This window comes from Roseateles sp. P5_E1 (assembly GCF_054049335.1).
This window is the reverse complement of sequence record NZ_JBFUMN010000001.1, coordinates 269,908-326,360: the sequence shown is the minus strand read 5'-3', so window position 1 is coordinate 326,360 and position 56,453 is coordinate 269,908. Positions and strand designations below refer to the sequence as shown.

48 protein-coding genes (2 of these 48 only partly in view) are annotated in these 56,453 nt (G+C 67.4%); 17 read left to right on the top strand and 31 right to left on the bottom strand.

The annotated features are described in order from the left end of the window. The 13 genes from yjfF to ACXJKJ_RS01535 form a co-directional block, all read right to left on the bottom strand. A protein-coding gene (gene yjfF, locus ACXJKJ_RS01595; protein WP_457320029.1) for a galactofuranose ABC transporter, permease protein YjfF crosses the window boundary here: on the bottom strand, positions 1 to 746 show its 5' portion. Its footprint begins 232 nt before the window's first position; 746 of the gene's 978 nt are visible here — the first part of the coding sequence; it begins with the start codon at positions 744 to 746; its stop codon lies beyond the left edge, outside the window. Beyond that, on the bottom strand, positions 743 to 1,729 hold the full coding sequence (locus tag ACXJKJ_RS01590) for an ABC transporter permease (protein ID WP_235531769.1): 987 nt from the start codon (positions 1,727 to 1,729) through the stop codon (positions 743 to 745). Before ACXJKJ_RS01590 ends, yjfF begins: the two co-directional genes overlap by 4 nt. Before the next feature lie 17 nt (positions 1,730 to 1,746). Further along, complete coding sequence (locus tag ACXJKJ_RS01585; protein WP_082532407.1) at positions 1,747 to 4,674, bottom strand: glycoside hydrolase family 31 protein; 2,928 nt, start codon at positions 4,672 to 4,674, stop codon at positions 1,747 to 1,749. An 11-nt stretch (positions 4,675 to 4,685) separates the two neighbouring features. Further along, on the bottom strand, positions 4,686 to 6,224 hold the full coding sequence (locus tag ACXJKJ_RS01580; RefSeq protein ID WP_457388751.1) for a sugar ABC transporter ATP-binding protein: 1,539 nt from the start codon (positions 6,222 to 6,224) through the stop codon (positions 4,686 to 4,688). 89 nt (positions 6,225 to 6,313) lie between these two features. After that, the gene (locus tag ACXJKJ_RS01575) at positions 6,314 to 7,264 is read right to left on the bottom strand and encodes an ABC transporter substrate-binding protein (protein ID WP_457388749.1); all 951 of its coding nucleotides are present in this window, start codon (positions 7,262 to 7,264) and stop codon (positions 6,314 to 6,316) included. Positions 7,265 to 7,473: 209 nt separating this feature from the next. After that, a complete protein-coding gene (locus ACXJKJ_RS01570; RefSeq protein WP_457320037.1) occupies positions 7,474 to 9,519 on the bottom strand; it encodes an alpha-L-arabinofuranosidase C-terminal domain-containing protein in 2,046 nt (681 codons plus the stop codon). Between the two features lie 140 nt (positions 9,520 to 9,659). Next, on the bottom strand, positions 9,660 to 12,026 hold the full coding sequence (locus ACXJKJ_RS01565; protein ID WP_457388747.1) for a beta-L-arabinofuranosidase domain-containing protein: 2,367 nt from the start codon (positions 12,024 to 12,026) through the stop codon (positions 9,660 to 9,662). Then, positions 12,023 to 13,579 carry a glycoside hydrolase family 43 protein gene (locus tag ACXJKJ_RS01560; protein WP_082532317.1) on the bottom strand — a complete coding sequence of 519 codons (1,557 nt, stop codon included), beginning with the start codon at positions 13,577 to 13,579 and terminating at the stop codon, positions 12,023 to 12,025. The genes ACXJKJ_RS01565 and ACXJKJ_RS01560 overlap by 4 nt, the downstream gene beginning before the upstream one ends. 3 nt (positions 13,580 to 13,582) lie before the next feature. Then, a complete protein-coding gene (locus ACXJKJ_RS01555; RefSeq protein WP_056191226.1) occupies positions 13,583 to 15,136 on the bottom strand; it encodes an alpha-N-arabinofuranosidase in 1,554 nt (517 codons plus the stop codon). A gap of 35 nt (positions 15,137 to 15,171) precedes the next feature. Further along, positions 15,172 to 16,758, bottom strand: a complete 1,587-nt coding sequence (locus tag ACXJKJ_RS01550) for an aldehyde dehydrogenase (NADP(+)) (protein ID WP_457320043.1) — start codon at positions 16,756 to 16,758, stop codon at positions 15,172 to 15,174. Positions 16,759 to 16,767: 9 nt separating this feature from the next. Next, positions 16,768 to 18,522, bottom strand: coding sequence for an IlvD/Edd family dehydratase (locus ACXJKJ_RS01545; RefSeq protein ID WP_457388745.1), 1,755 nt, complete (start codon positions 18,520 to 18,522; stop codon positions 16,768 to 16,770). A 152-nt stretch (positions 18,523 to 18,674) separates the two neighbouring features. Beyond that, positions 18,675 to 19,628 (bottom strand): glycoside hydrolase family 43 protein, encoded by a 954-nt coding sequence (locus tag ACXJKJ_RS01540; RefSeq protein WP_457388743.1) that lies wholly within the window; start codon positions 19,626 to 19,628, stop codon positions 18,675 to 18,677. A gap of 75 nt (positions 19,629 to 19,703) precedes the next feature. Beyond that, positions 19,704 to 22,346, bottom strand: coding sequence for a TonB-dependent receptor (locus ACXJKJ_RS01535; protein WP_457388741.1), 2,643 nt, complete (start codon positions 22,344 to 22,346; stop codon positions 19,704 to 19,706). A 248-nt stretch (positions 22,347 to 22,594) separates the two neighbouring features. Here ACXJKJ_RS01535 and ACXJKJ_RS01530 point away from each other — a divergent pair, with 248 nt between their 5' ends. Then, positions 22,595 to 23,872, top strand: coding sequence for a peptide MFS transporter (locus ACXJKJ_RS01530; protein ID WP_056191217.1), 1,278 nt, complete (start codon positions 22,595 to 22,597; stop codon positions 23,870 to 23,872). A 3-nt stretch (positions 23,873 to 23,875) separates the two neighbouring features. On the opposite strand, the gene ACXJKJ_RS01525 is transcribed toward ACXJKJ_RS01530, so the two are convergent. Together ACXJKJ_RS01525 and ACXJKJ_RS01520 are read right to left on the bottom strand one after the other, a co-directional pair. Next, positions 23,876 to 25,111 (bottom strand): AGE family epimerase/isomerase, encoded by a 1,236-nt coding sequence (locus ACXJKJ_RS01525; RefSeq protein ID WP_457388739.1) that lies wholly within the window; start codon positions 25,109 to 25,111, stop codon positions 23,876 to 23,878. After that, entirely contained in the window at positions 25,101 to 25,334 is a 234-nt protein-coding gene (locus tag ACXJKJ_RS01520; protein WP_056191214.1) for a DUF2805 domain-containing protein, read from the bottom strand. Before ACXJKJ_RS01520 ends, ACXJKJ_RS01525 begins: the two co-directional genes overlap by 11 nt. A 178-nt stretch (positions 25,335 to 25,512) precedes the next feature. On the opposite strand from ACXJKJ_RS01520, the gene ACXJKJ_RS01515 reads away from it, so the two are divergent. Continuing rightward, positions 25,513 to 26,268 (top strand): esterase/lipase family protein, encoded by a 756-nt coding sequence (locus ACXJKJ_RS01515; RefSeq protein WP_457320055.1) that lies wholly within the window; start codon positions 25,513 to 25,515, stop codon positions 26,266 to 26,268. A gap of 221 nt (positions 26,269 to 26,489) precedes the next feature. On the opposite strand, the gene ACXJKJ_RS01510 is transcribed toward ACXJKJ_RS01515, so the two are convergent. Continuing rightward, on the bottom strand, positions 26,490 to 27,752 hold the full coding sequence (locus ACXJKJ_RS01510; RefSeq protein ID WP_457388737.1) for an acyl-CoA dehydrogenase family protein: 1,263 nt from the start codon (positions 27,750 to 27,752) through the stop codon (positions 26,490 to 26,492). 71 nt (positions 27,753 to 27,823) lie between these two features. Then, on the bottom strand, positions 27,824 to 29,812 hold the full coding sequence (locus ACXJKJ_RS01505; protein WP_457388735.1) for a cation:proton antiporter domain-containing protein: 1,989 nt from the start codon (positions 29,810 to 29,812) through the stop codon (positions 27,824 to 27,826). 183 nt (positions 29,813 to 29,995) lie between these two features. Here ACXJKJ_RS01505 and ACXJKJ_RS01500 point away from each other — a divergent pair, with 183 nt between their 5' ends. The 9 genes from ACXJKJ_RS01500 (at position 29,996) to ACXJKJ_RS01460 (ending at position 37,269) form a co-directional block, all read left to right on the top strand. Then, positions 29,996 to 30,607, top strand: a complete 612-nt coding sequence (locus ACXJKJ_RS01500) for a hypothetical protein (protein ID WP_457388733.1) — start codon at positions 29,996 to 29,998, stop codon at positions 30,605 to 30,607. Positions 30,608 to 30,621: 14 nt separating this feature from the next. Further along, a complete protein-coding gene (locus ACXJKJ_RS01495; protein ID WP_056191205.1) occupies positions 30,622 to 31,218 on the top strand; it encodes a hypothetical protein in 597 nt (198 codons plus the stop codon). Positions 31,219 to 31,345: 127 nt separating this feature from the next. Next, on the top strand, positions 31,346 to 32,173 hold the full coding sequence (locus ACXJKJ_RS01490) for a trypsin-like serine protease (RefSeq protein WP_457388731.1): 828 nt from the start codon (positions 31,346 to 31,348) through the stop codon (positions 32,171 to 32,173). Between the two features lie 116 nt (positions 32,174 to 32,289). Then, on the top strand, positions 32,290 to 33,561 hold the full coding sequence (locus ACXJKJ_RS01485) for a Glu/Leu/Phe/Val family dehydrogenase (protein ID WP_457353454.1): 1,272 nt from the start codon (positions 32,290 to 32,292) through the stop codon (positions 33,559 to 33,561). Positions 33,562 to 33,704: 143 nt separating this feature from the next. Then, positions 33,705 to 34,745 (top strand): ABC transporter substrate-binding protein, encoded by a 1,041-nt coding sequence (locus ACXJKJ_RS01480; protein WP_457353452.1) that lies wholly within the window; start codon positions 33,705 to 33,707, stop codon positions 34,743 to 34,745. Beyond that, positions 34,742 to 35,314 (top strand): SCO family protein, encoded by a 573-nt coding sequence (locus ACXJKJ_RS01475; RefSeq protein WP_457388729.1) that lies wholly within the window; start codon positions 34,742 to 34,744, stop codon positions 35,312 to 35,314. Before ACXJKJ_RS01480 ends, ACXJKJ_RS01475 begins: the two co-directional genes overlap by 4 nt. Then, positions 35,311 to 35,745, top strand: coding sequence for a cupredoxin domain-containing protein (locus ACXJKJ_RS01470; RefSeq protein WP_056191195.1), 435 nt, complete (start codon positions 35,311 to 35,313; stop codon positions 35,743 to 35,745). Before ACXJKJ_RS01475 ends, ACXJKJ_RS01470 begins: the two co-directional genes overlap by 4 nt. Then, positions 35,742 to 36,503, top strand: a complete 762-nt coding sequence (locus ACXJKJ_RS01465; protein ID WP_235531765.1) for an ABC transporter permease — start codon at positions 35,742 to 35,744, stop codon at positions 36,501 to 36,503. Before ACXJKJ_RS01470 ends, ACXJKJ_RS01465 begins: the two co-directional genes overlap by 4 nt. Beyond that, complete coding sequence (locus ACXJKJ_RS01460) at positions 36,493 to 37,269, top strand: ABC transporter ATP-binding protein (RefSeq protein WP_057297562.1); 777 nt, start codon at positions 36,493 to 36,495, stop codon at positions 37,267 to 37,269. The genes ACXJKJ_RS01465 and ACXJKJ_RS01460 overlap by 11 nt, the downstream gene beginning before the upstream one ends. 136 nt (positions 37,270 to 37,405) lie before the next feature. Here the strand turns inward: ACXJKJ_RS01460 and ACXJKJ_RS01455 are convergent, their stop codons facing one another. Further along, positions 37,406 to 37,861, bottom strand: coding sequence for an OsmC family protein (locus ACXJKJ_RS01455; protein ID WP_457388728.1), 456 nt, complete (start codon positions 37,859 to 37,861; stop codon positions 37,406 to 37,408). A gap of 92 nt (positions 37,862 to 37,953) precedes the next feature. Next, complete coding sequence (locus ACXJKJ_RS01450) at positions 37,954 to 42,003, bottom strand: P-loop NTPase (RefSeq protein ID WP_457388726.1); 4,050 nt, start codon at positions 42,001 to 42,003, stop codon at positions 37,954 to 37,956. Positions 42,004 to 42,121: 118 nt separating this feature from the next. On the opposite strand from ACXJKJ_RS01450, the gene ACXJKJ_RS01445 reads away from it, so the two are divergent. Further along, positions 42,122 to 43,078 (top strand): toll/interleukin-1 receptor domain-containing protein, encoded by a 957-nt coding sequence (locus ACXJKJ_RS01445; RefSeq protein ID WP_457388724.1) that lies wholly within the window; start codon positions 42,122 to 42,124, stop codon positions 43,076 to 43,078. Positions 43,079 to 43,182: 104 nt separating this feature from the next. On the opposite strand, the gene ACXJKJ_RS01440 is transcribed toward ACXJKJ_RS01445, so the two are convergent. Then, positions 43,183 to 43,845, bottom strand: a complete 663-nt coding sequence (locus ACXJKJ_RS01440) for a hypothetical protein (RefSeq protein ID WP_457388722.1) — start codon at positions 43,843 to 43,845, stop codon at positions 43,183 to 43,185. Between the two features lie 300 nt (positions 43,846 to 44,145). On the opposite strand from ACXJKJ_RS01440, the gene ACXJKJ_RS01435 reads away from it, so the two are divergent. From ACXJKJ_RS01435 to ACXJKJ_RS01425, 3 genes are all read left to right on the top strand, one after another. Continuing rightward, on the top strand, positions 44,146 to 44,706 hold the full coding sequence (locus ACXJKJ_RS01435) for a DUF2242 domain-containing protein (RefSeq protein WP_457322376.1): 561 nt from the start codon (positions 44,146 to 44,148) through the stop codon (positions 44,704 to 44,706). 95 nt (positions 44,707 to 44,801) lie between these two features. Then, positions 44,802 to 47,315, top strand: coding sequence for a putative bifunctional diguanylate cyclase/phosphodiesterase (locus ACXJKJ_RS01430; protein WP_457388720.1), 2,514 nt, complete (start codon positions 44,802 to 44,804; stop codon positions 47,313 to 47,315). A gap of 186 nt (positions 47,316 to 47,501) precedes the next feature. Further along, entirely contained in the window at positions 47,502 to 47,696 is a 195-nt protein-coding gene (locus ACXJKJ_RS01425) for a PEP-CTERM sorting domain-containing protein (protein WP_056191178.1), read from the top strand. Between the two features lie 36 nt (positions 47,697 to 47,732). Here the strand turns inward: ACXJKJ_RS01425 and ACXJKJ_RS01420 are convergent, their stop codons facing one another. The 8 genes from ACXJKJ_RS01420 to ACXJKJ_RS01385 form a co-directional block, all read right to left on the bottom strand. Further along, a complete protein-coding gene (locus tag ACXJKJ_RS01420) occupies positions 47,733 to 48,377 on the bottom strand; it encodes a glutathione S-transferase family protein (RefSeq protein ID WP_056191176.1) in 645 nt (214 codons plus the stop codon). 18 nt (positions 48,378 to 48,395) lie between these two features. After that, complete coding sequence (locus tag ACXJKJ_RS01415; RefSeq protein ID WP_457388718.1) at positions 48,396 to 49,655, bottom strand: RNA polymerase sigma factor; 1,260 nt, start codon at positions 49,653 to 49,655, stop codon at positions 48,396 to 48,398. Positions 49,656 to 49,659: 4 nt separating this feature from the next. Next, a complete protein-coding gene (locus ACXJKJ_RS01410) occupies positions 49,660 to 50,151 on the bottom strand; it encodes a VOC family protein (RefSeq protein WP_457322368.1) in 492 nt (163 codons plus the stop codon). A 24-nt stretch (positions 50,152 to 50,175) separates the two neighbouring features. Further along, positions 50,176 to 50,580 carry a VOC family protein gene (locus ACXJKJ_RS01405; RefSeq protein ID WP_457322366.1) on the bottom strand — a complete coding sequence of 135 codons (405 nt, stop codon included), beginning with the start codon at positions 50,578 to 50,580 and terminating at the stop codon, positions 50,176 to 50,178. Between the two features lie 8 nt (positions 50,581 to 50,588). Beyond that, positions 50,589 to 50,990: a VOC family protein gene (locus ACXJKJ_RS01400; protein WP_457353448.1), complete on the bottom strand. Its 402-nt coding sequence runs from the start codon at positions 50,988 to 50,990 to the stop codon at positions 50,589 to 50,591. An 11-nt stretch (positions 50,991 to 51,001) separates the two neighbouring features. Next, positions 51,002 to 51,442 (bottom strand): SRPBCC family protein, encoded by a 441-nt coding sequence (locus ACXJKJ_RS01395; protein WP_457388716.1) that lies wholly within the window; start codon positions 51,440 to 51,442, stop codon positions 51,002 to 51,004. 70 nt (positions 51,443 to 51,512) lie between these two features. Further along, a complete protein-coding gene (locus ACXJKJ_RS01390; protein ID WP_457388714.1) occupies positions 51,513 to 52,055 on the bottom strand; it encodes an SRPBCC family protein in 543 nt (180 codons plus the stop codon). Positions 52,056 to 52,065: 10 nt separating this feature from the next. Continuing rightward, positions 52,066 to 52,470, bottom strand: coding sequence for a YciI family protein (locus ACXJKJ_RS01385; protein ID WP_457388712.1), 405 nt, complete (start codon positions 52,468 to 52,470; stop codon positions 52,066 to 52,068). A 174-nt stretch (positions 52,471 to 52,644) separates the two neighbouring features. Between ACXJKJ_RS01385 and ACXJKJ_RS01380 the strand changes: the two genes are divergently transcribed. After that, the gene (locus ACXJKJ_RS01380) at positions 52,645 to 53,364 is read left to right on the top strand and encodes a PEP-CTERM sorting domain-containing protein (RefSeq protein ID WP_457388711.1); all 720 of its coding nucleotides are present in this window, start codon (positions 52,645 to 52,647) and stop codon (positions 53,362 to 53,364) included. A gap of 117 nt (positions 53,365 to 53,481) precedes the next feature. Then, positions 53,482 to 54,135 (top strand): PEP-CTERM sorting domain-containing protein, encoded by a 654-nt coding sequence (locus ACXJKJ_RS01375; RefSeq protein ID WP_457388709.1) that lies wholly within the window; start codon positions 53,482 to 53,484, stop codon positions 54,133 to 54,135. A 9-nt stretch (positions 54,136 to 54,144) separates the two neighbouring features. Here the strand turns inward: ACXJKJ_RS01375 and ACXJKJ_RS01370 are convergent, their stop codons facing one another. The 3 genes from ACXJKJ_RS01370 to ACXJKJ_RS01360 form a co-directional block, all read right to left on the bottom strand. Further along, positions 54,145 to 54,492 (bottom strand): YciI family protein, encoded by a 348-nt coding sequence (locus ACXJKJ_RS01370; protein ID WP_457388708.1) that lies wholly within the window; start codon positions 54,490 to 54,492, stop codon positions 54,145 to 54,147. Positions 54,493 to 54,612: 120 nt separating this feature from the next. Then, positions 54,613 to 56,103: a hypothetical protein gene (locus tag ACXJKJ_RS01365; protein ID WP_457388706.1), complete on the bottom strand. Its 1,491-nt coding sequence runs from the start codon at positions 56,101 to 56,103 to the stop codon at positions 54,613 to 54,615. 6 nt (positions 56,104 to 56,109) lie between these two features. Next, positions 56,110 to 56,453 carry the 3' end of an SPFH domain-containing protein gene (locus ACXJKJ_RS01360; RefSeq protein ID WP_457388704.1) on the bottom strand. It continues 913 nt past the right edge of the window, so the window shows 344 of its 1,257 coding nt (coding positions 914-1,257); its start codon lies beyond the right edge, outside the window; its stop codon occupies positions 56,110 to 56,112.

The following is a 56,453-nucleotide window of genomic DNA, read 5'->3' as shown; positions in this document are numbered from 1 at the left end:
CCCTGGGCATGCTGGCCGTAGCCGCTCAGCATGTAGAACGCGAACAGCAGGCCGGCCAGCGAGGCGCAGAAGCCGCTCAGCGCGTAGACGGCGACCTTGGTGCGGCCGACGGGCAGGCCCATCATCAGCGCCGAGGCCTCGCTGCCGCCCAAAGCGTAGACGGTGCGGCCGAAGGCGGTGCAGTGCGCCACCCACAGGCCCAGGCCCAGCATCGCCAGGGCGATCACGGCACCGGGAGACAGGAAGGCGCCACCAAAGAGCGATATCTGCGTCTGCGACAGCGTCACGAACAGCGGCGCATCGATGGTGATGCTGTCCACGCTGATCAGGAAGCACAGGCCGCGCGCCAGGAACATGCCGGCCAGCGTGACGATGAAGGGCTGCAGCCTGAAGACGTGGATGACCACGCCTTGCAACGCGCCGAAGGCCGCGCCGCCCACCAGAACGACGACGATGACCAGCTCCGCCGGCAAGTGCGCCACCTGCAGCAGCCAGGCAGCCACCATGGTGGTCAGTGCCAGCACCGAGCCGACCGACAGGTCGATGCCGCCGGACAGGATGACGAAGCTCATGCCGACCGCGATGACGAGCAGGAAGGCGTTGTCGATGAGCAGGTTGAGCACGACCTGCGAGGACGCGAAGCCTGTGTAGTTGGCGGCGCCGGCAATGAAGAGCAGGGCCATCAGCACGACGCTGACCCAGGTGGTGAACGAAGGGGCGGCCATGGCCGCGCGCAAGGCTTTCATGCTTTCTTCCAGGTCGACCAGGCGGACGACTGCGAGATGCAGACGGCGAACACGACGACGGCCTTGACGACCATGGTGACCTGCGGCGGCACGCCCATCGCGTAGATGGTGGACGTCAGCGTCTGGATGATCAGCGCACCGATCAGGCTGCCGGCGAGGCTGAATTTGCCGCCGCTGAGCTGCCCGCCGCCCAGCGTGACGGCGAGGATGGCGTCCAGCTCCAGCAGCAGGCCGGCGTTGTTGGCGTCGGCGCTCTTGATGTTGGACGAGATCATCAACCCAGCCAGACCCGCGCCGAGGCTGCAATAGACGTAGACGAAGAAGACGATGGCCGCGGTGCGCACGCCGGCCAGACGCGCGGCGACGGGGTTGATGCCGACGGTCTGGATGAACAGGCCCAGGGCCGTGCGCTTCATCAGCAGCGCCGTGAGGCCGCCCACCGTCGCGACGACGAACAGCGACACCGGCAGGCCGAGCAGATAGCCGCCGCCCAGCCAGAAGAAGCTCGCGGGCTCGTAGACGGTGATGATCTGGCCGTCGGTCAGCAGCTGTGCCAGGCCCCGGCCGGCGACCATCAGGATCAGCGTGGCGATGATCGGCTGCAGGCCCAGGGCCGACACGAGCAGCCCGTTCCACAGCCCGCACAGCAGCGCAGTGCCCAGCGCCGCGGCGAAGGCGACGGCCAGGCCGTGCGAGCCGACCAGCACACAGGCCACCGTGCCGGCGATCGCGACGACGGCACCGACCGACACGTCGATGCCGCGCGTGGCGATCACCAGGGTCATGCCCAAAGCCGCGAGCATCAGGGGAGCGGCGCGATGCAGGATGTCGATCAGGCTGCCGTAGAGGTGCCCGTCCTTGATCTCCAGGTGCAGGAAGCCCGGCACGAAGAGGGCCGCGACGGCCAGCAGCAGCGCGAGCGCGGCAACCGGCCGGAGCAGGGGATGGCGCCAGAGGGCGGCGCGCGCGGGCGGAGAAGACATGGCAAGCGTGGGAGAACTCATGGGGTCGTGAATTGCAGCGCCGTCGCTTCGCCACGGTAGAGGACGGACTGCGGTTTCGTGCTGGGGCCGCTGGTATCGACCAGTGTCACGTTGAAGCGGCGCTGCTGGACGAGGCCGGGGAAGCGGCCCTCGCGGGCGCCGACTTGCAAGGTGCGCCGGGCGTCGTCCCAGCGCAGCGTGACGGTCGCACGTTCGCCGGTCTCGTAGCGGTAGGTCTCGCCGTCGTCCTCGTAGAGAGTGAACTGCGCGTCGGCGCCGGGATAGATGCGGATCTCATAGGGCGCATCGGGCCGCTGACCGACATGCTCGATGACCGGGCCCATCGGCACGATGCTGCCGGCGCGCACGAACAGCGGGAACTGGTCCAGCGGGTACTCGCGGGACACGGTCTCGCCGCCGGCGTGGCGGCGGCCGCTCCAGAAGTCGAACCACGCGGCGCCCGCCGGCAGCAACGTGGCCTGGCGCTTGTCGATGTGGCGTTGCTCGTCGGCCAGCGCCAGCAGCTGGCCGGGCGTGCGCCAGGCCAGGCGCAGCTTGCGCCCGCCGCCGTCCTGGTAGAACTCGATACGCAGCTTGACGGCCTGGCCGGCRTTCAGCATGACGCGCTTGCCCTCGAAGCGCGCGGCGCCGTTCTTCCAGTCGTCGACCAGGAGCTTGTCGTCCAGCCACAGGCGGAAGCCGTCGTCGCCCTCGACGCCGATCTCGTACTCACCCGATTCGGGCACGACGAGCGTGCCCTGCCAGCGCGCCGAGAACTGGTTCAGGCTCTGCAGGCCGGGCGGCACGCTGCCGAGCGGCGCGGGCGGCCAGTCGTGGGCGACCGGGCCGTCTACGGTGCGGCTGGCCGGCTTCTCGAAATTCATGCCGGCGAAGTACTCCAGCGCCAGCCCCGGCTCGCCGGAAGGCGTACGCAGCGCGCTGGCGGGAATGGTGGCAGCCGGCGGCACCTCGGCATAGAGCGTGGACCGGGTGACGGGCTGCACGAGGAAGGCGGGGCCGAACATATAGGTGTCATCCACCTTGCGCAGCGCGGTCTCGTCGGGGAAGTCCATCGCCAGCCCGCGCATCATCACGTAGCCCTCGTCGTGGGCGCGCCAGGCCAGGCCGTAGAGATAGGGCAGCAGCCGGTAGCGCAGCTGGGCGGCGCTCAACAGCGAACGGTAGACGGCCGGGTCCAGCGTCTTGTACAGATAGGGCTCGCGCTCGACGTCCGTGCCGTGGATGCGGTAGATGGGGTTGAAGATGCCGAACTGGTTCCAGCGTGCGTACAGCTCGCGCCAGGCCGGGCTGCGCTCGCCGCCCGGGTAGGGCACGAAGAAGCCGCCGGTGTCTTGCGACCAGTAAGGCGTGCCGGCCATGCCGACGTTCAGGCCGCCGGCGATCTGCGCGCGCAGCGTGGCCCAGCTGGACGTCGTGTCGCCCGACCAGGGGAGCGCGGCGTAGCGCTGCTGGCCGGCCCAGGCGGAGCGGGTCAGCGTCATCGCGCGCTTGTTGCTGCTGGCGCGCTGGCCTTCATAGACGCCGCGCGTCGTGACCAGGCTGTAGACGTTGAGGTAGCGCGTGAAGTCGCCCATGGCATTGCGGCCGAGGCGCTTGATGTCGGCCTCGACCTCGCCGGGGTCATGCGCGGCGCCGCCCACCTCGACCTCGGTGCCGTCCATCCACAGCGCGTCCACGCCGATGTCGAACAGGCCCTTCTTGGTGTGCTTGAAATAGATGGCGCGGCCTTCGGCGCTGAAGGCGTCGTAGACCTGCGCCTTGCCCGAGATCCAGTGCTTGGGCGCGAAGCGCAGGCCCTTGGCGTCGAGCTCCTTGGCAAGTGCCGTGTCGTCACCGATCGAGGGCCAGATGGACACCATCAGCTTGGTGTTCAGTTCGCGGTGCAGCGTGTCGACCATGCCGCGCGGGTCGGGGAAGCGCTCGGCGTTCCAGGTCATGCCGCTCCAGGTGCCGTCCTTGTCACCGCCCCAGTACTGCCAGTCCTGCACGATGGTGTCGAGCGGGAAGTGGTCGGCACGGAAGCGCTTCGCGACGTCGAGCAACTGCTGCTGCGTCTTGTAGCGCTCCTTGCTCATGAACAGGCCCAGGGCGCTCTTCGGGAACATGGGCGCCGCGCCGGTGAGCTGGCGGTAGCCCGCCATCAGGTCGTCCATCGTCGTGCCGGCGACGAGGTAGTAGTCGGCGCCGGCCGGCGCGCTCTCGGCCCAGAAGCGGGCGCCCTGCGCGTCGTCGGTGAAGCGCATCTTGGAATAGACGTCCCACAGCACGCCCCAACGCCGCGTCGAGATCATGAAGGGCAGGACGGTGCCGATGTTGGTCTGCACCATCAGCACGTCACGGCCGCGGTAGTCCATGTAGGACTCGTTGTACTGGCCCAGGCCGTAGAGCGACTCGTCGGCCGTGAGGCTGAAGGCCTGGGTCATCGCGTAGGTCGGCGCGCCGGATATCTCGATGGCCTTGAGCGCGGCGGGCGCCTGCTCGCGGGTGAACAGGCTGCCATCAGGCCGGTAGAAGGCGAGGGCTCCGCTGCGCTTGTCGATCTCCACACGCACGGCCGCGCTGGTCAGCACCAACGCGTCGGCAGACTCCTTCACGTCCAGCGGCACGGCCTGCGGCGCGGCCACGACCACCAGGCTGGGCTGGGTGGCATGGCTCTGGCCCAGGTGAGCCGTCACGCGGACGAGGCCTGGCCCGTAGAACAAGATGTTGCGGGTCAGCGCGCCGAGCTGCACCTGGGCGCCTGCGGCCAGCGGCGTCCATGCAAAGCCGCGTGCGTCGGGCGTCAGTGGCTGGCGCTGTGCCTGGCCCTGGGCGTCAAGACCGGTCGGCGACTGCGCGAGCGCGGCCGGTGTGAGTGCCGCCAGGCAGAGCAGGGTCAGGGTGGCCAGGGCGGCGCGCAGCGCGGGGACGGTGGGGTGATTCATGTTGGACACGCTCAGGCCGCAGCCGAGACAGGCTCCGCGGCGATGACTTCAAGCACGCTGCGTTCGTCCAGCTCGCCGCGGCGGTATTCGCCGGCGGCGCGGCGGTCGCGCATCACGAGGACGCGGTCGCTGCAATGCAGGACCTCGGGCAACTCAGACGAGATGAAGAGGATGGACATGCCACTGCCGTCTTCCTTGTGGGCCAGGGCGCGCACGGCATCCATCAGGTCTTCCTTGGCGCGCACGTCGATGCCTCGGGTGGGCTCGTCGAGGATGAGCACGGCCGGATTCGTGGCCAGCCAGCGCGCCAGCAGGGCCTTCTGCTGGTTGCCGCCGCTGAGTTGCCCGATGGGCGTGTCGGCGCTCGGCGTCTTGATGCCCAGGCGCTTGATGTAGTCGTCGGCCAGGGCCTGCTGCGCTTCACGGCTCATGACGAGGCCCAGGCCGTGCCGGGCCTGCAGCGCGAGCAGGATGTTCTCGCGCACCGAGAGGTCGAGGATGGCGCCTTCGTGCTTGCGGTCCTCGGAGCAGAAGGCGATGCCGGCAGCGATGGCCTCGCGCGGCGAGTGCCAGCGGCCCGTACGGCCTTCGGTTTCCACATGACCCGCATCGGCGGCGTCGGCGCCGAACAGCAGGCGCGCGGCCTCGGTGCGGCCGGAGCCCAGCAGGCCGGCCAGGCCCAGCACCTCGCCGCGCTTGAGCTCCAGGTCGAGCGGGTGCAGCGCGCCGCGCCGGGTCAACCCTTGCGCCTTCAACACCGCGGCGCCGGTGTTCGGGGCGCGGCTGTCCAGGCGGGTGGGTTGCTGGTCGGGCGGCGCGCCCACCATCTTGTTGACGAGGGCCAGACGGCTGAGGTCGCTCGCCAGGTACTCGCCCTCGGTCTCGCCATTGCGCATGACCGTGATGCGGTCGGCCAGCGCATAGGTCTGGTCGAGGAAGTGGGTGACGAAGAGGATGGCCAGGCCCTGCTCGCGCAGGCGGCGCAGCACGGTGAAGAGGCGCTGCACGGCCGCGTCGTCGAGGCTGGAGGTGGGCTCGTCGAGGATGAGCACGCGGGCCTGCACGCGCAGCGCGCGGGCGATGGCCACCATTTGCTGGACGGACAGCGAGTAGCGCGACAGCGGCGTGGTCACGTCGATGTCGAGGTCCATCTGGGCGAGCACTCGTTTGGCTTCGGCGTTCACCGCAGACCAGTCGATGCGACCCCAGCGGCGCGGGAAGCGCCCGGCGCAGATGTTTTCTGCGACGCTGAGGTTGGTGCAGAGGTTGACCTCCTGGTAGACGGTCTGGATGCCGAGGGCTTGGGCTTCTTCGGTGCGGCGCGGGGCGATGGTCTCGCCGCCGAGTTTGATGGTGCCGGCTTCGGGCGTGTACAGGCCGGTCAGCACCTTGATGAGGGTGGACTTGCCGGCGCCGTTCTGGCCCATCAGCGCATGAACTTCCCCGGGGAACAGGCGCAGGCTGACGTCGCTGAGCGCCTTGACGCTGGGGAAGCCTTTGTGGATGCCGGAGAGCTCCAGCACGGGCTCGGCGGTTCTATGGAGAGTCATGGTTTCGCGTTCTCAAGCCTCGGCGCTTGCAAGCGCCGAGTCCTTCGTGAGGCGTCGGACAGGACGCTGGTCCTGTCCTCGGTTCTCACTCAGTACTTCCGGTTCGGCAATTCCTTGGCCGCCACTTCCGCCGGGAACACGCCCTCGGTCACGGTGATGCGCTTCTCGACCGGCTTCTTGGCGACCACATCCTTGGCCAGCTGCATCAGCTGGGGGCCCAGCAGCGGGTTGCATTCGACGGTGACGTTGAGCTTGCCGGCCTTCATCGCCTCGAAGGCGCCACGCACGCCGTCGATGGAGATGATGACGATGTCGACGCCAGGCTTCAGGCCGGCTTCCTCGATCGCCTGGATCGCACCGATGGCCATGTCGTCGTTGTGCGCGTACAGCACGTCGATCTTCTTGTCGCGCTGCTTCAGGAAGGACTCCATCACTTCCTTGCCCTTGGCGCGCGTGAACTCACCCGACTGCGAGCGGATGATCTGCAGCTTGGAGTTGGTCTTGATGACCTCCTCGAAGCCCTTCTTGCGGTCGATCGCGGGCGCCGAGCCCACGGTGCCCTGCAGCTCGACGATGTTCAGCGAAGCACCAGGCGTCTTGGCAGCGCGCTCGAGCAGCCACTTGGCCGCCTTGCGGCCTTCTTCGACGAAGTCCGAACCGATGAAGGTGACGTAGAGCGACGGATCGGCCACCTTGACGGCGCGGTCGGTCAGGATGACGGGGATGCCGGCCGTCTTGGCTTCCTTGAGCACCGTGTCCCAGCCGGATTCGACGACCGGCGAGAAGGCGATGACGTCGACCTTCTGGGCGATGTAGCTGCGGATGGCCTTGACCTGGTTCTCCTGCTTCTGCTGGGCGTCGGCAAACTTCAGCGTGATGCCGGCGTCCTTGGCCGCGGCCTTGATGGAAGCGGAGTTGGCGGTGCGCCATTCGCTTTCGGCGCCCACCTGGGAGAAGCCCATGACGAGCGGGGCGGCGAGGGCGCTGAACGCAGGGGTCAGCAAAGCGGCGGCCAGCAGGCTGCGACGCAGAATTCTCATGGTTGTCTCCATCTGGGGTCTTGTGACAGCCGATGGTAGGAAGGCCAGTGATGCGCGACCAATGACATTTCTCCGTCAAGCCATGTCGATTTCGGTATGGGCCAGTCTCTCATCTCTGGCCGAGCGGCCTGGCGCGGTCGCCGCGGCTGTGTCGGAAAGGCCAGGTAAACAAAGGAACCGACACAGCGCGTCCACGCGGTACTGGCGGCCTATTTGGTCGACAGCACCAGCACCGTCACAGAATACGGCGCGAAGCTGTAGCTGAACTGCTTGCCGAGCCCGCTCGCCTTGCTCGTCACCGGCACCACCTTGGTCGGCTCGGTGATGGTGTTGGTGTCTTCCTTGTGCGCCGAGCTCAGTACGATGGCCTCGCCTTCGGCCGCCACCTTGGCGGCGCCGGCCAGGTCGACCTGCACCGTCTGCGCGTTGCCGATCGCGTTGACGACTTTCAGGTAGATCTCGCCGCGCTGGTCCGACTTGGTCGCCGAGAAGAACATCGTCGGCACCTGCCTGGCCGGCGGCACGTCCTGCGGCGTCTCCTTCTTGGGCTGCTGCTGCCAGGTTTGCGTGCTGACCTTCTCGGCGTGCACCGGCAGCGAAACATTGCCCAGATAGTTGCTGAACATCTTTTGCGCGTAGTACGACGGCGAACCGTAGCTGGACTGCGCGTTGTAGCCGATCAGGTTGTACTGCCACTGCATGCCGCCCGGGTTCACGTTCACAAACAGCGGCGCGTAGCAGGACATCTCGACGATGTCGGCATTGCGCTCCATGCCGGCCATGAAGGCGGCATCGGCCAGTGCGCCGTGCAGGTTGGTGGTCGGCGAGCCTTCCTGCCCCGCCCATTCGCCGATGAAGACCTTCGGCCCGCTGCGCGCATAACTGTCATAGCGCGCGGCGTCGTTCATCATCTCCATCGGGTTGTAGTAGTAGTGCTCGTCGATCAGGTCGGGCACCCGGCTGGACAACTTCTGTTGCTGGCCCAGCCAGTCCTTGCCATTGACCGTGGAGATCAGCTTGATCTTCGGGTACTTCTTCTTGATGGCGTCGTGGAACTGGGTGTAGCGGCCGTCGTAGGTCTTGTTCTTCTCGAAGCCATCCTCGTTGCCGATCTCGACATAGCGCAGCTTGAACGGCGCCGGATGGCCGTCCTTGGCGCGCTTGGCGCCCCACTTCGTGCTCACGTCGCCGGTCACATATTCGATTTCGTCGAGCGCGTCCTGGACGAAGGGCTGCAGTTCCTTGCCGACTGGGACGGACTCGCCGTTGAGCGCGTAGCCGGCGAACACCGCCAGCACCGGCTCGGCCTTCATGTCCTCGCACCACAGCAGAAATTCGAGCAGCCCCATGCCGTCGGTGGAGCGGTAGCCCCAGGTGCCGGGATTGCCTGGGCGCTGGTCGATCGGGCCCAGCGTTTCCTTCCACTTGAAGCGGTTCGTCACGCTGCCGCCTTCGACATAGTTCCCGCCGGGGAAGCGCAGGAAGCCCGGCTTCATGTCGATCATCTTTTGCATCAGGTCGGGTCGCAGGCCGTTCGGCCGGTCCTTGTGGGTCGGCGGGAACAGCGACACCAGGTTGAACCACACCTTGCCCGGGCTTTCGGTGGCAAGCACCAGGCGCGCTTCGGCGGTCGGCTTGACGTTCGCACCGGTGGTGAGGGTGACGCTGTAGCGCTTCCATTGGCCGTCGATGCGGCCGCCTTCGGCCTGGGCGTAGACGGTCTTGCCGTCGACGCCTTCAATGCTAATGGTCAGCGGCACGCCGGCGGCGCCGGACGTCTTGGCGTAGAAGCTGGCGCGGTAGCTGGTGTTCGGCGTGACAGGGATGCCCCAGTAGCCCGCATTGGCGATACCGACACGGTGACCCGGCGAAGCGTTCTCGGCGTCGATCCGCAGACTGGTCGTCAGGGCAGTGCCGGCGACCGGGTAACGCTCGTCGAGCGCCATCGCGGCGCTGCCGCCGGCGTCCTGCACCAGCGACCAGTGTTCCGGCGTGTAGCCGTGATTCTTGAAGGCGCGGTTGCGCACCAGTTCCGCATACAGGCCGCCGTCGTAGGAGAAGTTGATCTCCTCGGTCATCAAACCGTACAGGGTCGGGCTGACCGGCAGGCCAGGCTTGGTGAGGTCGATCCTGACGGTGGTCTGCGCCATCGCCAGCGGGGCGATCAGCGCAACCAGCGACACCAGGCGGGAGAGGCGGAAGCGGCGTTGCACGATGGGCATGGCGGCGCTGTGCGATGGAATGTTCGAGGTCATGGGCAGGATGGTCCGTGAGTGAAACTGCGCTTGCGGGCGCTTATGTGTGAGGTTCGCGGCATCTGCGCCGCGAACGTGGTGCCAACAACGCAAGGCCAGGCGCTTGTCCATGAGCAGCAACATTGCGCCGCTGCCATCAGTCAACGCAACAGCCTCAGGCCGTAGAGGCCACCGKCGAGGGAACCCGGCTTGGCAACGAAGCGCACCTCCAGCTTGCCGCCTGCGGCAGCGACGAGATCGGGCGGCAGTGGCACTTCGCGGGCATACAGCGGCTGGGCTTCGGAGGCCAGCGCCAGCTCGGCGACGACACGGCCGTTGACGACCACGTCAAAGCGCCGGCCCGCATCGCCGCTGGCCAGCATCAGGCGCAGCAGCCGGCCCTGTGCCTGCGGGTCGTTCAGCGTGTAGCCGAACCACTGCTTCGCATGCCGCCAGCGGCCGGCCGGCGCGATGCCGGTTTCGGCGCCCTCGCCCTGGAAGCTGTGGTCGGACTCGGGCTGCTGCTCGCCCGGGGCGACCTGGTCGATGGTCTGCGCGTCCAGCGCCAGGCGCTCTTCCTCGGCCTTGGCCAGCTCGGCACGCATCAGGCTCTGCTGGGCCGGCGTGGACCGCGCCCAATAGACCATGTAACGCGAGTCGTGCAGGCGGAAGAAGGGGATGAGCTGCAGCTTGTCCGCGTCCTTGCCACCCTGGATGAGGTCGGGCGCGGTAAAGGTGAGCGGCTGGCCGGGCACGGGCTTGAAGCGGCGGATGAAGTCGGCCTTGTCGCTGACGAACACCGGCGCGCTGTCCTGCGGGCAAACGGCGCCGGCCGGGACTTGGTCCCCACGCGCGCTGTCGGCCATGAAGTTCAGCGTCTCGCCCGGCTGCGGCGTCTTGGCGGCCAGCACGATGGGGCCGTGCAGCACGGCGACGTAGTTCTTCAGGCCGGGCATGGGCTCCAGCGTCGTGCGCATGGGCAGCTCGATGTCGACCCGGTCGCCGGCCTTCCAGTCGCGGCGCAGTTCGACATAGTCGCCGGGCTTGGCCGTCACCTTGACGGGGTTGCCGTTCAGCTTGACCCTCAGCGCGCCGGGCGCGACCCAACCGGGGTAGCGAACCTTGAGCGCGAAGCTGCCGGCGCCGTCCACCGTCAGCCGCGTGCGCGACTCGTCGGGGAACCGGGTGGACTGCGTGAGCTTGATGCCGCGCTCGCGCCAGTCCAGCTTGGAGGCGACGAAGAGGTTGACGACCAGTGCGTCGTCGCCCTCATGCGCGTAGATGAACTCGCCGTGACGCGCGTGGCTCTCGATGCCGGAGCCCACGCAGCACCACATGCTGTCGTCCACCTTGGAGTAGACGCGGTAGTGCTGCGGCCGCATCGGCGTGAAGTAGACCAAGCCGCCATCGCCCGGGTGCTGGGACGCGAGGATGTGGTTGTAGAGCGTGCGCTCGTAGTAGTCGGCGTACTTGCCCGTTCCCGCGCCCTGCTTCGGCCGGGCCTGCGCCAGCAGCGCGGTCAGCTTGAGCATGTTGTAGCTGTTGCAGGTCTCGGGGCCTTCCACCGCGTCGAGCATCGGCTTGAAGTCGTCGGCCGGATGGAAGTGCTCCTTGACGCTGTTGCCGCCGATCGCCACGCTGCGCTTTTCGACGACGGTGCGCCAGAAGAACTCCGCCGCGCGCCAGCCCTCGTCCTCGCCAGCCTGCTGCGCGATGCGCGCAAAGCCGATGACCTTGGGGATCTGCGTGTTGGCATGCAGGCCGGTGAGCTTGTCCTGGCCGGCCGCGAGCGGCTGCAGGATGGCCCGGTGCGAGAAGCGCCGCGCCAGCGCCAGGTAGCGCAGGTCGCCGGTCATCTCGGCCACGTCGGCCAGCACCTCGTTCATGCCGCCGTGCTCGGCGCGCAACATGTCCTGCATCTGCGCGTCGCTCAGCGGCGTGGTCAGGCGCAGCGCCCAGTCGCTCAGGCGCACGAGCATGGCCTTGGCGTCGGCATTGCCGGCGTGCACCCAGGCGTCGCGCAGGCCGGCGAACGTCTTGTGGAGGTTGTACCAGGGCACCCAGCGCCCGTTGAGTCCGAAGCTTTCGACCTTGAGCTCGCCCGCGGCCACCTGGCCCCAAGCCTTGGCGCCGTCGGGAACGCCGCCGATGTAGCCGTTGCCGAGCTTGTCCTGGCAGCGCTTGAGTTCGGCGATGAAGTAGTCCAGTCGCTTCTTGACCTCAGCGTCGCCGGTGGAGGCCCACATCAGCGCCAGCGCTGAAACATAGTGGCCGCCCATGTGACCGTCCAGGCCGTGGGACTCCCAATTGCCGTAGCTGGGCGTAGGCACCGGCAGGCCGGCCTCGCGGCGGAAGGGCGCCAGCAGGCGCTCGGGGTCGAGCGCCATCAGGTAGCGCAGGTCGGTGCTCTGCGCGTCGAGGAACGGCCCGTCCTGTAGACGTACACGATCCAGCGCAAAGGCTTGCGTCGCCGCATGCGCGCCGTGGGCACACAGCGCGAGGGCGAAGATGGCGAGAAGGCGTTTCATTGCGAGCTCCCTGTGCGAACCGCCCACAGCGACACGCCGCCGGAGGACAGCGCGCTGAAGGTCACGACGAATGCGCTGGAGTTGGTGTTCCATTGCCGGGACAGTACGCCGGCATAGGTCGCTCCGCCGCTCACCACACTCAGTTTGTTGCTGCCCTTGTGCATCCAGTTGCCTGTCATGCCGCCGCCGAGCGTGCCATCGGCGTTCAGCGTGACGTTGATCGAAGTCTTGCTCACTGCCGTGATGTCCTTGCCATGGTTGACGAGCTTGTAGTTGCCGGCCGCCTGCGCGGCGCTGACGTCGGCCGTCTGCGCCGGCGTGGCCAGGCTCAGCGGCGCGTAGCGCAGCGGCGCGACGACGAGCCAGCCGTCCTCGTTCAGATGCATCTCGTGCACCCGCACCTCGTGGACCTCGCCGGTGCCAGGGAAGCGCGTGTGAAAGATGATGAAGTACTGACCGGTGGCCGCGTCGTGGTAGGCCGAGTTGTGGCCCGGCGAGACATAGCCCAGCGCCGTGCCGGTCTCGCCGGCCGCGTTGGCGAACTGGTGGCCGCCCATCAGCTTCATGCCGTGCGGCGTGATGCTGGCGTCGTCAAAGACCGTGCCGGCCGCACCCTTGACGGTGGCCATGTCGGTGCCGGCACCATCCACGTAGGGCCCATCGGGTTGCAGGGACCGCGTCACGCGGACGTTGTAGCCGCCGGCCGCATCCAGGCCGCCGAAGGACGTGAACAGGTAGTAGTACTGGCTCTGCGGGCTGTAGAGAACGTAGGCCCCTTCAATGCGCGCATGGTTGCCGCCCATCAGGTGCCTGCCGTAGCCCTGGCCCGGCAGCGGCAGGCCGGTCGTCGCGTTCAGCTGCAGGATGAACAGGCCGCCCGAGTAGGAGCCGTAGATCATCCACAGCTTGCCCGTTGCGTCCTTGAACACCTGGGGGTCGACGACGTTGGGGTGGACGGTCGCGTCATAGACCGTGCCGTCCTCGCTGGGCAGCCCCCACATGCCCGATTTCAGCAGGATCTGCTTGTTGACGTAGGGGCCGTCCACCTTGTCGGCCACGGCCACGCCCAGCGCCGAACGCGGAGAGTCGCCCTTGCAGGCGCAGTAATACATGTAGAACTTGCCGTCGTCGAGCCTTGCGACGTCGGGCGCCCACAGGTCGGTGACCTGGGCCCAGGCGAAGGTATCCGCCAGGGCCGTCGTGACCTTGTTGCCGAACAGCGCGTTGGCGTCGTTGACGCCATCGGCCACTTTGGTCCAGTTCATCAGGTCCGTCGTCTTGGCCGCGGCGAGATGGGAGCCGAAGACGTAGAAGGTGCCGTCGGTGCGGATGACCGAGGGGTCATGCACGGCGACGTTGGCGAAGCTCACCGGTGCCTGCGAAGGCGCAGGCGCTGGGGCCGGCGCGGGCGCGGGTGCAGGTGCGGGAGGCGGAGCGGGTGCCGGCGTCGGTGCAGGCGAAGGCGCCGGCGAGTCGCCGCCGCCCCCGCCGCAGGCCGTCAAGGTGAGCACGGCTGCGCCCGCGAGGAACTCGCGTCGCTTGGGGGCGCTCATGGCTCAGCCTTCGATGGCGACGACCAGGACGGACTTGGCAGGCAGCTTCAGCGTGAGCTTGCCGCCGACGGCCTGCGCCTCATAGGCCTGCGGCGTGACCAGCGGCGCCTTGCCCAGTTCGTTTTGCGCATCCATCGCGGCGGCGGTCAGCAGCTTGCCGCGCGCGGCCTTGGCTGCACCGGCGCCGACCTGCACGCTCAGCTCGGCGGGCTGGTTGGGGTTGGCGTTGACCAGGCCGACGTAGAGCTTGCCGTCCTTGGCCCGCGCGGCCGTCACGCTCAGGCCCGGCATCTCGGCCGCGCCGACCTTGTAGACCGGGTTGTTCTCGATCTTGGCGGGCAGCGAGGTCGCGTCCTGGAAGGGCGTGTACAGCGCGAAGGCGTGGTAGGTCGGCGTCAGGACCAGCTTGTCCTTGGTCGTCTGGATCATGGCCTGCAGCACGTTGACCATCTGCGCGATATTGGTCATCTGCACGCGGTCGGCATGGGCGTGGAAGACGTTGAAGTGCAGGGCCGCGAGCAGCGCGTCGCGCAGCGTGTTGCGCTGGACCAGGAAGCCGGGGTTGGTGCCGGGGTCCGCGTCATACCAGCTGCCCCACTCGTCGAAGTAGAAGCCGATCTTCTTGCTGGGGTCGTTCTTGTCGAGGACGGCCGAGTTCTTGGCGATCATCTGCTCGATCTGCTGGACGTTGCCCAGCGTCGAGATCCATTCGCTCTCGGGGAAGCCGATGGCCGCGCCCTTCTTTTCCCAGTTGCCGGTGGGCAGGGTGTAGGCGTGGTGGGAGATCGCGTTGACGCCCGGCACGCCCTTGCTGAGCACGTCGGTCCACTCGGTCTGCATGCCGTTGCCGCCGCTGGCGATGATGATGGGCCGGTTGTGGCCGGGCGCCCTCAGGAAGGAGGCGACCTGGCGGAACTGGTCGGCGTAGTACTCGGGGCGCATGTTGCCGCCGCAGCCCCAGGTCTCGTTGCCGACGGCGAAGTAATGCACGCGGAAGGGCTTGTCGCGGCCGTTCTTGCGGCGCAGCTCGGCCAGTGAGGACTTGCCCTCGGCCGTCATGTACTCCAGCCATTCGGACATTTCCTGCGCGCTGCCGGTGCCCAGGTTGCCGTTGACGTAGGCCTCGGCGCCGATCTGCTCGACCAGGTCGAAGAACTCGTGCGTGCCAACCGCGTTGTCCTCGGGCACACCGCCCCAGTTGCTGTTGACCTTGACCGGGCGTTGCTTGCGCGGGCCGATGCCTTCGCGCCAGTGGTATTCGTCGGCGAAGCAGCCGCCGGGCCAGCGCACCAGCGGCACCTTGAGCTCCTTGAGCGCCGCGACGACGTCCTTGCGCCAGCCGCGCACATTGGGGATCTTGGAGTCGGGACCGACCCACATGCCCTCGTAAATGCCGGTGCCCAGGTGCTCGGCGAACTGACCGTAGATGTTGCGGTGGATGACGGGGCCGGGCTGGTCGGGGCTGACCACCAGCTTGATGTCGGCGGCCAGGGCGCTGGCGCCCAGGGCCAGGGTCGCCCCCAGCGCGACCACCTTGGCGAGCAGTTGCTTCTTCATCGTCTTGTCTCCTGTCGTTTGTCTTGTGTTGATCTTCAGTTGCGCGTCAGCGCGCCGTCGCGGCGGCGCCAGAGGCCACGCTCGTTCGGTTCGCGCAGCACCGGCGGCAGCAGCGCGCGCGGCATGTTCTGGTAGCAGACCGGGCGCAGGAAGCGCTGGATGGCGGCCGTGCCGACCGAGCTGCTGCGGCCGTCGCTGGTCGCCGGGAAGGGGCCGCCATGGACCATGGCCGTCGACACTTCGACGCCCGTCGGGTAGCCATTGGCCAGGATGCGGCCGACCTTGCGCTCCAGCGCCGGCAGCAGGCGGCGGGCGGCGGCGAGGTCGGCCTCGTCGTCGTCCTGCAGCTGCAGCGTCGCGGTCAGCTGGCCTTCCAGGCTCTCGATGACGGCGAGCAGTTCGTCCAGGTCCGAGCAGGCCACCAGCAGCGAGGCGGGGCCGAAGATCTCGGACTGCATCGCGTGGTTGGCCAGGAAGGCCGCGCCGGTCGTCTTGAACAGGCTGGGCGCACCCTTGCAGGCACTCGATTCACCGCGCAGCAACGTGTCCACGGCAGGCTGGCCGGCAAGCTGGTCCTCGCCGCGCTGGTAGGCGCCGGCGATGCCGGGAGTCAGCATGGTGGCGGCCGGCATGGGCTTGAGGGCCTCGGCAGCGGCGCTGGCGAAGCGGTCGAAGTCCGCGCTGGCCAGGCCCAGCACCAGGCCAGGGTTGGTGCAGAACTGGCCGACGCCCATCGTCAGCGAACCCGCAAAGCCGGTCGCGATCTCGGCGCCGCGCGCGGCTAGCGCGCCAGGCAGCAGGACGACGGGGTTGATGCTGCTCATCTCGGCGTAGACCGGGATGGGCTGGGGCCGCGAAGCCGCCGCGGCCATCAGCGCGATGCCACCGCTGCGCGAGCCGGTGAAGCCGACAGCCTGGATAGCCGGGTGGCGCACCAGCGTGTCGCCGATGCCGTGGCCGCTGCCGGTCAGCAGCGCGAAGACGCCGGCGGGCAGGTTGGACAGCTTGACCGCCTCGACGACCGCGCGGCCGACCAGCTCGGACGTGCCCGGGTGGGCCGAGTGCGCCTTGACGACGACCGGGCAGCCGGCGGCCAGGGCCGCGGCGGTGTCGCCACCGGCGACCGAGAAGGCCAGCGGGAAGTTGCTGGCGCCGAATACGGCCACCGGGCCGACGCCGACGAAGCGCAGGCGCAGGTCCGGCCGCGGCGGTGTGCGGGTGGGCAGCGCCGTGTCGATGCGGGCGTCCTGCCAGCTGCCTTCGCGCAGCAGCTCGGCGAACAGCTTGAGCTGGTTCATCGTGCGGCCACGCTCGCCTTCCAGGCGGGCACGCGGCAGGCCGGTCTCGGCCATGGCGCGCACGATCAGGTCGTCGCCCAGCGCCAGGATCTGCGCGGCGATCTGCTCCAGGAAATCGGCACGCTCCTGATCCGTCGTCGCGCGGTAGGCGTCGAAGGCGGCGCCGGCGAGCGCGCAGGCTTCGGACACCTGGGCGGCATCGACGGCGTTGAAGTCGGGGCCGATGGCTTCGTTCTTGCCCGGGTCGAAAGCCTGGAAGGGCTTGCCGGCGCCGCGTACCGGCTGGCCGCCGATCAGCGCCAGGCCTTGGATAGTGTTGCTCATGAGGCGTCCTTAATGGGAATGGCGCGGGACGGCAGAGCCGCGCTTGCCGCGCAGGAAATCGAAGTCGCAGCCTTCGTCGGCCTGCAGCACGTGCTGCACGTAGAGGTGCCGATAGCCACTGGCGTCCTGGGGGTCGACGGTTTGTGCCGCGGCCCAGGCGGCCAGGCGCTCGGCCAGCTCGGCCTCCGGCACGTCCAGGTGCAGGCGGCCGCCAGCGCAGTCGAGCTCGATGAAATCGCCCTCCTTGACGACGGCCAGCGGCCCACCGGCGCGCGCCTCGGGCGCGACGTGCAGCACGACGGTGCCGTAGGCGGTGCCGCTCATGCGCGCATCCGAGATGCGCACCATGTCCTTGACGCCAGCGGCGAGCAGCTTCGGGGGCAGGCCCATGTTGCCGACCTCGGCCATGCCGGGGTAGCCCTTGGGGCCGCAGTTCTTCATGACGAGGATTGAGTTGGCGTCGACGTCCAAGTCGGGATCGACGATACGCGCCTTGTAGTCCTCGAAGTCCTCGAACACGACGGCACGGCCGCGGTGCTTCATCAGCTCGGGCGTGGCGGCCGAGGGCTTGAGCACGGCGCCGCGCGGCGCCAGGTTGCCACGCAGGATGCAGATGCCGCCGTCGGCGATCAGCGGCTTGTCCAGCTGGCGGATGACTTCGTCGTCATAGATGGGCGCGTCCACGCAGTTGGTCCACAGGCTCTTGCCGTTGACGGTCAGCGCGTCCTTGTGCGGCAGCAGGCCGCCCTCGCCCAGGCGGCGGATGACGGCGGGCAGGCCGCCGGCGTAATAGAACTCTTCCATCAGGAAGCGGCCCGAAGGCAGCAGGTCCACGACGGTGGGCGTGCCGCGGCCGACGCGGGTCCAGTCTTCCAGCTCCAGGTCCACGCCGATGCGCCCGGCGATGGCCTTCAGGTGGATGACGGCGTTGGTCGAGCCGCCGATGGCGGCGTTGACGCGGATGGCGTTCTCGAACGCCTCTTTCGTCAGCACCTTTGACAGCGTCAGCTGCTCCCACACCATCTCGACGATGCGCATGCCCGACAGATGGGCCAGCACATAGCGCCGTGCATCAACGGCGGGAATCGCGGCGTTGTGCGGCAGGGACGTGCCCAGCGCCTCGGCCATGCAGGCCATCGTCGAGGCCGTGCCCATGGTGTTGCAGGTGCCGGCCGAACGCGAGTGACCGGCCTCGGCAGCCATGAAGTCGTGCATGCTGAGTTCGCCGGCCTTGACCTGCTCGTGCAACTGCCACACGGCCGTGCCCGAGCCGATGTTCTTGCCCTTGAGCTTGCCGTTGAGCATCGGGCCGCCGGTGACGACGATGGCCGGCACGTCGACGCTGGCCGCGCCCATCAGCAGGGCGGGCGTGGTCTTGTCGCAGCCCACCAGCAGCACGACGGCGTCCATCGGGTTGCCGCGGATGCTTTCTTCGACGTCCATGCTGGCGAGGTTGCGCGTCAGCATGGCGGTCGGGCGCAGATTGCTCTCGCCGTTGGAGAACACCGGGAACTCGACCGGGAAGCCGCCCGCCTCCAGGATGCCGCGCTTGACGTGCTCGGCCAGCTTGCGGAAGTGGGCGTTGCAGGGCGTCAGCTCGCTCCAGGTGTTGCAGATGCCGATGATGGGCTTGCCCTGGAATTCATGGTCGGGGATGCCCTGGTTCTTCATCCAGGAGCGGTACATGAAACCGTTCTTGTCCTGGGTGCCGAACCACTCGGCGGAGCGCAGCTTGACCTTGCTCTTCTTGTCGTCAGTCGTCATGTGTTGTCTCGATGTCATTCCCGGCACGCAGGTTTGCCGCTTCACTGGGCTGGCTGCGCCATTCAGACGCAGGCAGCCCGTCAAACGATGCTAGGGGCCGAGGGATACGCGATCCAATCAAATTCCTCGACGTATCGATATCGAAACCGGCATCAATCAAGCCGGGAAGGCTTGCCAAACAGCGGCATGCCGTCGGCCGACCACCGCAGCGGCTTCACGAAGGTGTGGCGGTCGGGGTTCCACAGCGGGTCGCCGACGATCTCGGTGTAGGTGCGGGCGTGATAGACCAGCAGCACCTCGTCGCGGTCGTCGCCAGCCGTGAAGCTGTTGTGACCGGGGCCGAAGACGCTGTCCTCGGCGCAACTGCGCATGACCGGCTGGACGGACTTGCGCCAGCTTGCCGGGTCCAGCAGGTTGGCGTTTTCATCCGCCCAAAGCAGGCCCATGGCGTAGTTCTCGTCGGTGGCGCTGGCTGAGTAGCTGATGAAGACGCGGCCGTTTCTCCGCAGCACCGAGGGCCCTTCGTTGACGAGGAAGCCGCGGCACTCCCAGGCGTACTCGGGCCGGCTCAGCAGCACCGGCGCGCCACCCAGTTGCCAGGGCGTTTTCATCGGTGCGAGGTAGAGGTTGGAGTTGCCGGGGATGGCCGGGTCCTTCTGCGCCCACAGGTAATAGAGCTGGCCGCGGTGCGTGAAGGTGGTCGCGTCCAGGCAGAAGCTGTCCATGCCGGAGTCGACCTGGCCGAGGAACTCCCAGGGGCCGCCCAGTGGGTCCTGGGCGATGTTCCTGATCGCATACATGCGGTGCTGAAACATGCCCAGGCCATCCAGCGCGCGGGTTGGCGCGGCCGCGAAGTAGACATACCAGGCGCCGTCGTTGAAATGCAGTTCGGGCGCCCAGACCAGCTCGGAATACGGCCCCGTGTCGGGCTTGTGCCAGACGTCGAAAACCGGCGCATCCACCAGGCCCTCGATGGTGAGGGCGCGGCGGATCTCGATGCGGTCGTACTGCGGCACCGAGGCGGTGAAGTAGTAAAAGCCGTCAGCGTGGCGGCTGATGTGGGGATCGGCGCGCTGGCGGATCAGCGGTTCAAGCAGGTCAGACATGGGTACGGCGGCATAAAAAGGGGCGTTACCGGCGAGGCGCCTGCAACGCCCTGGACGAGCCGAGGGTCGTCGGGTTCAAAGCTTCCAGCGCACCGACACCCCCACCGTGCGGTCGTAGTAGCGCACGTCGCGCACCAGCGACGGGGTCTGGTCGAAGTAGTCGTGATAGGACTGGTTGAGCAGGTTGGTCACGTCCACCGACATCGTCAGCTGCTTGTTGAAGCTGTAGCCGAACGAGGCGTCCAGCGTGCGCAGCGGCGCCACCCACAACTCACGGCCCGTCGTGCGGTAAGGCTTCTCGGCCAGGAACTTGCTGCGCCAGTTGTAGGCCAGGCGGGCGTAAATGTCACCGTACTCGTACAAGCCGACCAGGTTGTAGGCCGACTTGGACTGGCCGAGGAAGGGGCCGGTCACGCCGTTCGGGTCGGTCTGCTTGCCGGTCATGAAGGTGTAGTTGGCCTCCAGGCCGAAGCCGCCAAGCCAGCCGGGCAGGAAGTCGTAGAACTGGCGGTAGCTCAGCTCGTAGCCGTGCAGATTGGCCTTGTTGATGTTGATCGGCTGCGTGATGCGGTAAGGCACGCCACCGATCGTCGTCTCGACCGTCTGCGAGTACACACGGTTCTTGAACTTGTGCTCGAAAGCCGTGGCCGTCACCGAGCCGGTGCGGGCGAAGTAGTACTCCAGCGCCGCGTCCACATTGGTGGACTCGGTCGGTTTGAGCTGCGGGTTGCCGCCGTTGGCCGTGCCGTAGGTGACGCCGCCGCCCGGGGGCGTGAAAGTGATGCCGGGGTTGTAGTCGACGAAGTTCGGGCGCTCGATGGCCTTGCCGGTCACCAGGCGGGCGATCRGCTTGGACGTCAGCTCGGCCTTCAGCGACAGCGTCGGCAGCGCGTCGGTGCGCGAGGTGTCGATGTTGACCGGCGTGATGACGCCGGTGCTGGCATTGCGGGAGTTGCCCATCAGCTTCTGCTCGGTGCGCACGACACGCAGGCCGAACACGCCGGTCACCGGCACACCGCCGGCGTTGAAGCCGAACTTGGTGCGGCCGTAGATCGCCTGGGTCGTCTCGCTGTCGTCGAACAGCGTCATCGGGTCATAGGCCGTCAGCGCGCCGTTGCCGTTGGTCAGCAGCTTGCGGAAGGCTTCGCCGTTGTTCAGCAGCCAGTCGCGGTCGGCATAGACGTATTGCTTGACGCCGTAGTCGCCCCAGGTGGGCGGCGACACCGAGAACATGTCCGCCAGCGCGGCATCGGCCGTCGACTTGCCCACGGCCGAGAAGCTGGTCGTCCAAGGCATGGTGGTGCCGATGGACATGGCCGTGCGCTTGGCCAGGCGTGCGCCGCCGCTGACCTCGCGGAAGAAGCCGTCGCCGATGTCATAGGTCGCGTCGCCGCGCCAGTCGGTGTTGTGGCCGTCGCGCTCGCCGCGCACATCCACGCCGCCGTTGATGCGGAAGTTGGCCTTGCTGGTCAAGTCCAGGTTGGGGTAGTTGATGTAGCCGCCGCCGTCCTGCACCTTGGCCACCGTGCTGGTGGGCGAGTAGCCGGTGTCCAGGATGCGGTTGACCCAGTCGATCTGGCTGTTGGTGCGGGCCAGCTCGGTGGACAGGCGCAGGCGGTCGGTCACGTCCCAGTGGCCGCCCAGGGCCACCTGGGCATTGCTGACCGTGTCGTGCTTGGCCTGCGTGGAAGTGAAGCCCCAACCGTTGTAGTTGGTGTTGGTGACCGTGTCCATGAAGTTGGTGCCGGGCTTGACGGTCACCACCGAGGTCGGCTCGAAGACCGGCGCACCGGCCACCAGGAAGGACTGCTGGAAGCGGTGGTTGATGCTGGTGCCGAAGCCTTCCAGATAGACCTCCTTGTCGGCGCTCGGCTTCCACTGCAGCGCGAAGTTGCCGGCCAGGCGCTTGCGGTCGCCCAGGTCGAGCACGCGGCCGACGGCGTCGGAGCCGACAATGCTGCGGCCGGCGTTCGTGAAGGTCAGCGGGTCGCCGACCCATGCGCGCTCATCGTGGTACTTGCCGCGCTGGTAGGACAGGCCGAACAGGGCGCCAACCTCACCGAGGTCGGTCTTCCAGCGGTTGGAGGCCATGCCGCTCAGGTCAGGGTTGTTGACGTCGGCCTTGTCGCGGTGCTCCATGCGGCCGTTGACGACGAACTGCGCGCCCTTGAAGTCGAAGGGGCGGTTAGTGCGCACGTCGATGACGCCGGCCGTGCCGCCTTCGGGCAGGCTGGCTTCCTGGGTCTTGTAGACGTCGATGCGCTTGAGCATCGTCGCCGGCACGTCGGCCAGATAGAGGCTGCGGCCCGAGTCCGAGAAGAACTCGCGGCCGTTCAGCAGCGTAACGATGCCGCCCAGGCCGCGCACGATGACCGTGCCGGCCTCGCCGTTGCCGCGCTGGATCTGCACGCCGGTGACGCGGCCGACCAGCTCGGCCACGTTCTTGTCGGGGAACTTGCCGATGTCCTCGGCGACGATGGAGTCGACGACCTGGTCGGAATTCTTCTTGATGGCCTGCGCCGTCTCGGCCGAGGCGCGGGCGCCGGTGACGACGACGGTCTCCAGCTGCTGGTCGGCAGCGGCCGCAGCGGCCTGCTGCGCCAGCGCGCTGCCGGACAGGGCGGCCAGCGCGGCGGCGGCCGTCAGGCTCAGGGCAAAGCTCGGGAAATTCTGGAAATGGGCACGCGCATGCCGCGGCGCCAGGCCTTGTTGCTTCATCTTGTCTCCGGAAATCGTTATGGGTGCAGATCCAACCCTGGCAGCGTCGGCCTCTCGGGGGCCGGTGGCTCGGGTCTGAAATCATGCTAGGGGCCCGACCGATTCGCGACTAATCACATTTTTGGATTTATCGATGTCGGTTTTCGCATCGTTACCGCGGGTATTTACCAGCAAGGTTGCAATGGCCCTGACGGCCAGGTGAAGGCGCGCCCCTATTATCTAAAACCGCCGCTCCAAAGCCTTGATCCATGTCCGCCGCGGGTATTTCGCCAACCACTGCAAACCTCCGCCAACCGTTCGGCCTGTTTGTGCTCGCCGGTGCAGAAATGTGGGAGCGATTCAGTTTCTACGGCGTTCGCTCGCTGCTGGTGCTGTATCTGGTGGAGGCTTTGCAATATTCGCGGGCCGACGCGGTTTCGGTCGTCGGCATGTATACCGGCTCGGCGTTCTTCTGCGCCATCTTCGGCGGCTGGCTGGCGGACCGCCTCCTGGGCCAGCGTCCCGCGGTGCTGCTGGGCATGCTGCTGATGATGGCCGGCCATGTCGCACTCGGCGCGGGCCAGCCCGTCACCCTGGGCCTGGGTTTGCTGGCGGTGGGCACCGGCCTTTTCAAACCCACCACGACGGCCATGGTCGGTGCGCTATATCTGCCAGACGACGCGCGGCGCCAGGGTGGGTATACGGTGTTCTATATGGGCATCAATATCGGCGCGGCCCTGTCTGCGCTGATCGGTGGGTATCTGGCGCAGCGCCACGGCTGGGGTTATGGATTCATGTCTGCCGCGGCGGGCATGGCCGTCGGCGTCGTGGTTTTCATGGCCGGTTGGCGCTGGTTGCCGCCTGTGGCTGCGCCAGCGCCCGAGCCGGCACGCGCGGCCTGGACTGATGCGCAGGCGCGGCGCCGCATCCAGGTCATCTTGCTGATGTCGCTGGTGGCCATCTGCTTTTACATCGGCTACGAACAGGCGGCTGGCGCGATGACGCTGTTCGTGCGCGACCACGTCTCGCCGCAATTCCTCGGCATCGAGCTGACCGCCGCGCAGTTCCTGGCCGTGAACCCCCTGCTCGTCATCCTGCTGGCGCCGCTGTCAGCGCGCCTGCTTTCGCGGCTGGGCTGGCCGGAATTTCGCGTGCAGGGCCTGGGCATGATGGTGCTGGGCCTGAGCTTCGTGCTGCTGCAGGCGTTGCAGGGCCGCGCCGCGCAGGGCGAGGTCATTCCGGCCTGGATGATGGTCGGCGTCATCGGCGTGCAGACGCTGGCCGAGCTGCTGGTCGTGCCCATCGGGCTGGCCGTGGTGTCGCGGTATGCGCCAGCCGGCTGGGCGGCCACGTTGATGGGCGCCTGGATGCTGGCCAAGGCCACGGCCGGCCTGCTGGCCGGCCAGCTCTATGGCTGGCTGCTGCCGACGGGGCTGTCGCTCTACGGGGTGGTGACCGCCATCGGCATCGCCGGGGGCCTGCTGCTGATCTCCGCGTCCGGCGCACTGCGGCGATACGCCGGCATGGGCGACCTGCGCCCGGGCTGAGCGTCAGCTGGCGACCTTGAGCGCCGCCTGGTGCAGGCGCACCATGTGATAGGGATCGGGCTGAGCATCACGGCAGCCGCCGCTCTTGCAGGGCAGGGCATCGGCCGCGCGCCAGCCGCCATGCTCGGCGTCGATGAGCTGGGTCTTGATCAGCCCCTGCGTCTGCTCGTAGCGCCGCCACAGGTCGTTGCGGCCCGTGGCCTGGCCCGCGACGAGCAGGGCATGCAGGCATTCGGCCTGCTGCCACCAGCCCTTGTGCGCGTCGGCCTTGCCCCCGTCCGGGAAGGCTTTCAGGCCGCAGCCGCCGTCGATGTCGTCATAGCCGGTGGCCAGCGCATAGGCGAGCACCCGCTCGGCCACCTGGGCATAGATGGGCGACACCAGCGCGCCCTTCATCAGCAGATGGCTCCATTCGAACTGGTGGCCGATGTCGATATAGCCGCCGGCTTCCCGCGTCGGCAAGGGCTTCCAGCCCTCGTCGTACCACTCGGGGATGTGGGCGCTGCCCTCGGCCTGTCCTTGCAGCAGCTTGTAGGCGACGAAGTCGCCCAGGCGCCGGGCGCCGGCCTCGACGGTCTTGTCGCCGGTGGCATCGCGCAGAGCCAGCAGCGCCTCGAACATGTGCATGATCGGGTTCTGCGTGCGCGCGCCCGGAATGGGCTTGAAGTCACGCTCGCATTCGTTGTAGAGGCCACCGGCCGGCTCGAAGAAGTTGAGTTCGATCTCGCGCCAGGCCTGCAGGGCCGCATCGCGATAGCGCACATCGCCTCCAATGCGGTAGATCTCGGCCAGCGCCAGCAACGCAAAGGCATGGCCGTAGGCGCGCTTGATCGAGGCGCGCGGGATGCCGTCCGCTCCCACGGTGTGGAAGAAGCCGCCATGCACCGGGTCGCGGAAGCGCTGCAACAGATAGTCGGCGCCCCGCCGGGCCACCTTGAGATAACCCGCATCTGGGATGAACTCATGGCCAGCGGCGAAGGCGTAGACGAGGCGGGCCTGGCCGATCAGCTCGAGTTCCGGCTGGGGCTGGGGCTGCCAAGCGCGGTTGAAGGCCAGCTGGAAGCTGCCGTCGGGCCGCAGCGCATGAGCATGCCAGTGCAGCAGCAGGGCCTCGAGATCATCCCGGTGCCAGCCGGTATCGATGCGGTTGCGGATGCGCGCATCCGGGTCGCTGCAGGCGGCCAGGGCGGCGAGCAGCGCGAGGACAGACCGGCGGTCGAGCTTCACGTCAACGACCATGGGGCCAGGTGGCCCGCTTGGTCGGGCCCTTGCTCGACCTGCCGCGCGCGGTCCAGAGCTTGTAGGCCGCCGGCGTCAGCTCGCGCTTGAGCAGGGCCACCAACTCGCCATGGCCGATGCCGTGCATCAGCAACACCTTGGTGTAGGGCGGTGTGTCCTCGAACGCGGTGGCGATGACACGCTTGACTTCTTCTGGATTGAGCTTGGGTGCGGGCTTGGCCATGCCCGCATTCTGTCAGCCGAAGCACCGGGCTCACCCCGCCAATGCGGGGGTGGGGCCCTTCGCCCAAGCGGCCAGTGCCGTCCTACAGCGCCTGTGCCGTCGCGCTGGCACCACGCCTCGGTGCGGCACGCCAGCATCGGGGCCATTGACTGACCCATCGGCTCGCGCCGCTACAGCCATGACCTCTTCCACTCCCGTCGTGACCCTGACACCCAAGCCCGTCACCGCACCCAACCGGCGGCCCGCCCTGTCACTGCTGGCCTCCGAGCCGGCGCGCGCCACGCTGGAAGCCTGGGCCGCGTTGATGCAGTGGGGCAAGACGCCCAGCCAGGTCGGCGCCGGCCATACCGTGGTGCTGTTCCCGGGCCTGGGAACGGACGGCCTGACGCTGTGGCCGCTGCGCCGGCATCTGGAGCGCGCCGGCTTTCGGGCGCTGGACTGGGGGCAGGGCATGAACACCGGGCCCAAGGGCGACGTCGATGCCTGGCTGGAAACACTGGCCGACAAGCTGCACGAGCGCGTGGCGCCGGCACGCGAGGTCAGCTTCGTGGGCTGGAGCCTGGGCGGCTTCTATGCGCGCGAGCTGGCCAAGCGCTGGCACGACCGCGTGCACCACGTCGTCACCATCGGCACGCCCTTCAATGGCAGCGTCGACGACACCAACGTGGGCTGGCTGTTCCGCCTGCTGAACGGGCGCGAGGCCCCCGCCGAGGCGGCGCTGCGCGAGCGCCTGGCGGAGCCGCCGCCGGTGCCGACGATCTCGCTGTACAGCCGCCGCGACGGTGTCGTCTCGTGGGAAGCCTGCACGCACGCGCGCCGCTGGCCGCTGGCGCGAGACATCGAGGTGCAGGCCAGCCATATGGGCATGGGCTGGGCGCCCGAGGTGCTGAACCACGTGACGGGCGTGCTGGGCTGCCGCCGCCAGACCACCTGAGTTCGCGGGCCGAGCGCCGGGCCGCTCCCTAGCCGCGCTGGCGATGTGCTCGCGGCTCGATGCCGCGAGCATCGCCGTGCCCTCGGGGCTGAGGCCGGACACATCGCGCCCAGTGGGCGGGATGTGCCTGCCGAAGAGCTGCGGCACCTGCCGCGGCGCGGTCTGCAAGACCGACCAGGGCGCCCGCGTTCAGCGAGGCGGACTGGACGAGGGGCTAACGATCAGCCGCCGCGCGTCACCGGCATCGAGACCCTGTCGGCCGGCAGCTTCATGTGGCTGGCCAGCTCCAGCTTGGCGAGCGAATTGCGGTGCACCTCGTCGGGGCCGTCGGCCAGCCTCAAGGTGCGCTGGTGCGCCCACATCATGGCCAGCGGCGTGTCGTCGCTGACGCCCATGCCGCCGAACACCTGGATGGCCCAGTCGATGACCTGCAAGGCCATGTTGGGCGCGACGATCTTGATCATCGCGATCTCGGCCTTGGCGACCTTGTTGCCCACCGTGTCCATCATGTAGGCGGCTTTCAGCGTCAACAGGCGCGCCTGTTCGATCATGCAGCGCGACTCGGCGATGCGCTCCTGCGTGACCGTCTGCTGGGCAATCGTCTTGCCGAAGGCGGTGCGGGCGATGGCGCGTTCGCACAGCAACTGCAGGGCGCGCTCGGCGGCGCCGATGCTGCGCATGCAGTGGTGGATGCGGCCCGGGCCCAGGCGCCCCTGCGCGATCTCGAAGCCACGGCCCTCGCCGAGCAGGATGTTGCTGGCGGGCACGCGCACATTCTTCAGCTCGACTTCCATGTGGCCGTGGGGCGCGTCGTCATAGCCGAACACGGACAGCGGACGGACCACCGTGATGCCCGGCGCGTTCGCCGGCACGACGATCATGGACTGCTGCTCGTGGCGGCCGGCCTCTTCGTTGGTCTTGCCCATGACGATGTAGACGGCACAGCGCGGGTCGCCAGCACCGGAGCTCCACCACTTGCGGCCGTTGATGACGTAGTCATCTCCATCGCGCTCGATGCGGCATTCGATGTTGGTGGCGTCGCTCGAAGCCACGGCCGGCTCGGTCATCAGGAAGGCCGAGCGGATCTCGCCGCGCAGCAGCGGCTCCAGCCATTTGTCCTTCAGCCCCTCGGACGCATAGCGCTCCAGCGTCTCCATGTTGCCGGTGTCGGGTGCCGAGCAGTTGAAGACCTCGGGGGCCCAGAACACGCGACCCATGATCTCGCACAGCGGCGCATATTCGAGGTTGGACAGGCCCTCGGGCGCGCGGGCGGACTTGGGCAGGAAGAGGTTCCACAAACCGGCCGCGCGGGCCTTGGGCTTGAGCTCCTCGATGACCTTCGTGGGCACCCAGGGATTGCCGGCGCGACGGTTGGCAGCCACCTCGTCGAGATAGCGCTTCTCGTTCGGATAGATGTGCTCGTCGAAGAAGGCAAGCAGGCGCTCACGCATCTGCGCGACCTTGGGGCTGTAGTCGAAGTTCATGGCGCGGCTTCTTTCGAGTGCGGGGTGCGCCAGTGTGGCGCAGCGACCCGCGGGCGCTTGTCACTCAGGCATCAGCCCAGCAGCTTCTCTTCGGCCAGCGCCAAGGCCTCCGGCTTGCCGCTGATGACCAGGGTGTCACCACTGGCCAGCGTCGCGCCGTCAGCAAGCAGGCCTTTGCCGTTGGCGCGTCGAAGTGACACCACGGCGACACCCAGGGCGTGCAGGGCCAGGTCGTCCAGCAACTTGCCGGCATGCAGGCTGGCGGTGGGCAGCGTCACCGACGCCAGGCGGGCCTGGTCGAGCTCGTCGGCGGTGTCGTCGTCGGCGCCGTGGAAATAGCCGCGCAACAGGCCATAGCGCTTGTCGCGCGCATCGCGCGTGATGCGGATGACGCGGCGCATCGGCACCCCCACCAATGCCAGCGCATGCGAGGCCAGCATCAGCGAGCCCTCGATGGCCTCGGGCACGACCTCGGTGGCGCCGGCGGTCTTGAGCCGCTCGAGGTCGGTGTCGTCGATGGTGCGCACGACGACCGGCACCCTGGGCGCGTGGGCTCGCACGAGGTCGAGGATCTTCAGTGCCGACGGCGTGTCGTGGTAGCTGACGACGACCGCGCTGGCGCGCGCCAGGCCCGCGGCCATCAGGCTCTGGACCTTGGCCGCGTCGCCGAAGACGACGCTCTGGCCCGCCGCCGCGGCCTGGCGCACGCGGTCCGGGTCGAGGTCCAGGGCCATATAGGGAATGTGTTCTCCCTCCAGCAGCCGCGCCAGGTTCTGGCCCGAGCGGCCGTAGCCGCAGATGATGACGTGCGCCTCGGACTGGATGGACTTCTTGGCGATCATCGTCAGCTGCACCGACTGCATCAGCCAGTCGCTGCTGGACAGCTTCATGACGATGCGGTTGCTGTACATGACGAGGATGGGCGTACCCAGCATGGACAGCACCATGCTGGCCAGCACCGGGCTGACCCATTGCTGCGCCACCAGGCCGTGCTGCGTTCCAAGCGTCAGCAGCACGAAGCCGAACTCGCCGGCCTGGGCGAGGTACAGGCCCGTGCGCAGCGCAACGCCCGGCGGTGACTTGAACAGGCGGGCCAGGCCGGCGATCAGCGCGAACTTGGCCGCCACCGGCGCCAGGGTGAGCAGGATGACCAGCCACCAGGTGTCCACCAGCGGCCGCCAGTCCAGCTTCATGCCGATGGTGATGAAGAACAGGCCCAGCAGCACGTCGTGGAAGGGCCGGATGTCGGTCTCCACCTGGTGGCGGTACTCGGTCTCCGAGATCAGCATGCCGGCCACAAACGCGCCCAGGGCCAGGCTGAGTCCGAAATGCTCGGTCAGCCAGGCCAGGCCGAGCGTGACCAGCAGCAGGTTGAGCATGAAGAGCTCGTCGCTCTTGCGCCGCGCCACCAGCGTCAGCCACCAGCGCATCACCTTCTGGCCGCCGTAGAGCAGCAGGGTCAGCAGGGCCGCGGCCTTCAGCCCGGCCCAGGCCAGCGCGCTCATCATCTCGCTGCCGGTGCTGTTCAGCGCCGGGATCAGCACCAGCAGCGGCACGACGGCCAGATCCTGGAACAGCAGCACGCCCATGACGAGCTTGCCGTGCGGACTCTCCAGCTCCAGCCGCTCGGCCATCAGCTTGACGATGATGGCCGTCGAGCTCATGGCCATCGCCGAGCCCAGCACCAGAGCCCCCTGCCAACCCATCTGCCAGGCGCTGCCCAGCATCGCGAAGCCGGCGATCAGCAGCGCATTGCCGAGCATGGCGCCGGCAATGGTCAGCGCCACCTGCGCCATGCCGATGCCGAAGACGGCCGTCCTCAGCGCGCGCAGCTTGGGCAGGTTGAATTCCAGCCCGATGGCGAACATCAGGAAGACGACGCCGAACTCGGCCAGGTACTGGATGCTGGCGGAATCGTGGGCAAAAGCCAGGGCGTTCGGCCCGATCAACACGCCGACGGCCAGATAGCCCAGCATGGGCGGCAGTTTCAGCAGGCGGCAGGCGACCACCCCCAGCACGGCGGCCACGAGATAGAGCAGGGCGAGGTCGAGGGAGGTCACCCGCGGATGGTATTCGTCACCTTCGCTCGCTGAATGGGGATAGTTCGGACCGGCAACGGCGCGGTACGTCCCTATAGTTCGCGCCGCCCAGGTCGCCGCGGGCTCACACCCCGGCAAAGACGACCCGGCGACACCGGTTCGCGCCGTCGAAGAGCGGCGCGTGTGATGCAACAGGGAGATCTCATGTTTACGTTGAAGGAATGGGCGCGGCGAGCTGCGCTCGGCACGCTGCTGGCCGCCACGGCCTTGTTGGGAGGCTGCGCCAGCGCCTATCTGGACGGCAGCACCAAGGAAATTGCAGCGGCGCAGTTCAAGAAGCCGCCGGCTGCAGCGCCGGTGCAGGTGCTGTTCGACTTCCAGACCAAGGGGGTGGCCAACGCGCAGGCCACGGCCATGCTGCGTGATCGCGTCTCTGCCCAGGTGAAGGCCAGCGGCATGTTCAGTGAAGTGGGCAGTGCCGCCGTACCCAATGGAGCCGTCCTCAGCATCACGCTGAACAACGTGCCGCTGACCGACAACGCCTTCTCCAAGGGATTCGTGACCGGACTGACCTTCGGCCTCGCCGGCTCGCAAGTGTCGGACGGCTACATCTGCACGGCCACCTACCGGGCGTCGGGCGACGCCGCACCCGTCGTCAAGCAGGCACGTCACGCCATCCACACGACCATGGGCGCGGCCGCGACACCGGGCAATGCCACCAAGATGCCCAACCTTCAGGAAGCAGCGTTCCAGATGACCAACCAGGTTGTCAGCAACGTGCTGAACGACATTTCCCAAGACCCCAGCTTCAAGTGAAGGACGACCGAACCATGATCCATGCCTTGCTCTCCTCCCGGGCCACCGCGCAGCGCCTGGCCCTGGTCGTCTTGCTGGCCGCGTTGACGGGCTGCGCGTCCGTGAAAATGCCCGCCCCGGCGCCCAGCGCCGCCAACGCCGAAAAGCTGCGCGCCACCAAGCTCGTGCCCGCCCAGGTCGGCAGCTTCAAGCTCGCCGCCGGCAAACCGGCCGAGATGGACACCACGCTGGGCGGCCTGCGTGGCTCGTCGCTCAGCCCGGCAGGCGGCAGCTTCGCGGGCCAGTTGCGCGATGAGATCGCCGCTGAGCTGACGGCCGCAGGCCTGCTGGACTCGAAGTCCAAGATCGTCATCGAAGGCCAGTTGACCGACAGCATGGTCGATGCCGGCATGAGCACCGGCAAGGGACGGCTGGCCGCCAAGATCCAGATCAAGCGCGAAGGCAAGACGGTGTTCGACAAGGAAGTGATTGCCGAGTCCACCTGGGAATCGTCCTTCGTTGGCGCGATCGCCCTGCCGGCAGCCATCAACCAATACGGCGCGCTCTACAAGACCCTGGTCGGCAAACTGTTCGACGACGCCGACTTCAAGCGCGCACTGGCCTCGCAGTAGGCGCCTGAGATTGCTGCCCCCAAACCGGCTGCGGCCGGTTTTCCTCTTCCTGAAGCGGGCCGAGAGTGGCAGTGGACAGCATCGCGTCGACGAGACATGCTGCAGCGCTCTGGCTCAGGAGATGCCGATGATTCACATGACCCGATCCGCGGCGGTCAGCCGCCTTGTCGCCGTGGCTGTCGCAGGCGTGACGGCGGCCGCCCCGGCCATGGCCCTTGTCGGCGGCATCGCGACGACCGAGTTCGGCCAGGTGGCCAGCGGCGTGCAGGTGCTGCCCAACTGGGTCATCACGGCCCGGCATCTGGGCTATGAGGTCGGCGACACCTTCAGCAACGGCTTCGGCAGCGCCACCGTCGCGGCGCGCTATGACGCGGCGTCAGGCGGCTTTCCGATGGACGATATCGCATTGCTGCGGCTGGAGACACCGATCGCGGCACCGTCGCTGAGCCTGGTTACCGACACCCTGTCCACCAACGCCAGCTACGCCATCGACGCGACGCTGACGACCGGGCACAACCAGCAGCCACGCGGCTATGGCTTCAGCCAGGTTCGAGAGTATTGGCCGACGGTAGACCCGGACGGCGCCGGGCCGCTCGCAGCGGTGCCGGTCCATTGGCTGATCGCCTACACCGACGGCTACACCCAGCCCTATGTGCAAGGCGGAGACAGTGGCGGCGGGCTTTTCCTGGGCCAGGTCAGCAGCCTGGCGAGCGGTGCCTCGCTGTGGGGTATTGCTTCGGGCTATGTCGCCGACCAGGACGCCAATGGCCACGACATCCACCCTCGTTCGGCCTATGTCCAGCTGTCCAGCTACCGCTCCTGGCTGGATGCGACGCTGGCCGGCGACCCGGCCGACATGCAGATGCTGGGCTGGATGACCACCGCCGTGCCCGAGCCTCCGACCGCCCTGCTTCTGATCTTGGGATTGTGTGGAATGCCACGTCGCCGACGCTAGGTTCGGCCCGGTATGCATTGCGTGCATGGGCGCATACGGACTTGGCTAGACAAGCGCTGCCGAGGGAGCGGACCTTCGCGCTACCGTTCGCCCCACTCAAAGTTACGGAGCGTTTCATGCCCAATTTGTCCTTTGTTTCGCCGACGCGAAACAGCCCGTGGGGAACCTATCTGTCGCAGATTGATGCGGTCGAGCCCTACCTCGGCGGCCTGGCCCGCTGGGTCGAGACGCTGCGCCGCCCCAAGCGCGCGCTGATCGTCGACATCCCCATCGAGATGGACAACGGCAGCATCGCCCACTTCGAGGGCTACCGTGTGCAGCACAGCCTGACGCGCGGCCCGGGCAAGGGCGGCGTGCGCTACCACCCCGACGTCACGCTGGAAGAAGTGATGGCCCTGTCGGCCTGGATGACGATCAAGAACGCCGCGGTGAACCTGCCCTATGGCGGCGCCAAGGGCGGCATCCGCGTCGACCCCAAGCTGCTGAGCCTCAAGGAGCTGGAGAAGATGACGCGCCGCTACACCAGCGAGATCGGCATCATCATCGGCCCGCAGCAGGACATCCCGGCGCCGGACGTCAACACCAACGGCCAGATCATGGCCTGGATGATGGACACCTATTCGATGAACACCGGCGCCACGGCGACCGGCGTCGTCACCGGCAAGCCCATCGAGCTGGGTGGCTCGCTGGGCCGCGTGGCCGCCACCGGCCGCGGCGTCTTCGTCGTCGGCCGCGAAGCGATGCGCCGCCTGGGCCAGCCGCTGGAAGGCGCGCGCATCGCGGTGCAGGGCTTCGGCAACGTCGGCTCCATCGCCGCCAAGCTGTTCGCCGCCAATGGCGCCAAGGTCGTCTGCGTGCAGGACCACACCGGCACCATCCTGAACGAGAACGGCTTTGACATGCAGAGCCTGCTCGACCACGTGGCCGCCTACAAGGGTGTGGCGGGCTTTGCCGGTGCCGACAAGATCAGCGACGAGAACTTCTGGGACGTGGCCAGCGATGTGCTGATCCCGGCCGCTCTGGAAGGCCAGATCACGGCCGAGCGCGCCAAGCGCATCAAGACCCGCCTGGTGCTGGAAGGCGCCAACGGCCCGACCACGCCGGACGGCGAGGCCGTGCTGGCCGACCGCGGCATCGTCGTTGTGCCCGACGTGATTGCCAACGCCGGTGGCGTGACGGTGTCCTATTTCGAGTGGGTGCAGGACTTTTCGTCCTTCTTCTGGACCGAGGACGAGATCAATGTCCGCCTGGACAAGATCATGATCGGTGCCTTCAAGCACATCTGGGAAACCAGTGAGCTGCACAAGATCACGCTGCGCACCGCCGCCTTCACGGTGGCCTGCACGCGGGTGCTGCAGGCGCGCGAGGAGCGCGGCCTGTACCCGTAATCCGCGCTGGGCCCCGCCCATGCACCGCCGCCAGCCGCCGCAAGGCCTGGCGGCGGTGCAGTTTCAAAGTAGGTACGTAGGCACAATTCGGTCAGCCCGCATGGACAGCCCCCTAGAAGTTGGCAAAGTCATGCGCCCTGGTCATGACTCACGAACTGCCTGAATCCCCACCCGCCGGCCTTGATCGCCGGCAATTGCTGCGCGGCGCGCTGGCGTCAGCGCTGCCGACGCTGGGCCTGCCCGCGGCGGCCGCTTCCGGCCCGCTGATCGTCGGCGGCCTGCCGGTCACCTGCAACTTGACGCTGCCGGTGGCCTGCTCGGCACGCCTGGCGTCCAACAAGGCCTCCGGCAGCTCGGCCTTCCAGTTCGAGTACAGCAAGTACAACGGCTGGCCCGAGATCAAGGAGTCGCTGATGACCGGCGGCATCCAGGCCGCCTACATGCTGGCGCCCCTGGTCATGGACCTGGCGGACAAGAAGATCCCGGTCAAGATCGTCTCGCTGGGCCATCGCTCGGGCGCCGTCATCATGGTGCGCACCGACTCGCCCTACAAGAAGTTCAAGGACCTGACGGGCAAGCGCATCGCCATCCCCAGCCGCTTCGCGGTGGACTTTCTGTTCCTGCGCAAGATGCTGGCCCAGGAGGGCATGACGCCCAAGGACATCCAGATCGTCGAGATGCCGCCGCCCGACATGCCGGCCGCCCTCTTTGCCAAGGCCGTGGACGCCTATTGCACCGGCGAGCCCTTCGGCGCCTCGGCCCAGCGCGCCGGCTATGCCAGGCCGCTGCGCATGACGCGCGACGAATGGCGCAACTACATCTGCTGTGTGCTGACGGTGCGCGAGGAGCTCATCAAGGAGAACCGGCCGCTGGTGCAGGACCTGGTGAACCACGTGCAGGGTGCCGGCAACTGGCTGGACCTGCAGGCCGCCAACCGCGAGAAGGCCATCCAGATCGCCGCCGGCCGCAAGTTCTTCAACCAGGACCCCAACATCCTGCGCTTCGTGATGGAGAACCCGACGGACCGCGTCACCTATGGCGACCTGCGCATGATCCGCGCCGAGTTCGACGACCTGATGCAGCTGTCCATCGAGGCCGGCACGCTCAAGGCCCCGGTGGCCTACGAGAAATACGTGGACGACAGCTTCGTCAAGGCGGCCAAGGCCGCGCCCATCCCGATATGAAACGCCGCGCCCTGTTGTGGGCCGCGCTGCCTTTGACGGCGCAGGCTGCGCCGACGCTGAAGGCCGGCGTCTTCGAGCCCGCCCAGGCAGCGCCCGAGTTCGCTCTCCAGGGCAGCGACGGTGCCGCCCTCAATCTCGCCCGCTTCAAGGGCAGGCTGGTGCTGTTGGTGTTCGGCTTCACCCACTGCCCCGAGGTCTGCCCGACGACGCTGGCCACGCTCGCCCAGGCGCGCAAGCAGCTCGGCGCGGACGCGGCGGACGTGCAGGTCGTCTACGTGACGGTGGACCCGGCGCGAGACGACGTCGCGCGCATCCGCCAATACCTCGCCGCCTTCGACCCGACCTTCATCGGCGGCACCGAGGCACCGGACAAGCTGGCCGCGATGCGCAAGCGCTATGGCGTCGTCGCCGAGAAGATCGCGCCCAAGCAAGGCAACGCCTACGGCATGAACCACTCCACGTCGGTCTGGCTGATCGACCGCACCGGCAAGCTGCGGGCCATGATGCCTTATGGCCATGAGGCCAAGGACTTCGTGCACGACCTCAAGCTGCTCTTGGCTTCGAAGTGAGAAAGCGTTGGGTCTGGCTCCTGCCGGTCACGTTGCCGCTGGCCCTGGTGGCCTGGGCGGCGCTGGCGCCCATCGAACTGCCCACGCGCGACGAGCTGTTCGAGATCCCGCAAGGCACCTATGCCCGCCGCATGGCCGGTGACAAGGTCGAGATCCTCCCGGACCGCATCGATCTGACGCTGGGCCTGAACGACGTGCTGCTGCTGCGCAACCGCGACGAGGTGCCGCAGCAGTTCGGCCCCGTGCTCATCATGCCGGGGCAGAGTTTTCGCCTGCCCTTCGAGGTCGCATCGACCTATAGCTTCGCGTGCAGCGCACATGCCAGCGGCCAGATGGCCGTCGTCGTCGCGCCAACGCCAGCGCGCGGCTGGCCAGCATTGCAATGGCGCTGGCAACGCCTCATGAAGAACCACTGGAAGGAGGGGCGGTGAACCTGCGCCTGAATCGAATCCTGCCGCCGCTGGCGGTCATTGCCCTGGTCATCGCGGCCTGGTGGGGCATCGTCGTCTACACCGAGAGCCCCATCTTCCCGACACCCTGGGCCGTCGTCACCGGCACGCTGGAGCTGGCCCAGGACGGCACGCTGTGGGAGCACATCACCGCGTCGCTGATGCGCGTGGGCATCGGCTTCGGCCTGGCCATGCTGATCGGCATCCCGCTGGGCCTGTGGATGGGCTGGGTGGCCGGCGCCTACCGCACCTTCAACCCGATCTTCCAGATGCTGCGGCCGATCTCGCCGATTGCCTGGATCCCGCTGGCCATCCTGTGGTTCGGCGTCGGCGACACCTCGCCCATCTTCCTGATCTTCATCTCCTCCGTGTTCCCGCTGATCGTTCAGACGACCTCGGGCGTGCACACCATCGATCGGCGCTACCTGCGCGCGGCCACCAACTTCGGCGTGTCGCGCGCGGTGATGTTCCGCCGCGTCGTCATCCCGGCCGTGCTGCCGGAAATCATCATCGGCATGCGCATCGGCATCGGCGTGGCGTGGCTGGTCGTCGTGGCGGCCGAGATGATCGCGCTGCGCTCGGGCCTGGGCTATCTCATCATGGATTCGCGCAATGCCGGCAACCGCTATGACCTCGTCATCGCCAGCATGATCCTCATCGGCGTCATCGGCCTGCTGCTGGACGGCGTGACCCGCCTGCTCGAAAAACTCAAGACCGTCCGTTGGCGCTATGTCCGATAACAAGACTCCCAAGATCGCTGTCAATGGTCTGACGAAGAGCTTCAAGTCCGCCAAGGGCGGCCAGCTGCCCGTCATCCAGGGTGTGGATTTCGACGTCGCCGAAGGCGAGTTCGTCGCCATCGTCGGCCCTTCCGGCTGCGGCAAGTCGACGTTGATGAACATCCTCGCGGGCTTCGAAAAGACCGACGGCGGCTCGCTGCTGATCGACGGCCAGCCCCATCCCGGCCCCAGCCCCCAGGGCATCGTCATCTCGCAATACGGCTCGGTCTTCCCCTGGCTGACGGTGCAGCAGAATCTGATGTTCGGCCTGACCGGCCAGGAGCATGGCGTCGATGCCGAGCGCGTCAAGCTGGCCGATCACTACGCCGCCATGGTGGGGCTCAAGGGCTTCGAAGGTGCCTACCCGCACGAGCTGTCGGGCGGCATGCTCAAGCGCGTGGAGCTGGCGCGGGCCTTCATCGTCAAGCCCGAGATCCTGTATCTGGACGAGCCCTTCTCGGCGCTGGACGCGCTGATGAACCTGCGCATGCGCAACGAGCTGCTGCGCATCCTGGCCGAAGAAAAGCACACGGTGCTGCTCATCACCCACGACGTCGACGAGGCCCTCTACATGGCCGACCGCATCCTCGTGCTGTCGCCCCGGCCCACGCGCATCCAGGCCCGCTTCGAGCTGGACATGCCGCACCCGAGGCGGTTGATCAGCCCGGAAATGGATGCGCTGCGCGAGGCGATCCTGAAGGAACTCGGCCTGGAAATGCCCGCTTAGAAAAATGAAGCCCCTCGGCCAAGGAGTACCTTGGCCGGTCCCCCGAGGGGACGGCGATGCTCGCGGTATCGAACCGCAAGCACATCGCCAGCGCGGACCGGCTAGGGAGCGGCCCGGCGCTCGACCCGCAAAGAATTCACACGGCCGCGGCGGGCTTCAGAACCGCACCAGTGCTGTCCAGCACGCGCAGCGTCACGGGAATGGCCGGCGCCACGCTCTGCGTGACGGTGCAGAAGTCCTCGAAGGTGTCCAGCACACGCTGAATGTGGCCGAGCTGGTCGGCTGGCTTGCCCAGGTGCAGGTCCACCGCCAGGCCCTGCACGCGGTTGCGTCCGCGCTCGTTCCTGCCGACGGTCGCCTTGACCCCGGTGCGCAGCGGCGAGGGGTCGTCCTTGTACTTCTGGCAGGCAAACCACAGCGACGCGGAGAGGCAATTGCCGATGGCCGAGGCCAGCAGTTCGACCGGATCGGGCCCCAGCCCGGTGCCGAAGGGCACGGGCTCGTCCGATAGCAGCACCGGCAGCTCCGGCGCGTAATGGTGTTCGAACTGGTAGCCCTGACGCTGGATCAAGGTGACGCTGGGGTTGTCCATGATGGCCTTTCTTAGATGTGTTTGCTGATCACAAGGTTTCAAGTTGGAGGTCATGTCGCCACCAGCGCAAGCAACACAAAACCCTGACCTGCTTAGTCGTCGAACTCCTCATACGCCTCTTTGGTCTGACGTTGTCGAGCCATCTCTCGCCTTGCGTCTGCGAGGAGCTCCTCAAACAAGTCCCGTGTTGGTTCCACCCGGCTGAGCGTCGCCAGCATGTCCAGGCAATGCCGCTCAAGCTTTTCATCCTCTGGAAACGGTTCGCCAGGTGTGCCGCCTCTAATCCCTGAGCGAGCGGATGACGAAATGGCCGAACGGATGTCCCGGACGGCCTCGTCGCCGATCATCTCCGCCGCGTTGAGAACATCTCGCGGGAATGCTGGATGGTCGTAGATGAGGTTGGGCTGTGCCTCCCATAGGATCGCACTCACCACCTGTGCCTGCTGAACAGAGCCCGCGCGCATCCAAGCGAGGAGCGTCCCCAGGAATTCGGCGTTGTAGTCGCCGCAAAGGCCAGCTACGGCTTCGGCAAACCAGCGCCGCGTCCGATGGTCAACCACATAGCCATCCGACCAAGCAAGGAGGTCGCAGAGATGCCGACTACCTTGCTTCGCGTTAAGGAGCTTCAGGTCGTCATTTCCATGGCGCTCCCGTTCAAACGGAGCGTAGGACCAGTCGTCCTTTCCGGGCGCCGTCTTGAGCCTTTCCTTGATGAACTCAAGCACAGCAGATGGATTGGCCTCAAGGGAGGTCTTGATAAACGCTCGAACCCAGTAGTCGTCCAGCGTTGATATCTCTAGAAGCTTGTTGAGCAGCTCCGACCGCCTTGGATTGATGTGCTCTGCAGCAATCAAATTCTTGCCGCTGAGCCACATGAACACATTGTGTGTCGCCCTCGGATGAACGTGCAGATCCATGCTGCAAGCGAGGTCCACGGCAAGCGCCGGGCTCGTCTTCGCGATCGACCGGATCATTTGCGTTGCAATGCCGAGCACGCGCGGAACCTCGGATGCAAAAAGGCGCCGGAATAGGCGCACCTCTACTTCGTTGTAGGGCCTGTCAGGCTCGTAGCTAGCGTAGGCCTGAGCCAACTGGACCAGAGCATCCGGTGAAGTCTCCGACCTCGATATGTACTCGTCGACCAGGTCCGTCTCGCCTGCGGATACGGCCACGCCAAGCGCCACACCGACATACCATGAAAGCTCACCTGCGATCCCATCCCGATCCATTGCCAATAGCGTGCGGGCCAGGCGTGGCACCTTTTCCAGCAAGTAGCTTGTGAGCATGTGCGGCGAACCAAAGTCGCGACCGGCGATGGATGCGATGCCATCCAATGCATCTCGGAGCTCCACAAGAAGCGCTGCCGGGTCGTCGAACCGCTCCATCAACACTTGAGCAAGCGCAACTTGTTCGACCTCGTGCTCCTCTCGCTGAAGGTCCTCGGAGAGTTCCCACGTTTCCGTACCCCAACCGTCCAAAAGGGATCGTGTCAGTCGAGTGCGCAGATCCCTTGCCAATAGCGAGATGATTCCCCTCGCCAGGACCGCGTTCTCTTCAAATCCACGAACGTGCCAAGACACAGACTGGGCCACTCTGTACAAGACAACCGGGTGTATCGCCGCGCCCTCCTCTTCGAGGATCGCGAGCGTCACCTCCAGAACTCTTCGATGCTCGTGTCTCCACCTCTTGGTGGAGTCTCCGTGTCTCGGACTAGTCAGCGCATGAGCCAAGGTCGCCGCGGCCAGGTATGCCTTGTTCGTCGATCCCTCTCGAAGGTACTTCAGCAGCGTATCGACCACCTTGTTCCTGACCGTGCTCACTGCGTCCACCAGGATCGTGCTGCGACCGATGCTGACAGTAAAGCCCGAGTAGGTTCTCAGCTCGACCTCGGGCTCAAGCGGTGCCTCGAGAATTTCAAACGGCGTGTAGGCACCATTGAAAGAGCTCGGCCGATCCAGAAGCTCGATGGCAATGTCTACCACTCGCTCCACGTACTCGATAGGCTTGTTTACGCCGAACTCTGCGAGTTCCTTGAAGAGGCGAACCCCGTGCCTCATCGTTGAGTTCAGTGCGCGATCATCCTTGTGTCCGGCCCTCCAAAGGAGGCGACATGCTTCATCGACGTGGTCGTAGGTGTAGGCAGCGTTCCTGATCATGCTGCACACGGTCCCGTCAGTACCGTGCCCTTCGTCGACGAGTCTTTTTGCGAAGTCGAGCGCGAATCGCGGCTGATAGTAGGCGACCGCCTCGACGGCCTCCACATGCGGGTGGTGGTATTCCTCTCCCCAGCGCAGCCTCGGGAGCAGACTCCGCAACAAAGCACTGTCATCAGTCCTGCCTTCCCGAAGACGCCAATCCAACCTTCCCAGGTTCACGAACAGATGCTTGAGCTGGTCGCCATTTGCTTCGTCGAAGACCTTAAGCACGCGTCCGTTGATGGAGCCTTTGCCATCAAGATAGTTGGTCCGAAGGATCTCGTCTGCGAGCAGATCTGGAGCCAACCTGTACCGAAGACCTCGCTTGAAGAGCACACCCGCATCGTTCAAGAGACGCATGAGTCGTGTGGCGTCAGCTTGCTCAACCTCTTCGACCTTTAGTAGAAGTTCTAGAAGACGAGGGTCGTCTGGAGCGACCGGCTGAAGTAGTGCGACGGTCCGCAGGACCGCTTGGAGTTTGCCAACATCCTGCCCCGTAACGAGAGTCGCCGTTATGACGTCTTGCAGCCTAGCCAACAGATAGGTTCTGAACTGGTCCGCGTTGTTGAGGAGCTCCAGCGAAAACTCGGCTTTCGCCGTGAGCTGAGCAGCAAGAACTGTGACCAGCGGGGTGGTGACTGTTGCTCGAGCTATCTCCTCAGCAGCTTGGGTTGGTCCGCCGCAAGCCTCCAGAACAGAATGTGCCAGCGCTTGAGCATCCTCCCGGGTCTGCTGCGTTAGCTCAACGCACCGAACGTCTTCCCCCAAAAGACCAACCTCGGCCGCTTGCAGTCGAACGTCCTCCTTCGAGTACGGACGCAACGCCATCAATAGCCGTGTTTTGTTTTCCGGGTTGGCTGCATATCTGAGCAGTAGCCCCAGGTCCTCACGCTCGTGCGCATCGTCCACGCACAGGAGTACCTCCGTCTCGTGAACATCACGAAGAAGGTCCAAGTGCTGGACCTTAATCTCTTCTGTCTGGGAGACGAACCGCACTCGGCGCCGCTTGTCCTCAGCAAGTAGCTCTGCGACCTCGCGAAAGACACGCGTCTTGCCGGCCCCAGCCGCGCCAATCATCAGCTCAACCGGCGCCTTCTCTTCTCGAGCCCACTGCACGATCTCGTCCACCTCACGCCTGCGCCCCACCAGCGGCCAGGTGTGATTGAAAAAGCGCTCACGGATGAGGAAGTGCTTAAAGAAATCCTCTACCCGTTGAAAGGGCGTTCGCTCGTCGCTCCCCAGCAGCGCCATTCGCTGACCGCCGAAGTAGAGATCGATCAGGTCACGACGGTCATCTTGTGGGAGCTCATGAAAGCGCCTGGTGATGTCCTCTCGGTCCCACAGCTCCCATCCTGGATGCGTGCGGATGGCATCGCGAGAGTCCGTGCTTGCGACCAGAGACAGGAGCAGAACTTTGAGATCCGCCGCGTAGGTCTGCTTGACAACAGCCGTGTGCACCTTTTGCGGCCCGAAGGACTCGACTCTCTTGCACTGGAACGTGTGGGTACCAAACGACCCCGCCGCGAGGATGTCGATGCCGCGTTGGTCGTGCCCTTGCTTGCCGTAGCGATTGACCGTTCCGCCTCGCGGGCGGTAGTGCCGCGAAAGAAGTGCGGCGCAGAAGCTTTCGAACGAGTCCGGGGAGAGCGCCGACAAAGGAAGCGGCCGCTCAACGGTCTGGGTGATGGTGGTCACGCCCGAAGGCTGGGACGCGTACCCTGCTGCGGCCAGGAGCTCACCAGGCTTCGCATTAAGCAGTTGCTCCAACGCGGGGATCTCCTTGGCTCTTGGGCGACCTGTTCCTTTTTCCCAGCGGCTCACGGATTGTTGAGCAACGCGCAGCGCACTGGCCAGTGCGGCTTGCGAGTCGAAGCCCCCTGCCACCCTAAGCCGGGCCAACAACTCTCCGAACATCCTATAAGGCGGCTTATAATTCAACTCGTTCATGTGAGTGACATTCGTATTACTCTTTTAATAGAGTACCATAATGTCATCCATCGGGGCGCCGGCATGGCTGTCCAGATCCCGCCCGCCAGCGGGCAGGGTTTTTTTGGACTCCGCAGCAATGTCAAAGCTCTTCGTCTCGTACAGCCACAAGGACGAACCACTGAAGAACCAGTTGGTGTCGCACCTTGCACTCCTTGTCCGTCAGGGTCACGTCGAGCCCTGGCATGATCGCTGCCTCAGAGCCGGCGACGATTTCGGTGCTGGCATTGACGCCAACCTGGAGTCAGCGGACATCATCCTGCTGCTCATCAGCGCGGACTTCCTGGCGTCCGACTACTGCTACTCACTCGAGATGACGCGCGCCATGCAGCGGCACGCGACCGGCGAAGCGCGAGTTATTCCGGTGATCCTGCGCCACTGCGACTGGCACGGCGCGCCGTTCGGCAAACTCCTTGCAGCACCGCGCGATGGCCAGCCCGTGACGACATGGATGCACATCGACGAAGCGCTCCTGGACGTGGCGAACCAGATCCGAAAGGCGCTGGGCATCCGGGGCGGCGTTGCGCCCGCGTCCGCAGCGGCGGCGGCCCCGCGCGGCGATGCCTACTCGGCACGAGTGCCCGTTGCGTTGCCTAGATCCAGCAACACGCGCATTCCACGCGTCTTCACGGAGAAGGACGTCGACGACTTCCTTCACAGCACCTTCGCATTCGCCTGTGAGTTCTTTCAGGGGTCGATTAAGGCCGTGGAGGAGCAAAACCCCGGCGTTACCGGAAAAGTGGAGAAGATCGACTCCCGGTGCATGACCGCCATCCTCTATCGCCACGGCAGCAAGGTCGCCGAATGCTCGATCCGGCGGTCGGGCCTGAGTCGCAGCAATGGCATCGCGTTTTCTTATGACTCGTCCATCATGCAGGGCTCTTTCAACGAGCTCCTGACCGTTGAGCCCGGAGCCTATGAACTCGGCTTCAAAGCCATGGGCATGGCGTGGTCCGGCAGGGCGCCAAAACAGCTGAACCAACAGGAAACCGCCGATTTCCTGTGGAGCCTGTTTATCCGGCAGGCCCAAAGCTGACTGTTGCCCACCCTCGCGTTTGAAGGGCTGGGCGCAAAACTCTAGAGAGGCGATGAGGACCGCTAAGTTCGAAACTTTGTTAGCCGCCTTGACGGCCGCCGACCTCAGCGCAGGTCGTCCGTCTCGAAATAGATCTCGGTCAGGCCCTTGGCCTGGAAGGCCCGTTGGACGGCAGCGTTAGGCTTCTTGACGCCTTGCAGCGCGACGTCGGCCTCGCCGCGCTTGACTGGCGCCTTCAGGCACACGATGTGGTCGAAGTCCGGGCGGCGGTCGATGGTCTTGACCGCGAACCACTCGCTGCCTTTGCCGATCAGCCGATAGCGCCCGATCGATGCCTCGCGTTGAGCGGGGCTCAGCCGCCGAAACAGCATCACCTCATCGACGACGACGCGCTGCTCGGCCGACTGTGGCTTGCCGCCGCGCTCGAAATGGCCCTCGAAGAAGCGCGCCTTGAATTCGCGCAGCGGCTTGGCGTGGCCCGGCGTGAAGCGCAGCAGGTCGAAGGTCTCGGGGTCGAAGGTCCACAGCCCCGGCTTGCGGGCCAGCGTCTCGCGCAGTGCCTTGTCGGCGGCCGTATCGGCGAGGTGAAAGCGCAGCAGCACCTGGCTGTCATGCGGCGTGTGGAACATCGGCAGGTGCGAGGCATACAGGCCCTCGCGGCCGCCGAACACGGCCATGCCATGGCCGCCGAACGCGGACTCAGCAGTCTCTTCGGCCCAGGCCAGAGCCGGCAGCAGTGCGGCGAATGCAAAGGTACGGCGCTTCATGCGGCGCATCTTCGCCCTCAATGGCCGCATATGAAGCAAAACCCGATCAACGGTCGATGCCGGTCCGGATGGGCATCGCAGAGTTCAGCGTTGTGAGCCCGCGCTTACATTGCCGCCTGCCTGCACCGTCCGTGGCAGCCTTGCCGCTTCGCGTTCCGTCTGCCCGGCTGATGGGCACGCTGAATGCCGCACCTTCCCCTGAATGTCCCTGTCATCGGATCCCGGCCCGGCGGCGTTGCGCGCGGGCCCCGGCGCCCGCCCGGCAACAAAGCGCCCTTTCGCGGACGGAATAATCGACCCATGCATCGCCTCTGCTCCCTGACCTTGTCCGCCTTCCTGCTCCTCACGCTGCTGGCTGGCTGCGGCGGCCTGCCCTCCAGGTCGACGAAAGCCGAGAAATCGGTCTACCAGGGTGAGAGCTTTGCTGCCGAGGAGACTTTCTCGCGGCTGTTCGACGCCAATGTCGACGACACCTGCGAGGCCGCCCGGCGCGCCCTGCTCAGCCAGGGCTATGTGATCAGCAAGGCGGAAAGCGGTGTCGTGCGCGGTGCCAAGCACTTCCAGCCCGCGGGCGAGGTGCATGTGGAGATCGCATTCAACGTTGTCTGCGTCGGCGATGGCCCCAAGCAGCAGATCGCGACGGCCTATGTCAGCGCCCAGCAGGACCGCTACGCGCTGAAGAAAAGCAACCAGGCCGCCAGCCTCGGCGTCAGCGCGCTGGGCTCGATCTCGGTGCCGCTGTCATCGAGCGATGACTCCCTCGTCAAGGTGGCCTCCGAGACCATTCCCGCGGGCGAGTTCTACGACCGCTTCTTCACGCTGATGCAGCGCATGGTGCGCGAGAACACGGCACAGCGCTGACCCTGGGCCCGTGAAGCTTGCGCCGCGCTGATTGCGGACGAATCGGCATTGCGTCACACCCACGCCGGCCATGGCCCGCCTAGGATGGGCTCGCCATGGCCGAGCCACTGCCCCCTTTTGCACTGCCTGCCCGGTGGCCGCTGGCGGGGTTCAAGCGGCTGATCCACGCCGCCTGGGAGGTGCCGGGCGATCCGGCAGAGGCGGCCAAGCTGCGGGACGACCAGTGGCGCGCCGTCGTCGGCCAGTTGCCTGCCTCGGTCGTGGCCACGGCCATCGCCATCGCGCTGCTGCTGGGGGTGCTGAAAGGGCGCATCGACCTGCTACCCGTCGCGCCCACGCTGATGGCACTGGTGGCGCTCAACGGCTTCAACTTCGCGCTGTGGCGGCATGAACGCCACGGCCGCCCGCCCGACGCACCGCCGCGCGGCATCCGCGCCGGCCTGCTGCTGGCGCTGGACCTTTTTGCCGGCGGCGTGCTGGACGCGGTGCTGCTGCTGCAGGTTGCCCAGCAGGCCGAGCCCGGCCTGCACGCGCCGCTGGTGGCCACCGCGGCCGGCGCCATTGCCGCCGCAGCCTGGATGTTCGCGCTGCTGCCCGCCGTGGCCATCGGCTGGGTGCTGGGCGCCTGCGGCACGCTGGCCGTGGGCATCGCGCTGCTGCCCCTGCCCTGGATGGACGGGCTGCTGCCGTTGCTGCCGCTGTACGCCATCGCGCTGTGCATGGCGGCACTGCTGAATGCCCGCCTCTTCCTGCTGGGCCGCCACGCCCAGCACGAGGCCGCACGGGACCGGCTCACGGTGTCGCTGCTGCTGCGCGACTTCGAACATCACGCCAGCGACTGGCTGTGGGAATTGGGCCGCGACGGCCGGCTGCGCCATGTCTCGCAGCGCATGGCCGAAAGCCTGGGCCAGCGGGCGCAGGACCTGATCGGCGAGCCGCTACTGGCCGTACTGGCCCACCAGCTGCCCGCCAACAACGCCGACGCCCAGCAGCGCCTGGACCGACTGGGCGACGCGCTGCTGGCGACCGAACCGCTGAGCGATCACGCCCTGCATCTGCGGGTTGGCGGCGAGGATGTCTGGTGGACGCTCAGCGGGCGGCGCCTGGAAGGCGACGGCGGCTGGCGCGGCGTGGGCAGCGATATCAGCGAGGTGCGCGAGCGCGAACGCGAGCTGCTGCGCCTGACCGACCAGGACACCGTCACCGGCCTGGCCAACCGCCACCAGTTCCACCGCCGCCTGGCCCTTTATCTCGGCGGCGGCGGGCCCATCTCGCCGTGCACCGTGCTGCTGCTGGACCTGGACTGCTTCAAGCAGGTCAACGACAGCCTGGGCCATGCCGCCGGCGACCACCTGCTGGCCGCCGTGGGCGAGCGGCTGCACGACAGCCTGGCAGCGCGGCGCGGCAACGGCGACCTGGTCGCGCGGCTGGGCGCCGACGAATTCGCCGTGCTGCTGCGCGGCGAGCTCAGCCCCGAAGCCATGCAACGCCTGGGCAAGCAATTGCGCTCGGCCCTGCGCGTGCCGGTTTCCATCGACGGCAACGAGATCGACGTGCGCGTCAGCATCGGCGCGGCCTGCGCGCCACGCCATGCCCAGGCAGCCGACCCGCTGCTGCGCGCTGCCGACCTGGCCCTGTTCGCCGCCAAGGCCGCCGGGCGCGACCGCCTCGTGCTCTACGAGCCGGCCCTGCAGCAGGCCGCCCAGGACCGCCTCGCCCTGCTGGCCGACCTGCGGCTGGCGCTGGACGCGGATCAACTGGAGATGCACTACCAGCCACAGATCGAGCTGGCCACGGGCAAGCTGCGGGGCTTCGAGGCGCTGATGCGCTGGCGCCATCCCGTGCGCGGCCTGGTGCCACCGGCCGTCTTTATCCCGTTGGCCGAAGACAGCGGCCTCATCATCACCATCGGCGCCTGGGCCCTGCTCATCGCCTGCCGCGACGCAGCGCGCTGGCCGGGCGAGCTGCGCGTCGCCGTCAACGTGTCGGCCCTGCAGTTCGAGCGCAGCCCCATCGAGCTGCATGTGCTGGAGGCGCTGGAGCGCACCGGCCTGCCTGCCGACCGCCTGGAGATCGAACTGACCGAATCGGCCCTGCTGAAGGACAGCCAACACGCCATCGACCTGCTGACGCGGCTGCGCGCCCTGGGTGTGCGCACTGCGCTGGACGACTTCGGCACCGGCTTCTCGTCGCTGGCCTATCTGCGCCGCCTGCCGCTGGACCAGCTCAAGATCGACCGCGCCTTCATCGCCGATCTCGACCACCCGCAGGCCGGCGCGACGGCACGCGCCATCGTCGCGGCCATCCATGACCTCGCCCAGGCCCTGGGCCTGCACACGGTGGCCGAGGGCATCGAGACTGCCGAGCAGCACCAGGTGCTGACCGAGCTGGGCTGCAGCCTGGGCCAGGGCTTTCTGTTCGCCCAGGCCCTGCCGCGCGATGCCACCCAGGCCTTCGTCGAGCTGGCCCACCGCCAGGGCCTGGGCGCCGCGCGCGAGGCCCACCTCGACTCCGTCAATCCCCCGCTGACGGTCTGGCCGTCGACACGGCTGCAGCTGCGCAGCCTGCTGCAGCTGCCTGACACGCGCTTCAGCGGCGGCGAATTCTGAGCGGCCAAGTCGGCGGCCTGACGGCTTTCAGGGGTCCGTACAGTCGCGCGGCCGTCCTCAGGCGAAGGCGAACCTCCCCCGGATCTGCGGGGTCTGCCACTCGTTTGCAGGACAAGCCCGGTTGAAAGCGGGTGAAGCGCCGCCCAAGCTCTTCACACCGGAGGGATTCCGGGCAAGGAGACAAGCATGAGAACCCTGTCCACCCTGATGAGCCGCGCGGCCGTGGCCGGCATGGCTTTGCTGCCCGCCCTGGCTCAGGCCCAGGCCAATTGCGGCCAACCAGGCACGCCGCCGTGCCCGACGCCGGAGCCCGGCAGCTGGCCCCTGGTGGCGCTGGCTCTGGGCGTACTGGTCGCCGTCAAGTTCATTCGGCGCAAGTAACCCCGCCCGCCGGGCTCGCCAGAGACCGGCCCATGCCTAGGCTGCGCGCGTGTTGACGGCCAGCTGGGCGGCAAAGGCCCGCTGGTAGGCAGGGCGGGCTTCGCCGCGGGCGACGTAGGCAGCCAGGCTGGGGAACTCGTTCAGCAGGCCGGACGGCCTGACGCGCAACAGCACCGACACCATCAGCAGGTCACCCGCGCTGAAATCGCCGTCCAGCCATTGGGCATCACCCAGGCGGGCGGCCAGTTGGGTCAGCCGCGCCCGCACCCGGTTCTCGACCAGAGGCTGGCGCTCGTCCTTCCAGGGTTTGTCGCCTTCCGCGAACTTGACGATGACGAGTTCGAGGATGGGCGGCTCGACCGAGTTGAGCGCGGCGAACATCCACGTGATGGCCCGTGCCCTGGCGTTGGCATCGGCGGGGAACAGGCCCGGCCGGCGCTCGGCGATGTGCAGCACGATGGACCCGGTCTCGAACAGCGTGAGGTCGCCTTCCTCGTAGGTGGGGATCTGGCCGAAGGGATGCAGCGCCAGGTGAGCGGCCTCCTTCATCGCCGGCATGGGCACCAGGCGAACCTCGTAGGGCAGGCCGGTTTCCTCGAGGGCCCAGCGCACGCGCGTGTCGCGCGCCAGCCCCTTGCCGCCGTCGGGCGAACGGTCAAAGGCGGTGATGGTGATGGTCATGGTGGCAATCCTTCCGGTTCAGTTGGCCAGTCGCCTGGCCCGTTCCGTCAGCAGCTCGCGCTGCACCTCGTTGTCCGTCAGCTCCGCGGCCCGCAGATAGGCCTCGCGCGCCTCGCCGACGCGGCCCAGGCGTTCGAGCACGTCGGCCTGGGCGCCGGCGAGGAAGGGGTAGCGCTTGAGCTGCGGCTCGGCGGCCAGTTGCTCGAGCAGCGGCCAGGCGGCGGCCGGCCCGTCGGCGAAGCTGACGGCCACGGCGCGATTCAGCGCGATCACGGGCGAGGGGTTGAGCGCGAGCAGGCGGTCGTAGCCGCCGACGATGGCGTGCCAGTCGGTGTCCTCGGCACGCGCCGCGCGCGCATGGCAAGCCGCAATTGCTGCCTGCAAGGTGTAAGGCCCTGGCTCGCCCAGGCTCAGCGCGCGCTCCAGCGCCGCCAGCCCACGGCGGATCAGCAGCGGGTCCCAGCGGCGGCGGTCCTGGTCGGGCAGCAGCACGGGGCGGCCCTGGGCGTCCAGCCGCGCGGGCAGGCGCGAGGCCTGGATCTCCAGCAGGGCGGCCAGGCCATGCACTTCGGCGTCTTGAGGCAGCAGGTGCTGCAGCTGGCGCACCAGGCGCAGGGCTTCGTCGCACAGGGCCGGCCGCAGCAGGCTGGCGCCGCTGCCGGCGCTGTGGCCCTCGTTGAAGATCAGGTAGACGACCGCCAGCACGGCGCCCAGGCGCTGCTCGCGTTCGTCGGCGCTCGGCAGCTCGTAGGCCTGGCCATTGAGCGCCTTCTTGGCGCGCACGATGCGCTGGGCCACGGTGGCCTCGGGCTGCAGGAAGGCGCGTGCGATCTCGGGCGTCTCCAGGCCGCCGAGCAGGCGCAACGTCAGCGCGACCTGGGCCTCGCGCGGCAACACCGGGTGGCAGGCGATGAAGATCAGGCGCAGCTGCTCGTCGCCGATCGCGGCCTGGTCACGGGCGGCGTCGAGGTGGTCGACGAAGTCGGGCACGACGTGGGTGCCGGCGGCCTCATCGTCGGCCGCGAGGTGCTCATGCTCGCGCTCCAGCATCGCGCGGCGGCGCAGCCGGTCCAGGGCCTTGTTGCGAGTGGCGGTCATCAGCCAGGCGGCAGGGTTGTTGGGCTGGCCGTCGCGCGGCCAGTTCTCCATGGCAGCGATGAGGGCGTCCTGGGCACAGTCCTCGGCCTCGTCGAGGTCGCGCAGCATCTTGGCCGCCGCGCCCACGAGGCGGCTGCGCTCGATGCGCCAGACGCCGGCGGCAAGTTCAGCATGGCTCACGGCTTCAGGTGCCGTCGTAGGCGCGCTTGAGGGCCGCGAGATCGATCTTCTGCATGCGCCAGATGGCCTGGAAGACGCGCTGCACGCGGGCCGGGTCGGGGTCCCTGATCATGTCGAACCAGGCTGCGGGCAGGATCTGCCAGGACAGGCCCCAGGCATCCTTCAGCCAGCTGCATTCCGACGTCTTGCCACCGCCCGCGGGCAACTGCTCCCAGAGCTTGTCGATCTCGGCCTGGTCTTCGCAAGCGACGGTCAACGAGAAAGCCTCGTCGAGCTTGAAGTGGGTACCGCCATTGAAGGCCGTCATGTGCACGCCGAACAGCTCGAAGTTGAGCAGCATGACGCTGCCGGCCTCGCCGGGCGAGTCCTGGCCCCAGCGCTGGGTGTGGATGATGCGGCCCTTGTCGGCGCCGAACACCTTCAGGTAGTGCGCCACCGCGTCTTCGGCACCGCGCTGGTACCAGATGAAGGGTGCGAGTTTTTGCTGGATCTGCATGGTCGTCTCCTTGACGTTGCGGGGTCAGGCTTGCGGCGGCATGCCGCTCATGTGGACGAGTTCCCAGTGGTGCCCGTCCAGGTCCTCGAAGCCATGGCCGTACATGAAGCCATGGTCCTGCGGCTCGCTCGGGATGTTGCCGCCGGCAGCCTTCGCCTTCGCGACCAAGGCGTCGACCTCCTCGCGGCTTTCGCAGCTCAGGCACACCCAGCCCGTGGTTGCGGTCTTGGCGTCCGGAAACGCCTTGGGGGTGAAGGTCCGCGCGAAGTCCTCGGCCAGCAGCATGGCGTAGAGGTTCTCGCCCAGCTCCATGCCGGCACCCTTGTCGTTGGTGAATTGCGGATTGAACTTGTAGCCCACAGCCTCGAAGAAGGCCTTGCTCTTGGCCAGGTCCTTGACAGGCATGTTGACGTAGATCTGCTTGTGCATGGTGATGCTCACTCGGGTTTGACGAGGGGTTGGACGAGGTGGATGAGGTTGCCGCAGCCATCCTCGAACATGACGGCCTTGATCGGCCCCATGTTCTCGGGCTCGCCGCGCACGACGACGCCGCGCTCGCGCAGCTTGCGGGCTTCGGCCTCGACGTCCTCGGTGACAAAGGCGGTGGCCGGGATGTTGGCCTCGAACAAGGCCTTCTGGTAGACCTTGGCCGGCGCAAAGCCCATGGGCTCCAGCGCCAGCTCGACGCCGGCAATGCCGTCGGGCGACACGACGGTCAGCCAGCGGTAGGTCGGCCCCATCGGGATGTCGGCCATCTTCTTGAAGCCGAGCTTGCCCGTATAGAAGGCCAGGGCCTTGTCCTGGTCATCGACCATGACGCTCGCAATCTTGATCTGCATGGTGATTCCTTTCAGTGCGTGGATTCGGACAGGTCCTTGAGGCGCACCAGCGCCTTGGGCCAGGTGTCGTTCAGGAAATCGGTGAAGCCGTCGTCCCAGCTTTGCAGGTGCACGGTCAACCGTGTGCCTTCGGGCGTGGCGCTGAAGACATAGCGCTCGTGGGCCGGTTCGGCATGCAGGCGGCTGTCGGCCACGGGCCGGCCGTCCTTGATCTCACCCACCAGCCGCAGTGACAGTCGTTCGTACGGCAAGTTCTCGTCGACGACAGCCTCCATGCCAAAGCCGCGCGGGTCCAGGAAGCGCAGCCGGCGGCCGGCCGCCCAACTGCCTTCGAAATAGGAGCCCTCGGCGAAGGCGCGGGTCCAGTCGCGGTAGGCGGTGGGATCGAACATGCAGTCCCAGACCCGCGCGACCGGGGCGGCAATGTCGATGCTGAAGTCGAGGTCGGTCATTGGGCACCCTTCGCGCTGCGCGCTGTCCCGCCAAGCGGGAGTTGAGCGCCTTCGGACGGCCGGGCGGCGCTCATGACGTCTGGGCCTCCGAGAGCTGGCGCAGGTTCTGCAGGCCGGCCTCGAAGTCGCGGCCCACCATCTTGTCCACGTCGATGAAGACGCCCATCAGTTTGCTGATGAAGTTGGCGGGGCCGTGCATGGCCCAGCGCACCTCGGTGGCGCCGTCGGGCGTGGGCTGCAGCACGAACTCGGCCTGGTTGTGGGCCTCGAAGGGCTTCACGAAATCCAGCTTCATCTGCACGGCGCGGCCGGGCTGTTGGCTGACGATCTCCAGGCTGCCGCTGCCAACTTCCTTGCTGTCCCAGTCGTAGCGGGAGCCGATGCCGCTCGAGGCGCCGCTGTAGGCGCTCTTGATCAGCGGGTCCTTGCGTTCATAGGGGTTCCAGCGGTTGAAGGCACGCAGCTCGCTGACCAGGGGCCAGACCTTGTCGGCCGGAGCGGCGATGCGCACATGGCGCTCGACACGGAACTCGTCGGGCCGGGTGGCGGCATAGGCCAGCAGCAGCACGAGGGCGACACCCAGGCAGATGAAGATGATGGTGAGGTTGCTCATGGTGCGCTCCTCATTCGGCACGGATGGCCATGTCGCCGCCGGGGGCGAAATCGGCGTCTTCATAGAGCCGCCGCACCTCGATCTCGCAGTCCTCGCTCAGGAAGGGCTGCGGGAAGCGGCTGGCCCAGGCACGGGCCTCCTCGATGGAGCGCACCTGGATCAGCGTGTAGCCGGCGATCAGCTCCTTGGTCTCGGCGAAGGGGCCGTCGATGATGGTGCGGCTGCCGTCCTTGCCGTAGCGCTGGCGCCAGCCGTCGCGGCTGGGCCGCAGGCCGGCACCGTCGAGCAGCACGCCGGCGCGCGCCATCTCCTCGTGAAAGGCGCCCATCTCCTCGAACAGCTTGGCGTATTCGGGGCCGGGCGGGTCGCCGCGCTCGCTGGTGGCTCGGGCGCGGACTTGGATCATGAATCGCATGGCGGGTCTCCTGGTGACGAGGCGGCGGCTTTCGCGGCCTTCACTTGCACGACGATGCAGATGGGCCCGAATCGACACGCCTAGGGAAATTACCTAGTCCGCCAGGACCTTGGAGACGGAGCGGAGACGGTGACCCGGCACATTGATGGCATCTCCACGATCCAAGCCCCTGCGATGAACCCCTTCTCCCTGCGCTGCACCCGTCTTCCTCGCGCCGTGGCCCTCGCCACACTGGCAGTGGCGCCGCTGCTGGCCTCGGCCCAGATGTTCGATGCCGCGGCCGACTTCTCCAGCGCGGCCAACCCCACAGGGCCGTGGGCCTATGGCTCGACGGCGACGTTGGGCGGCAGTTTCGAGGCCTATGGCACGCCCGGCACGGTGTTCTACGGCGCCAGCAGCTGGAATGCCGGCGGGCTCACCTTTCCCGGCATGTACCCGCTGGTGTTCCACAACGGCACCGCCGCCGCCATCGACTATGGCAGCGGCGCCGTCCTGCCCGGCGAGCTGGGCTTGCACCCGGGCAATGACGGCCGGCTCAGCATCGTGCGATGGACGGCACCGCAGGCGGGCAGCTTCCGCGTCGAGGCCACCTTCACGCGCGACGACGTCGGCGTGACCGACGTCCACGTGTTGAGGAACCAGCTGGCGCTGCACGCCGTCGCGCTCGACGCGTCCCACCCCGGGTCGTCGTTCTCGCAGACCATCGTGCTCGCGGCCGGCGACCACCTGGACTTCGCCGTCGGTTTCGGCGCCGACGGGGCCTTCAACGGCGACACGGTGGACTTGAGCCTGCGCATCGCCGCCGTGCCCGAGCCGGCGGCCTGGGCGGCCATGCTCGGCGGGCTCGGCATGCTGCTCGCCTTGCACCGGCGCCGCGCAACCGCCCGGGCGTAACAGGGGCCGATGCCGCGGCATCTCCACCGTCGCCCGCTCGGCGGCGCGCTGCCACCGAGACGGTGCCCAGACGGTGGCTGACGACACTGAATTTGTCTTTTCCGATCGGAGCATCCCATGAGCCAATATCTTCCTCATCGCAGACTGCGCAGCCTCGCCTGGGGCACGTTGGTCGCCAGCCTGCTCGCCGCGGGCCTGACGCAGGCCGCGCAAGCGGAGTCCTCCACCGACGCCTGGGACGTCAGCCAGGGCAGCACGGTCACGCAGTTCATCGCCAACCCGGGGCTGCCGGGCAACGGGCCGGGCATGTTCGGTGACGACGCGGGCGAGAACAGCCCGTTTTCGGGCGAGCGTTTCAACACCATCTTTCCCGACCTCCTGCCCGCCGGCACCGTGCACGTCATCGAATGGACGACGCCTGCATCCATCACGCTGCTCGGCTGGCAGCTGCAGGCCGCGGCCGACGAGGGCAACGGCGCGCGGTCCTTCGCGCATTTCACGTTGTCGGTCGAGATCGGCGGCGCCTGGGTGGCCGTGTCCAGCGTCGACACGCTCGCGCTGTACGTGGACCAGCACCTGCTGCTCGGCGACAGCTTTGCGCCGGTCACGGCCAGCCACTTCCGCGCTGAGTTCACGCAGGCCACCAGCTTCTTCGGCGCTTCCGGGCCACGCGTGGTGGAGCTCGATGCCATCACCGCGGCCGTGCCCGAGCCCACAACCTGGGCGCTGATGGTCGGTGGCCTGGCGGCACTGGCGCGGCGGCGGCGCTGAACGGGAGGCCTACATATAGCAAGGCCCGACGCCGCGGATCTCCACGGTGGCCCATTCCGCTGCCGGGCACCGCTCGGCCCAGGCCATGGCGACGGCGGGGTCTTCGGTGTCGAGGAGGAAATAGCCGCCCACCATCTCCTTGGCCTCGGCAAACGGGCCATCCCATATCTGGGCGTCGCTGCCGCGCTTGGCATAGCGCTTGGCCGCCGTGCCCAGGGAGTTGGTGCCCAGCAGCAGGCCGGTCTCCTTGAGTTCGGCGGTGAAGTCCAGCATGCGCTGGTAGACAGCCTCGCCGGCAACGCGGCCGCGTTCGGCGCGCTGGCCCGTGGGTTCGACGATGAGCAGCATCTGGGGCATGGTCGGGTTCCGCAGTCCGTGGCAACAGGCCGGCATTCTGGCGCCTGTCGGATCTCATTCCTGGCAGTTGGGTTGAACGGCGGCATGAACCACAGCCGAGGAGCCAGCGAGGTTTCGCGCTCAACGCCGCATCGGCGAGCTGCCCCGCCAGGCGGGGTCGGCCCAGCGCTGGAAAGCGCCCATCAATGCCGGCTCGCTGGACTGGCGTTCGGTCGCCAGGTTGCTGAGCGACACGACCTCGAAGCTGCGGCGGTACTTGCCCTCGGCGCGGAACTCGCGGGCCAGCAGCATCTGCGCGCCGCCTGGCACCCAGCCGGCAAACTCGGCCACGCCCAGGCCCGGCTGGGCCGGCGCCGGTGGCATCACTTCGATGCGCCAGCCGCCGTTCCTGCCCGGCTCCTTCAGGAACACCCACAGCTCACGCCAGCCGTCCAGCGGCTGGGCCGCCAGCGTCAGGGCACGGCCCTCGCGGTTCAGCGAGGCCGAGGCCAGCGCGATCTGGCCATAGCTGCAGCGGCGCGCGGCAAGCTTGCCGCCGTCCTTCAACTCCACGCAGCGCTCGCCGTCCGCACCGGGCTGCAGCGCGAGCTGCACGGCGCCAAAGTCACGTGCTGAAGTACCCGTGCCCAGCCAGCGCGCCGCGTTCACGCGCATGGCGGCGTCGGCATAGGCGGCCTGGTCGTCCTCGGTCAGCTCGGTGGGCACGATGCCGGCGAACTCGGCCAGGGCCGGCCTGGCTTCGCCACCGGCGCCGCGGCGGGCCTGCGCGAAAGCCAGGCTGGCAGCGACCGAAGCGCGGCGCATCAGCAGGCGGTTCTTCCAGTAGGCGGGCAGGCCGGCCGCATCCACCTGGGCCAGCACCTGCTGGCGCCACTGGTCACGCGCCTCGGCCTCACGCGGCGTGGCACGCGGGTTCAGGCAGTCGGGCCGCGTGATCGCCAACACCGCACGCATGCGCTGCTCGGGCGTGGCGGCGGTGACGAGCAGGCGGCGGAAGGCCTCGCCGTCATAGCAGACCTGCACCCGCCCCTCTTCCACGTCGAAGGACTCGAACTTCAGGCCATAGCGGGCTGCCACCTCCATCTGCGCGGCCAATTGGCCCTCGGTCGGCTTGGCGGCCGGCTGCGATGCGCGGTCGGCGATGCGCTCGGCAAAGGTGCCCATCGCCTCCAACGCCTCGGCGCCGCCGGGACCGGCGAACTCGGCCGGCGTGGCCAGCTGCACATAGGCCGCGGTCAAGCCCAGGCCGAGGCCTTCGGTGCCCCATTGCTGGCGGGCAAGTCGAAGCTGGGCGAGGAGTTCGGCGCTGGCGCCCTCCCCACGCGGCACCACGAGCACCTGGCCCTTGCGCAACCAGCCACCACGCTCGCGGCGGTAGTCCCAGACCTGCCAGTGGTCGCCGCGCTCGGCGCGGATCTCCAGCGCCTCGCCGCGCGCCATCTGGGCCTGCAGCGAGGCGGTGTCGCGCGGCGCACCGCGCAGTGGCGCGTCCTGCACCACCAGGCCGGCGCGCGGGAAGGCGGGCAGTTCGGCAGAAGGCGCGGCTTCAGCCTTGGTCATGACGACGGCCGCGACGGCGGAGGCGACGACGATCAGCGCAATGCGACGCATGATGGCTTACTCCTTCTCCGTGGTGGCTTCAGCAGCCCGCGGGTGAGCCGAGGTGCCGCCCAGCAGCGCGCTGCCGATGAAGCCGCCCGATCCGGGCGGCGCGATGATGACCTGCACCTTGTCCGACAGCTTGTCGACCATGGCCTTCTGCACCAGCAGCGGGTGCTTGGTCAGCAACGCGCCTTCCGCGGCCATCTGGCTGGCATTGGCCTTGCCCACTTGGCCCAGGCGGTAGGCCTCGGCATCGGCCAGCTTCTGGCGTGCAGAGGCCTCGGCATCAACCTCGATGCGGCGCGCCTTGGCCTGGCCTTCGGCCTGCTGGATGCGCGCGGCGCTATCGGCTTGCGCTT

What these genes read in the sequence shown, in the direction of transcription:
- ACXJKJ_RS01590 (WP_235531769.1), bottom strand. Translation starts at nt 1,729, where the DNA reads ATGTCTTCTCCGCCCGCGCGCGCCGCCCTCTGGCGCCATCCCCTGCTC.
- ACXJKJ_RS01580 (WP_457388751.1), bottom strand. Translation starts at nt 6,224, where the DNA reads ATGACTCTCCATAGAACCGCCGAGCCCGTGCTGGAGCTCTCCGGCATC.
- ACXJKJ_RS01575 (WP_457388749.1), bottom strand. Translation starts at nt 7,264, where the DNA reads ATGAGAATTCTGCGTCGCAGCCTGCTGGCCGCCGCTTTGCTGACCCCT.
- ACXJKJ_RS01570 (WP_457320037.1), bottom strand. Translation starts at nt 9,519, where the DNA reads ATGACCTCGAACATTCCATCGCACAGCGCCGCCATGCCCATCGTGCAA.
- ACXJKJ_RS01560 (WP_082532317.1), bottom strand. Translation starts at nt 13,579, where the DNA reads ATGAGCGCCCCCAAGCGACGCGAGTTCCTCGCGGGCGCAGCCGTGCTC.
- ACXJKJ_RS01555 (WP_056191226.1), bottom strand. Translation starts at nt 15,136, where the DNA reads ATGAAGAAGCAACTGCTCGCCAAGGTGGTCGCGCTGGGGGCGACCCTG.
- ACXJKJ_RS01550 (WP_457320043.1), bottom strand. Translation starts at nt 16,758, where the DNA reads ATGAGCAACACTATCCAAGGCCTGGCGCTGATCGGCGGCCAGCCGGTA.
- ACXJKJ_RS01545 (WP_457388745.1), bottom strand. Translation starts at nt 18,522, where the DNA reads ATGACGACTGACGACAAGAAGAGCAAGGTCAAGCTGCGCTCCGCCGAG.
- ACXJKJ_RS01540 (WP_457388743.1), bottom strand. Translation starts at nt 19,628, where the DNA reads ATGTCTGACCTGCTTGAACCGCTGATCCGCCAGCGCGCCGATCCCCAC.
- ACXJKJ_RS01530 (WP_056191217.1), top strand. Translation starts at nt 22,595, where the DNA reads ATGTCCGCCGCGGGTATTTCGCCAACCACTGCAAACCTCCGCCAACCG.
- ACXJKJ_RS01525 (WP_457388739.1), bottom strand. Translation starts at nt 25,111, where the DNA reads ATGGTCGTTGACGTGAAGCTCGACCGCCGGTCTGTCCTCGCGCTGCTC.
- ACXJKJ_RS01520 (WP_056191214.1), bottom strand. Translation starts at nt 25,334, where the DNA reads ATGGCCAAGCCCGCACCCAAGCTCAATCCAGAAGAAGTCAAGCGTGTC.
- ACXJKJ_RS01515 (WP_457320055.1), top strand. Translation starts at nt 25,513, where the DNA reads ATGACCTCTTCCACTCCCGTCGTGACCCTGACACCCAAGCCCGTCACC.
- ACXJKJ_RS01510 (WP_457388737.1), bottom strand. Translation starts at nt 27,752, where the DNA reads ATGAACTTCGACTACAGCCCCAAGGTCGCGCAGATGCGTGAGCGCCTG.
- ACXJKJ_RS01500 (WP_457388733.1), top strand. Translation starts at nt 29,996, where the DNA reads ATGTTTACGTTGAAGGAATGGGCGCGGCGAGCTGCGCTCGGCACGCTG.
- ACXJKJ_RS01495 (WP_056191205.1), top strand. Translation starts at nt 30,622, where the DNA reads ATGATCCATGCCTTGCTCTCCTCCCGGGCCACCGCGCAGCGCCTGGCC.
- ACXJKJ_RS01490 (WP_457388731.1), top strand. Translation starts at nt 31,346, where the DNA reads ATGATTCACATGACCCGATCCGCGGCGGTCAGCCGCCTTGTCGCCGTG.
- ACXJKJ_RS01485 (WP_457353454.1), top strand. Translation starts at nt 32,290, where the DNA reads ATGCCCAATTTGTCCTTTGTTTCGCCGACGCGAAACAGCCCGTGGGGA.
- ACXJKJ_RS01480 (WP_457353452.1), top strand. Translation starts at nt 33,705, where the DNA reads ATGACTCACGAACTGCCTGAATCCCCACCCGCCGGCCTTGATCGCCGG.
- ACXJKJ_RS01475 (WP_457388729.1), top strand. Translation starts at nt 34,742, where the DNA reads ATGAAACGCCGCGCCCTGTTGTGGGCCGCGCTGCCTTTGACGGCGCAG.
- ACXJKJ_RS01460 (WP_057297562.1), top strand. Translation starts at nt 36,493, where the DNA reads ATGTCCGATAACAAGACTCCCAAGATCGCTGTCAATGGTCTGACGAAG.
- ACXJKJ_RS01455 (WP_457388728.1), bottom strand. Translation starts at nt 37,861, where the DNA reads ATGGACAACCCCAGCGTCACCTTGATCCAGCGTCAGGGCTACCAGTTC.
- ACXJKJ_RS01450 (WP_457388726.1), bottom strand. Translation starts at nt 42,003, where the DNA reads ATGAACGAGTTGAATTATAAGCCGCCTTATAGGATGTTCGGAGAGTTG.
- ACXJKJ_RS01445 (WP_457388724.1), top strand. Translation starts at nt 42,122, where the DNA reads ATGTCAAAGCTCTTCGTCTCGTACAGCCACAAGGACGAACCACTGAAG.
- ACXJKJ_RS01440 (WP_457388722.1), bottom strand. Translation starts at nt 43,845, where the DNA reads ATGAAGCGCCGTACCTTTGCATTCGCCGCACTGCTGCCGGCTCTGGCC.
- ACXJKJ_RS01435 (WP_457322376.1), top strand. Translation starts at nt 44,146, where the DNA reads ATGCATCGCCTCTGCTCCCTGACCTTGTCCGCCTTCCTGCTCCTCACG.
- ACXJKJ_RS01430 (WP_457388720.1), top strand. Translation starts at nt 44,802, where the DNA reads ATGGCCGAGCCACTGCCCCCTTTTGCACTGCCTGCCCGGTGGCCGCTG.
- ACXJKJ_RS01425 (WP_056191178.1), top strand. Translation starts at nt 47,502, where the DNA reads ATGAGAACCCTGTCCACCCTGATGAGCCGCGCGGCCGTGGCCGGCATG.
- ACXJKJ_RS01420 (WP_056191176.1), bottom strand. Translation starts at nt 48,377, where the DNA reads ATGACCATCACCATCACCGCCTTTGACCGTTCGCCCGACGGCGGCAAG.
- ACXJKJ_RS01410 (WP_457322368.1), bottom strand. Translation starts at nt 50,151, where the DNA reads ATGCAGATCCAGCAAAAACTCGCACCCTTCATCTGGTACCAGCGCGGT.
- ACXJKJ_RS01405 (WP_457322366.1), bottom strand. Translation starts at nt 50,580, where the DNA reads ATGCACAAGCAGATCTACGTCAACATGCCTGTCAAGGACCTGGCCAAG.
- ACXJKJ_RS01400 (WP_457353448.1), bottom strand. Translation starts at nt 50,990, where the DNA reads ATGCAGATCAAGATTGCGAGCGTCATGGTCGATGACCAGGACAAGGCC.
- ACXJKJ_RS01395 (WP_457388716.1), bottom strand. Translation starts at nt 51,442, where the DNA reads ATGACCGACCTCGACTTCAGCATCGACATTGCCGCCCCGGTCGCGCGG.
- ACXJKJ_RS01390 (WP_457388714.1), bottom strand. Translation starts at nt 52,055, where the DNA reads ATGAGCAACCTCACCATCATCTTCATCTGCCTGGGTGTCGCCCTCGTG.
- ACXJKJ_RS01385 (WP_457388712.1), bottom strand. Translation starts at nt 52,470, where the DNA reads ATGCGATTCATGATCCAAGTCCGCGCCCGAGCCACCAGCGAGCGCGGC.
- ACXJKJ_RS01380 (WP_457388711.1), top strand. Translation starts at nt 52,645, where the DNA reads ATGAACCCCTTCTCCCTGCGCTGCACCCGTCTTCCTCGCGCCGTGGCC.
- ACXJKJ_RS01375 (WP_457388709.1), top strand. Translation starts at nt 53,482, where the DNA reads ATGAGCCAATATCTTCCTCATCGCAGACTGCGCAGCCTCGCCTGGGGC.
- ACXJKJ_RS01370 (WP_457388708.1), bottom strand. Translation starts at nt 54,492, where the DNA reads ATGCCCCAGATGCTGCTCATCGTCGAACCCACGGGCCAGCGCGCCGAA.
- ACXJKJ_RS01365 (WP_457388706.1), bottom strand. Translation starts at nt 56,103, where the DNA reads ATGCGTCGCATTGCGCTGATCGTCGTCGCCTCCGCCGTCGCGGCCGTC.